Annotated in this window: 53 protein-coding genes and 1 pseudogene (1 of these 54 only partly in view); 33 read left to right on the top strand and 21 right to left on the bottom strand. The window is 71.3% G+C overall.

The window, feature by feature from the left end; genetic code table 11:
* A protein-coding gene (locus AC5WRT_RS24210; RefSeq protein WP_496095870.1) for an ABC transporter ATP-binding protein crosses the window boundary here: on the top strand, positions 1-231 show its 3' end. 888 nt of this gene lie to the left of the window's left edge; 231 of the gene's 1119 nt are visible here — the last part of the coding sequence; its start codon lies beyond the left edge, outside the window; its stop codon occupies positions 229-231.
* Positions 232-797: 566 nt separating this feature from the next.
* On the opposite strand, the gene AC5WRT_RS24205 is transcribed toward AC5WRT_RS24210, so the two are convergent.
* The 6 genes from AC5WRT_RS24205 to AC5WRT_RS24180 all read right to left on the bottom strand — a co-directional run bounded on the left by AC5WRT_RS24205 (position 798) and on the right by AC5WRT_RS24180 (position 7926).
* Positions 798-1541: a class I SAM-dependent methyltransferase gene (locus AC5WRT_RS24205; RefSeq protein ID WP_496095869.1), complete on the bottom strand. Its 744-nt coding sequence runs from the start codon at positions 1539-1541 to the stop codon at positions 798-800.
* Between the two features lie 284 nt (positions 1542-1825).
* Positions 1826-2884 (bottom strand): ABC transporter ATP-binding protein, encoded by a 1059-nt coding sequence (locus AC5WRT_RS24200; RefSeq protein ID WP_496095868.1) that lies wholly within the window; start codon positions 2882-2884, stop codon positions 1826-1828.
* A 19-nt stretch (positions 2885-2903) separates the two neighbouring features.
* Positions 2904-3929, bottom strand: a complete 1026-nt coding sequence (locus AC5WRT_RS24195; RefSeq protein ID WP_496095867.1) for an ABC transporter ATP-binding protein — start codon at positions 3927-3929, stop codon at positions 2904-2906.
* Between the two features lie 11 nt (positions 3930-3940).
* A complete protein-coding gene (locus AC5WRT_RS24190) occupies positions 3941-4924 on the bottom strand; it encodes an ABC transporter permease (protein ID WP_496095866.1) in 984 nt (327 codons plus the stop codon).
* Positions 4925-5018: 94 nt separating this feature from the next.
* A complete protein-coding gene (locus AC5WRT_RS24185) occupies positions 5019-6806 on the bottom strand; it encodes an ABC transporter substrate-binding protein (protein WP_496095865.1) in 1788 nt (595 codons plus the stop codon).
* A gap of 88 nt (positions 6807-6894) precedes the next feature.
* Positions 6895-7926 carry an ABC transporter permease gene (locus tag AC5WRT_RS24180; protein ID WP_496095864.1) on the bottom strand — a complete coding sequence of 344 codons (1032 nt, stop codon included), beginning with the start codon at positions 7924-7926 and terminating at the stop codon, positions 6895-6897.
* A 466-nt stretch (positions 7927-8392) separates the two neighbouring features.
* On the opposite strand from AC5WRT_RS24180, the gene AC5WRT_RS24175 reads away from it, so the two are divergent.
* The 5 genes from AC5WRT_RS24175 to AC5WRT_RS24155 all read left to right on the top strand — a co-directional run bounded on the left by AC5WRT_RS24175 (position 8393) and on the right by AC5WRT_RS24155 (position 14121).
* Positions 8393-10012 (top strand): peptide ABC transporter substrate-binding protein, encoded by a 1620-nt coding sequence (locus AC5WRT_RS24175; RefSeq protein ID WP_496095863.1) that lies wholly within the window; start codon positions 8393-8395, stop codon positions 10010-10012.
* A gap of 6 nt (positions 10013-10018) precedes the next feature.
* Entirely contained in the window at positions 10019-10939 is a 921-nt protein-coding gene (locus AC5WRT_RS24170) for an ABC transporter permease (RefSeq protein ID WP_496095862.1), read from the top strand.
* On the top strand, positions 10932-11912 hold the full coding sequence (locus tag AC5WRT_RS24165; protein ID WP_496095861.1) for an ABC transporter permease: 981 nt from the start codon (positions 10932-10934) through the stop codon (positions 11910-11912). The genes AC5WRT_RS24170 and AC5WRT_RS24165 overlap by 8 nt, the downstream gene beginning before the upstream one ends.
* Before the next feature lie 171 nt (positions 11913-12083).
* A complete protein-coding gene (locus AC5WRT_RS24160) occupies positions 12084-13076 on the top strand; it encodes an ABC transporter ATP-binding protein (protein ID WP_496100600.1) in 993 nt (330 codons plus the stop codon).
* On the top strand, positions 13051-14121 hold the full coding sequence (locus tag AC5WRT_RS24155; protein ID WP_496095859.1) for an ABC transporter ATP-binding protein: 1071 nt from the start codon (positions 13051-13053) through the stop codon (positions 14119-14121). The genes AC5WRT_RS24160 and AC5WRT_RS24155 overlap by 26 nt, the downstream gene beginning before the upstream one ends.
* A gap of 110 nt (positions 14122-14231) precedes the next feature.
* On the opposite strand, the gene AC5WRT_RS24150 is transcribed toward AC5WRT_RS24155, so the two are convergent.
* Positions 14232-16376, bottom strand: coding sequence for a S9 family peptidase (locus tag AC5WRT_RS24150; RefSeq protein WP_496095858.1), 2145 nt, complete (start codon positions 16374-16376; stop codon positions 14232-14234).
* A 164-nt stretch (positions 16377-16540) separates the two neighbouring features.
* On the opposite strand from AC5WRT_RS24150, the gene AC5WRT_RS24145 reads away from it, so the two are divergent.
* From AC5WRT_RS24145 to AC5WRT_RS24110, 8 genes are all read left to right on the top strand, one after another.
* The gene (locus AC5WRT_RS24145) at positions 16541-16735 is read left to right on the top strand and encodes a hypothetical protein (RefSeq protein ID WP_116147688.1); all 195 of its coding nucleotides are present in this window, start codon (positions 16541-16543) and stop codon (positions 16733-16735) included.
* A 544-nt stretch (positions 16736-17279) separates the two neighbouring features.
* Positions 17280-18137, top strand: coding sequence for an N-acetyl-1-D-myo-inositol-2-amino-2-deoxy-alpha-D-glucopyranoside deacetylase (gene mshB / locus AC5WRT_RS24140; protein WP_496095857.1), 858 nt, complete (start codon positions 17280-17282; stop codon positions 18135-18137).
* On the top strand, positions 18134-18550 hold the full coding sequence (locus tag AC5WRT_RS24135; protein WP_496100599.1) for a DUF6113 family protein: 417 nt from the start codon (positions 18134-18136) through the stop codon (positions 18548-18550). Before mshB ends, AC5WRT_RS24135 begins: the two co-directional genes overlap by 4 nt.
* A 161-nt stretch (positions 18551-18711) precedes the next feature.
* Positions 18712-21096, top strand: coding sequence for a hypothetical protein (locus AC5WRT_RS24130; protein WP_496100598.1), 2385 nt, complete (start codon positions 18712-18714; stop codon positions 21094-21096).
* 146 nt (positions 21097-21242) lie between these two features.
* Entirely contained in the window at positions 21243-22172 is a 930-nt protein-coding gene (locus tag AC5WRT_RS24125; RefSeq protein WP_496095854.1) for an ABC transporter ATP-binding protein, read from the top strand.
* Positions 22169-22909 carry an ABC transporter permease gene (locus AC5WRT_RS24120; protein WP_496095853.1) on the top strand — a complete coding sequence of 247 codons (741 nt, stop codon included), beginning with the start codon at positions 22169-22171 and terminating at the stop codon, positions 22907-22909. The genes AC5WRT_RS24125 and AC5WRT_RS24120 overlap by 4 nt, the downstream gene beginning before the upstream one ends.
* 5 nt (positions 22910-22914) lie before the next feature.
* Entirely contained in the window at positions 22915-24105 is a 1191-nt protein-coding gene (locus AC5WRT_RS24115) for a sensor histidine kinase (protein ID WP_496095928.1), read from the top strand.
* Positions 24102-24716 (top strand): response regulator, encoded by a 615-nt coding sequence (locus tag AC5WRT_RS24110; RefSeq protein WP_496095852.1) that lies wholly within the window; start codon positions 24102-24104, stop codon positions 24714-24716. The genes AC5WRT_RS24115 and AC5WRT_RS24110 overlap by 4 nt, the downstream gene beginning before the upstream one ends.
* 4 nt (positions 24717-24720) lie before the next feature.
* Here AC5WRT_RS24110 and AC5WRT_RS24105 read toward each other — a convergent pair whose 3' ends face one another.
* Both AC5WRT_RS24105 and AC5WRT_RS24100 read right to left on the bottom strand, forming a co-directional pair.
* Positions 24721-25587, bottom strand: a complete 867-nt coding sequence (locus AC5WRT_RS24105) for a transglutaminase family protein (RefSeq protein WP_496095851.1) — start codon at positions 25585-25587, stop codon at positions 24721-24723.
* Between the two features lie 410 nt (positions 25588-25997).
* Positions 25998-26999, bottom strand: a pseudogene (locus AC5WRT_RS24100) (GNAT family N-acetyltransferase); the annotation flags it as partial.
* A gap of 140 nt (positions 27000-27139) precedes the next feature.
* Here AC5WRT_RS24100 and fdxA point away from each other — a divergent pair.
* On the top strand, positions 27140-27460 hold the full coding sequence (gene fdxA / locus AC5WRT_RS24095; RefSeq protein WP_014674796.1) for a ferredoxin: 321 nt from the start codon (positions 27140-27142) through the stop codon (positions 27458-27460).
* Positions 27461-27583: 123 nt separating this feature from the next.
* Entirely contained in the window at positions 27584-28681 is a 1098-nt protein-coding gene (locus AC5WRT_RS24090) for a bifunctional succinyldiaminopimelate transaminase/glutamate-prephenate aminotransferase (protein ID WP_496100597.1), read from the top strand.
* Positions 28682-28960: 279 nt separating this feature from the next.
* Here the strand turns inward: AC5WRT_RS24090 and AC5WRT_RS24085 are convergent, their stop codons facing one another.
* The gene (locus AC5WRT_RS24085) at positions 28961-29377 is read right to left on the bottom strand and encodes an ATP-binding protein (protein WP_496100596.1); all 417 of its coding nucleotides are present in this window, start codon (positions 29375-29377) and stop codon (positions 28961-28963) included.
* A 287-nt stretch (positions 29378-29664) separates the two neighbouring features.
* A complete protein-coding gene (locus tag AC5WRT_RS24080; RefSeq protein WP_496100595.1) occupies positions 29665-30657 on the bottom strand; it encodes a VldE C-terminal domain-containing protein in 993 nt (330 codons plus the stop codon).
* 179 nt (positions 30658-30836) lie between these two features.
* On the opposite strand from AC5WRT_RS24080, the gene dapE reads away from it, so the two are divergent.
* Positions 30837-31916, top strand: coding sequence for a succinyl-diaminopimelate desuccinylase (dapE, locus tag AC5WRT_RS24075; RefSeq protein ID WP_496095847.1), 1080 nt, complete (start codon positions 30837-30839; stop codon positions 31914-31916).
* Positions 31917-32018: 102 nt separating this feature from the next.
* A complete protein-coding gene (locus AC5WRT_RS24070) occupies positions 32019-32777 on the top strand; it encodes an LOG family protein (RefSeq protein ID WP_496095846.1) in 759 nt (252 codons plus the stop codon).
* Positions 32778-33369: 592 nt separating this feature from the next.
* On the opposite strand, the gene folP is transcribed toward AC5WRT_RS24070, so the two are convergent.
* A complete protein-coding gene (gene folP / locus AC5WRT_RS24065) occupies positions 33370-34230 on the bottom strand; it encodes a dihydropteroate synthase (protein WP_496095845.1) in 861 nt (286 codons plus the stop codon).
* A gap of 136 nt (positions 34231-34366) precedes the next feature.
* Between folP and AC5WRT_RS24060 the strand changes: the two genes are divergently transcribed.
* The 3 genes from AC5WRT_RS24060 to AC5WRT_RS24050 are packed head-to-tail and all read left to right on the top strand — an operon-like array spanning position 34367 to position 35977.
* Positions 34367-34723, top strand: a complete 357-nt coding sequence (locus AC5WRT_RS24060; protein ID WP_496095844.1) for a DivIVA domain-containing protein — start codon at positions 34367-34369, stop codon at positions 34721-34723.
* On the top strand, positions 34720-35310 hold the full coding sequence (locus AC5WRT_RS24055; RefSeq protein WP_496095843.1) for a DNA-3-methyladenine glycosylase I: 591 nt from the start codon (positions 34720-34722) through the stop codon (positions 35308-35310). Before AC5WRT_RS24060 ends, AC5WRT_RS24055 begins: the two co-directional genes overlap by 4 nt.
* A 4-nt stretch (positions 35311-35314) precedes the next feature.
* Positions 35315-35977, top strand: a complete 663-nt coding sequence (locus AC5WRT_RS24050; RefSeq protein ID WP_496100594.1) for an N-acetyltransferase — start codon at positions 35315-35317, stop codon at positions 35975-35977.
* A 183-nt stretch (positions 35978-36160) separates the two neighbouring features.
* On the opposite strand, the gene chcB is transcribed toward AC5WRT_RS24050, so the two are convergent.
* On the bottom strand, positions 36161-36964 hold the full coding sequence (gene chcB, locus AC5WRT_RS24045; RefSeq protein WP_496100593.1) for a 2-cyclohexenylcarbonyl CoA isomerase: 804 nt from the start codon (positions 36962-36964) through the stop codon (positions 36161-36163).
* A gap of 371 nt (positions 36965-37335) precedes the next feature.
* On the opposite strand from chcB, the gene AC5WRT_RS24040 reads away from it, so the two are divergent.
* Positions 37336-37503, top strand: coding sequence for a DUF3117 domain-containing protein (locus AC5WRT_RS24040; RefSeq protein ID WP_018544333.1), 168 nt, complete (start codon positions 37336-37338; stop codon positions 37501-37503).
* 86 nt (positions 37504-37589) lie between these two features.
* On the opposite strand, the gene AC5WRT_RS24035 is transcribed toward AC5WRT_RS24040, so the two are convergent.
* Positions 37590-38288, bottom strand: a complete 699-nt coding sequence (locus AC5WRT_RS24035) for an O-methyltransferase (RefSeq protein ID WP_496095927.1) — start codon at positions 38286-38288, stop codon at positions 37590-37592.
* A 237-nt stretch (positions 38289-38525) separates the two neighbouring features.
* Here AC5WRT_RS24035 and sigE point away from each other — a divergent pair, with 237 nt between their 5' ends.
* From sigE to AC5WRT_RS24010, 5 genes are all read left to right on the top strand, one after another.
* The gene (gene sigE, locus AC5WRT_RS24030) at positions 38526-39236 is read left to right on the top strand and encodes an RNA polymerase sigma factor SigE (protein ID WP_496095840.1); all 711 of its coding nucleotides are present in this window, start codon (positions 38526-38528) and stop codon (positions 39234-39236) included.
* Positions 39233-40297 (top strand): zf-HC2 domain-containing protein, encoded by a 1065-nt coding sequence (locus AC5WRT_RS24025; protein ID WP_496095839.1) that lies wholly within the window; start codon positions 39233-39235, stop codon positions 40295-40297. The genes sigE and AC5WRT_RS24025 overlap by 4 nt, the downstream gene beginning before the upstream one ends.
* Before the next feature lie 127 nt (positions 40298-40424).
* Positions 40425-42329 (top strand): S1C family serine protease, encoded by a 1905-nt coding sequence (locus AC5WRT_RS24020; protein ID WP_496100592.1) that lies wholly within the window; start codon positions 40425-40427, stop codon positions 42327-42329.
* An 84-nt stretch (positions 42330-42413) separates the two neighbouring features.
* Entirely contained in the window at positions 42414-42866 is a 453-nt protein-coding gene (locus AC5WRT_RS24015; RefSeq protein WP_496100591.1) for a sec-independent translocase, read from the top strand.
* A 497-nt stretch (positions 42867-43363) separates the two neighbouring features.
* Complete coding sequence (locus tag AC5WRT_RS24010; RefSeq protein ID WP_496095836.1) at positions 43364-44029, top strand: hypothetical protein; 666 nt, start codon at positions 43364-43366, stop codon at positions 44027-44029.
* Between the two features lie 51 nt (positions 44030-44080).
* Here the strand turns inward: AC5WRT_RS24010 and AC5WRT_RS24005 are convergent, their stop codons facing one another.
* The 3 genes from AC5WRT_RS24005 to AC5WRT_RS23995 are packed head-to-tail and all read right to left on the bottom strand — an operon-like array spanning position 44081 to position 47157.
* A complete protein-coding gene (locus AC5WRT_RS24005; RefSeq protein ID WP_496095835.1) occupies positions 44081-45214 on the bottom strand; it encodes an Mrp/NBP35 family ATP-binding protein in 1134 nt (377 codons plus the stop codon).
* 43 nt (positions 45215-45257) lie between these two features.
* A complete protein-coding gene (locus AC5WRT_RS24000) occupies positions 45258-45872 on the bottom strand; it encodes a DUF1003 domain-containing protein (RefSeq protein WP_496095834.1) in 615 nt (204 codons plus the stop codon).
* On the bottom strand, positions 45862-47157 hold the full coding sequence (locus tag AC5WRT_RS23995) for a magnesium transporter MgtE N-terminal domain-containing protein (protein ID WP_496095833.1): 1296 nt from the start codon (positions 47155-47157) through the stop codon (positions 45862-45864). Before AC5WRT_RS23995 ends, AC5WRT_RS24000 begins: the two co-directional genes overlap by 11 nt.
* 238 nt (positions 47158-47395) lie before the next feature.
* Here AC5WRT_RS23995 and AC5WRT_RS23990 point away from each other — a divergent pair, with 238 nt between their 5' ends.
* On the top strand, positions 47396-48145 hold the full coding sequence (locus tag AC5WRT_RS23990) for a hypothetical protein (protein WP_496095832.1): 750 nt from the start codon (positions 47396-47398) through the stop codon (positions 48143-48145).
* Between the two features lie 70 nt (positions 48146-48215).
* Here AC5WRT_RS23990 and AC5WRT_RS23985 read toward each other — a convergent pair whose 3' ends face one another.
* Complete coding sequence (locus AC5WRT_RS23985) at positions 48216-48731, bottom strand: hypothetical protein (protein WP_496095831.1); 516 nt, start codon at positions 48729-48731, stop codon at positions 48216-48218.
* Positions 48732-48755: 24 nt separating this feature from the next.
* Positions 48756-49877 carry a magnesium and cobalt transport protein CorA gene (locus AC5WRT_RS23980; protein WP_496095830.1) on the bottom strand — a complete coding sequence of 374 codons (1122 nt, stop codon included), beginning with the start codon at positions 49875-49877 and terminating at the stop codon, positions 48756-48758.
* 484 nt (positions 49878-50361) lie between these two features.
* On the opposite strand from AC5WRT_RS23980, the gene AC5WRT_RS23975 reads away from it, so the two are divergent.
* Entirely contained in the window at positions 50362-50946 is a 585-nt protein-coding gene (locus tag AC5WRT_RS23975) for a suppressor of fused domain protein (protein ID WP_496095829.1), read from the top strand.
* A 41-nt stretch (positions 50947-50987) separates the two neighbouring features.
* Here AC5WRT_RS23975 and AC5WRT_RS23970 read toward each other — a convergent pair whose 3' ends face one another.
* Positions 50988-52187 carry an MFS transporter gene (locus AC5WRT_RS23970; RefSeq protein WP_496100590.1) on the bottom strand — a complete coding sequence of 400 codons (1200 nt, stop codon included), beginning with the start codon at positions 52185-52187 and terminating at the stop codon, positions 50988-50990.
* 127 nt (positions 52188-52314) lie between these two features.
* Between AC5WRT_RS23970 and AC5WRT_RS23965 the strand changes: the two genes are divergently transcribed.
* The 3 genes from AC5WRT_RS23965 (at position 52315) to AC5WRT_RS23955 (ending at position 54668) form a co-directional block, all read left to right on the top strand.
* Positions 52315-52956 (top strand): DUF6758 family protein, encoded by a 642-nt coding sequence (locus tag AC5WRT_RS23965; RefSeq protein WP_496095827.1) that lies wholly within the window; start codon positions 52315-52317, stop codon positions 52954-52956.
* Positions 52957-53142: 186 nt separating this feature from the next.
* Positions 53143-54000 (top strand): PHP domain-containing protein, encoded by an 858-nt coding sequence (locus AC5WRT_RS23960; RefSeq protein ID WP_496100589.1) that lies wholly within the window; start codon positions 53143-53145, stop codon positions 53998-54000.
* 62 nt (positions 54001-54062) lie between these two features.
* On the top strand, positions 54063-54668 hold the full coding sequence (locus tag AC5WRT_RS23955) for a MarC family protein (protein ID WP_496095825.1): 606 nt from the start codon (positions 54063-54065) through the stop codon (positions 54666-54668).
* Between the two features lie 46 nt (positions 54669-54714).
* On the opposite strand, the gene AC5WRT_RS23950 is transcribed toward AC5WRT_RS23955, so the two are convergent.
* Positions 54715-54867, bottom strand: a complete 153-nt coding sequence (locus AC5WRT_RS23950) for a DUF8834 family protein (RefSeq protein WP_330337947.1) — start codon at positions 54865-54867, stop codon at positions 54715-54717.
* Positions 54868-55073: 206 nt separating this feature from the next.
* On the opposite strand from AC5WRT_RS23950, the gene AC5WRT_RS23945 reads away from it, so the two are divergent.
* On the top strand, positions 55074-55979 hold the full coding sequence (locus tag AC5WRT_RS23945) for an NYN domain-containing protein (protein WP_496095926.1): 906 nt from the start codon (positions 55074-55076) through the stop codon (positions 55977-55979).
* The last annotated feature ends 211 nt before the right edge of the window (positions 55980-56190 follow it).

Below are 56190 nucleotides of genomic sequence, written 5' to 3'. Positions count from 1 at the left end.
GGCGACGTACCGTCCCCCATCTCCCCGCCGTCCGGCTGCCGCTTCCGCACCCGCTGCTGGAAGGCGCAGGACAAGTGCGCGACGGAGGAACCACCGCTGATCCAGATCTCCGGCAACCGCGCGGACCACCTGACGGCATGTCACTTCCCGGAGGAACCGACGATCGAGGCCCGGGACGAGGACATCGTGCTGGACCCGGCATTGGTGGCGCTGGAGGAGGACGCGGACTAGAGCGGACTAGGGCGTGTTTCGAAAGTGGCGTCGTCCGCCCGGAGGGCGGGGTCCGCGGCGTCTGGTGCGGTGCATCGCAAGGCGGAGGGTCGTCCTCGTACCGGGCGTACGGGGACGATCCCGACAACGCGGCGAGGTGCCGTGCCAGGCGTCGCGGACCAGACGGAACTTTCGAAACACGCCCTAGAGCGGACTAGTGCCGCGGCAGGCAACGTTCGCCCCGTCGCGACGCCCGGCACGCTCCCCCACTGCCTCAAGGGCGTGGGAGGTGCCCCCACTCGCCGCACCGGGCACAAACCCACGTACATCCAGTACGAGGGCTTGCACCCGGCACGCCGAGAGCACGCACCGGACGCCGCTCCTCGACGGGCAAGCGTTGCCTGCCGCGGCACTAGCCTGTCTGACGGTTCCCGTCTGTCGCGCGACGCCCGGCACGCTCCCCCCACCGCCTCAAGGGCGTGGGAGGTGCCCCCACTCGTCGCGCCGGCCCCGGACCCGGGTACGTCCGGTACGAGGGGCCTGGGGCCGGCACGCCGAGAGCACGCACGCAACTCCGCGCGGCCGCCTCACGGGGCCGGCCGGGCCACCGTGATGATCTCGGGGCCGGCGGAGGTGACGGGTCCCCGACCCCAGTCGCCGTACTGCTCGACGACCGTCAGCCCGGCGTCGGCCAGACGGCCCGTCAGGGACTCCCGGTCCAGGAACCGCAGCACGCTGTGGCACACCTGCGGGGCCGCCCAGCCGTCGCCGTCGTAGGTCTCCGTGAACCGCACCCGGTCCCCGCTGAGCCCCCCGTCCTGGACCTCGTGCCACACCCGCACCGGCGACCCGTCCTCGGCGGTGATCTCGTACACCCGCTCCGGCACCCATCGCTCCCAGGCCCGGGCGCCCGGGTTCCGGGTCTCGAACACGAACCGTCCGCCGTCCTCGAGGGCCGCTCGCACCCCGCGCAGACAGCTGCGGATCTCCTCGTCGCCGACCAGCTCCTGGAAGGCGTGACCGGTCATGACGACCAGGTCGAACTCACCGTTCCACAACCGGGTCCGCATGTCCCCGAGCACCCACTCGACGTCCGGCTCGGCCCGCCGGGCCTGTACGAGCATGGCGGGGGCCGGATCCAGTCCCATCAGCCGGCCCCGGTGCCCTTCGGCCCGAGCCCGCCGCAGCAATTGCCCGGTGCCGCACCCGATGTCCAGCACCGAGCGGGCCTCGCGCAGCAGACCGAGGTAGAAGTCGTCACCCGGGCCCCAGGGGTGGAGACGGTCGTAGAGCGCGGCGAGCGTGAGATCGGTGAACGCGTGATCTACCACCGCGGCAGTGTGACACAGGCTGTTGGACGGTGTGTCAGTTTCCGGCGCAGTTCTTGAGCGACTCTCAACTACCGTGCCGCAGCGCCTCGATGAAGGAGGACCGACACCGCACCGCTGACGGGCTCGAGGCGGAGTCTGCCGCGAGTGGGCCGCTCGGACAGGCCGAAGGCCCACGCCTTGGGGTGGCGTGGGCCTCGGCCCTGGAAGCGGACGTTCAGCAGGCTCGGGTCAATGGGCCGGTGAAGGTCCGTTCCGCGAGGGGCGGCTGACGGGAAAGGGGTGTGTCAGGCCGCTGCCTCGGGGTCCTTGGAGAGGGTCTCCCCAAAGAGGCGGGGCGCGGGAATCGTCTCCTGCGTCTCAGGGTAGTGGCACGCCGTCAGGTGGCCGGGCTTGTTGCCCTCCACCTGCACCAGCGGCGGCGCCTCCGCCGCGCACTTCTCCGTCGCCTTCCAGCAGCGGGTGCGGAAGCGGCAGCCGGACGGCGGGGAGATGGGGGACGGTACGTCGCCGGCCAGGCGGATGCGCTCGCGCGGCTCGGCGTCCACCGTCGCCTCCGGTACGGCGGACAGCAGGGCCCGGGTGTACGGGTGACGCGGGTTGCCGTACAGGTCGTCGCGGTCGGCGATCTCCACGATCTTGCCGAGGTACATGACCGCGACGCGCTGCGAGAAGTGCCGGACGATCGCCAGGTCGTGGGCGATGAAGACGAACGCGATGCCCAGTTCCCGCTGGACCTTCTGGAGCAGGTTCACCACCTGCGCCTGGATGGAGACGTCCAGGGCGGAGACCGGCTCGTCCGCGACGATCAGCTTCGGCTCCAGCGCGAGCGCGCGGGCCACGCCGATGCGCTGACGCTGGCCGCCGGAGAACTCGTGCGGGAACCGGTTGTAGTGCTCGGGGTTCAGGCCGACGATCTCGAGCAGCTCACGCACCCGCTTCTCGCGGCCGCCGGGCGGGTTGACGTCGTTGATCTCCATCGGACCCGAGATGATCTTGCCGACCGTCTGCCGTGGGTTCAGCGAGGCGTACGGGTCCTGGAAGATCATCTGGATCTCGGACCGGATCGGTGCCAGCGCCTTGCGGCCCGCGTGCGTGATGTCCTGCCCGCGGTAGGTGATCGTGCCGCCGGTCGGCTCCAGCAGGCGGGTGATCAGCCGGCCGGTGGTCGACTTGCCGCAGCCGGACTCGCCGACCAGGCCCAGGCTCTCGCCCTCGGACACCTGGAAGTCCAGCCCGTCCACGGCCTGCACCGCGCCGACCGTGCGGCGGATCGGGAAGCCGCCCTTGATCGGGAAGTGCTTGGTGAGCCCGGAGACGTCCAGGAGGGGGTTCGTGTTGCTCATGATCGTGAAGTCCCGTCCGTCAGTTGTGCCGGGTGGCGGCGAAGTCGGCGAAGAGTTCCCGCTTCTGCTCCGAAGTGAGGTGGCAGGCCGAACCGCGGCCCTGCACGACCTCCAGCAGAGGCTGGTCGCTGGAGCACCTTCCGTCCGCGACCTTCTCCGTGAAGGTGCAGCGCGGGTGGAAGCGGCAGCCGGACGGCGGGTTGAGCAGCGACGGCGGCGAACCCGGGATCGGTGTCAGCGGCACGTCCACCGGCCCGTTCAGGCTCGGCATCGAGTTCAGCAGACCCAGGCTGTAGGGGTGGTCCGGGGTGCGGAGCACCTCCTCCTTGGTGCCGCGCTCCACGCACCGGCCGCCGTACATCACCAGCACGTCGTCCGCGATGTCCGCGATCACGCCGAGGTCGTGCGTGATGAAGATGATCGCCGTGCCGAACTCCTGCTGGAGGTCCTTGAGCAGGTCCATGATCTGGGCCTGGACCGTCACGTCGAGGGCCGTGGTCGGCTCGTCGGCGATCAGCAGTTCGGGGTCGCAGACGAGCGCCATCGCGATCATCGCCCGTTGGCGCATACCGCCGGAGAACTGGTGCGGGTAGTCGTCCACACGGGTGTCCGGCTGGGGGATGCCGACGCGGCGCAGCATCTCGACGGCACGGGCCCGGGCCTCTCGCTTGGAGGCGCCGGTGTGCTTGCGGTACGTCTCGGCGATCTGCGCGCCGATGGTGTGGTACGGCGAGAGAGAGGCCAGCGCGTCCTGGAAGATCATGGACATCTTGTTGCCGCGCAGCTTCTCCAGGGTCCGCTCGGAGGCGGTGAGAAGCTCCTGCCCGTCGAGCAGGACCTCGCCCTCGAGGGCGGTGCGCTCACGGTTGTGCAGGCCCAGGATCGCCAGGTTGGTCACCGACTTGCCGGAGCCGGACTCGCCGACGATGCCGAGGGTCTTGCCCTTCTCCAGGTCGAAGGAGAGCCCGTCGACGGCCTTGACGATGCCGTCCTCGGTGGAGAAGTGCACGCGCAGGTCGCGTACGGAGAGGAAGGGGGTGCTCATCTTGTCTCTCCTTAGGCGAGGCGGACGCGCGGGTCGATGAGGGCGTAGACGGCGTCGACGACGATGTTGAAGACGACGATCGCGCCGGCCGCCACCAGGGTGACACCGAGCAGCATGGGCAGGTCCATGTCCTTCACGGCCTTCACCGAGACGGCGCCGATGCCGTGCAGGCCGAAGGTCTGCTCCGTGATGACCGCACCGCCGAGCAGCGAACCGAGGTCCAGACCGAGGATCGTCACGATCGGGCCCATCGCGCCGCGCCAGGCGAAGCGGAAGAACACCGTGCGCCGGGACAGGCCCTTGGCCCGCGCGGTGCGGACGTAGTCCTCGCTCAGCGTCTCGACCAGCTGCGAGCGGGTCATGCGGGTGTAGTTGGCGGTGAAGATGATCGCCAGTACGAACCACGGCAGTACGAAGCCGCCGAACCAGCCCCCCAGGTTCTGGGTGAAACCGGAGTTGTCGTTCGGGCGGGGCAGGAGGTGCCACTCGTCGGAGAGGTAGAACATCGCGACGATGCCGACGATGTAGATCTGCAGCGACGAACCGATCAGCGAGGCCGAGGAAGCGATCTTGTCCAGCGCCTTGCCCTGCTTGACGGCGGCGATCATGCCGGTGCCGACACCGAAGACGAAGAAGACGACCGCGCTGCCCAGGGCCAGGGAGATCGTGGTCGGGAAGCGGTCCATGATGATGCCCGTGACCGGCTCGCGGTTGATGAACGAGTAGCCGAGGCAGGGCGCGTTGCAGTGCCCGTACGACGCGTAGTCGCGGCCCACGAAGATGCCCTCGAGCCAGTGCCAGTACTGCACCGGCAGCGGGTCGTCGATGCCCAGGTTGTGCTTGACCAGCGCCAGAGTCTGTGGGGTGCAGACCTTGCCGCAGGCGACCCGGGCGGGGTCACGCGGAGCGACATAGAAGAGGAAGAAGGTGATGGCACTGATGATCAGCAGGATCACCGCTGCGCCGAGTGTCCGGCGGACGAGAAAGCGGAACATGGCGATGGGATTCCCTGGGCGACGCCGTGGTGGGGGCGGAGGGGGACGGGCGGGGCGCCGGTGTACGGCGCCCCGCCCCTGGACTGGCTGGGCGTCAGGCCTTCACGTACAGCTTGTACATGACGAACGCCGAGAACTGCGGGTCGAACAGCGCGCCGCCGACCTTCGAGCCGTGCAGGTAGAACCGGCGCTGGAAGGTTTCGGGGATGATCGGCGCCAGCTCCGTCATGATCTTCTTGTCCAGCGCCTCCCAGGCCTTGGCGGCCTTCTGCGGGTCCGGGATGACGGCGTTCTGCTTGATCGCGTCGTTGACCCAGCTGACGTTCAGCTGCGAGACGTTGTTGGAACCGTTGGCGATGGTGGAACCGTCGAACAGCGGCTGCATGACCGTGTAACCGGTGGGCCAGTCCGGGGACCAGCCGAACCACATCACGTCGAAGTTGTTGTTGATCTGCTGGACCTGGTCGTAGTAGCTGGTGGAGTCCACCGGCTTGACGACCGGGTCGAAGCCCGCCGCCTTCAGGGCGTTGGTGATGACGACAGCCGTCTTGGTGTAGGCGTCGTTGCTGCCCTTGGGGTAGGTGTAGACGATCTTCTGGCCGAGCTTGCCGGCCTCCTTCAGCAGCGCCTTGGCCTTCTCCGGGTCGCCCTGCGGCTTCTTCAGCTTGCCGTAGACGTCCTGGTGCTCGTAGCCGAGGATGTCCGGGCTGATGATGGAGGTCGCGTAGTCACCGGCGGCCTGGCCACCGTAGATGCGGCGGATCTGCTCCAGCGGCCAGGCGTAGTTCAGCGCCTGACGCACCTTCGGGTCGGTGATCCGCTTGCAGTTGATGGCGTAGTAGTACAGGCCGGTGAGCAGGCCGTTGATGGTGCGCTGCTTCAGCTGCGGGTCGCCCAGTACCTTCTGCAGGCGCTCGGCCGGGACACCGCTGTACGCCATGACCGCGTACTGGTCGTCGCCGCTTTCGGCGATCAGGCGGTCGGTGGCCGGCAGGGACTCGGTGCCGAACTGGAAGGTGAAGCTGTCCGGGTAGGCGTTGCGGATCGCGTCCGTCGCCGGGTCCCAGTGCGGGTTGCGCACCAGCTTCAGGGACTTGTCGACGGAGTGCTGGGCGATCTTGTAGGGGCCGGCGGAGACCGGGTCCTTGTCGTACTTCTCCTTGGTGTCGTGCGCGACCGGCACGGCGCCGTAGGAGTGCATCGCCAGCGTGAAGTTGAGGTCCGGGCGGGCCACCTTCAGCTTCAGCGTGATGGTCTTCTTCGCCTTGTCGGTGACGATGGAGTCCAGGTGCTGGCCGCTGAACGGACCCTTGTACTTCGACCGGAAGTCGCTGGAGCCGACGAGCGCGGACTGCACGTACTGGGCGCCCTCGGTCGTGAAGCTGGCGAAGCCGCGCTCGATGCCGTGGCGGACGTCCTCGACGGTCAGCTCGCTGCCGTCCTCCCACTTCAGACCGTCCTTCAGGGTGAAGGTCCAGGTCTTGCCGCCGTCGGCCATGGTGCCGGGGTCGGTGGCGAGGTCACCGACCAGCTTCATGGATCCGTCCATGGCGATCTTGTAACCGGTGAGGGTGCGGATGTACAGGTTCCCGACGGTGGAGTTCCAGGAGTAGTAGATCCGCTGCGGGTCCAGGTGGGAGAAGTCGTCCGGACCGATGCCGATGATGTTGCCGCCCTTGCGCGCGCCCGGGATCTCGGGGGCGGGGCCGGTCGAGTCCTCCTTGGTGCCGACGGTCACGCTGCCGGTGTACTTGGTCGTGCCGGCGTGGGCGCCGCTGCCGCTGTTCCCGCCACCTCCGCCGCTGCTGCACGCGGAAAGGACCATGGAGCCGCCGGCCGCGACCGACGTGGCGATGACGAAGTTTCTGCGGGAGAGGGACATGGCTTCCTGCTCTGGTTGAGGAGACGGATACGAGCTGCTCCGGCGGGCCCCGTCGCCCGGGCCGGAAGGTGGAGATGGAGGGGGAGGATCAGCGGCCGGCCTTGGGGTCCAGCGCGTCGCGCACCGAGTCGCCGAGGAGGTTGAAGGCGATGACGAAGATCACCATCGTCAGGCCGGGGAAGAGCATGTACGTGATGTCGTCCTGGTAGTACTTGGACGCGTTCTGGACCATGACGCCCCAGTCGGGCGTCGGGTCGGACAGGCCGACGCCGAGGAAGGCGAGACCGGCCTCGACCGTCACGTACATCGGAAGCGCGAGGGTCGCCTGGATCAGGATCGGCGTCCACAGGTTGGGCAGCAGTTCCTTGAAGATGATGCGCGCCGGGGACGCCCCGGTGACCTTGGCGGCCTCCACGAACTCCCGCTCCCGCAGGGCGAGCACCTCACCGCGCAGCAGGCGGGCGATGGGCGCCCAGCCGAACGCTGTCATGACGGTGATCAGGGAGACGACGATGAGCCAGGTCGGGGTCGCCTGGTCGGGCGCCACCAGGATGGTGAGCAGCACCGGGAAGAAGCCGATGAAGAACAGGGTCTGCGGGAAGGCCAGCAGGATGTCGATGATCCGGCCGACCAGGTAGTCCGTCCTGCCGCCCACGTAGCCGGCGGTGATGCCGATGACCACGCCGAAGACGGCCACGAGCACGGTGGTGGCCGTCGCGATCAGCAGCGAGTTGCGGATGGCGTAGAGCAGGAAAGTGAAGACGTCCCGGCCCAGCTGCGGGTCGATGCCGAACCAGAAGTCACCGCTCATGCCGCCGTTGGGCTTGACCGGGAAACCGAAGTCGTTGAGCAGGCTCGGGTCGTTCTGGCCGTACGTCGTGTACGGGTCCTTCCCGTACACCTTGGCGATCAGCGGCGCGGCGATGCCGATGACGAAGAAGAAGATCACCACGAAGGCGGATATGACGCCCGTCCGGTCCCGCTTGAAGCGGGTCCAGGCCAGCCGTCCCGGGGAGCGGCTCTCGGTGCCCTTCGGGGTGCCGGGCTTCGCCGATGCGGCGCTGTCTTCTTCGGTCACCTCGAGTGCGGCGGCCGGGGAAGGGGATGCGGGGGTGGTCATGATGCTCCGTGCCTTGTGGGTCAAGGCTCCGCAGGGCGCTCCCCTACGGGCTACGCCGGACTTTTTCAACGCAATTCATGCAGGGTCAATAAATTCTCGGTCGCCTTGGTTGCGTCTTTGCGTTCTTTACTCTTGCTTGATCCTTTCGTAGCTACGCGGGTAGCGTGCCGTGATCAATCCGTGCTTCACATCGGGCTAATCGGTCTAATCGGTCAATGTGTTCGTTATACGGATGCGAGCGTGTCGAAATGCGTACATCGACCCGCGGCAATCCAACGTTTCGGCATCGTTGTCCGAAGATCTATTGCGCGCTTGGTCAAGATCGTCTGTGTGTTCGCCCATGACCGTCCATGCCCGGACGGCGCGTCCCTCCAACGGCCCCTGACATCGCGAGGTCGAGGTGCGATATGTGACGTATGGGCAAATATTGACCGGTATCGGGTCGGTGATCGCAGAGGAGGCAGCCATGGGTGGACCCGCGCACGTCCGATGGGCCGCCTGCGTCCTCGCCGCCGGGCTGCTGGCCACCGGGTGCGGGGACCGTGCGGGCTTCGGCGGCGCCGGGGTGCTGACGTCCTCCTGGGGCGACCCGCAGAACCCGCTGGAGCCCACGAACACCAACGAGGTGCAGGGCGGCAAGGTCCTCGACATGATCTTCCGGGGTCTCAAGAAGTACGACCCGAGGACCGGCAAGGCCCGGAACTGGCTCGCTCGGTCCATCGACACCAGGGACTCGCAGAACTTCACGATCAGGGTGAAGGACGGCTGGTCGTTCTCCAACGGCGAGAAGGTGACCGCCCGCTCCTTCGTGGACGCCTGGAACTACGGGGCGAGCCTGAAGAACAACCAGAAGGACGCCTACTTCTTCGCCTACATCGACGGCTACGACAAGGTCCACCCCGACACTGGCGCCCAGACCGCCGACACCCTGTCCGGGCTGCGGATCACCGGGCCGATGACCTTCACCGTCCGGCTCAACCAGAAGTTCTCCAGCTTCCCCGACACCCTCGGCTACGCCGCCTTCGCCCCGCTGCCCCGCGCCTTCTTCACCGACCACGCCGCCTGGCTGAAGAAGCCGGTCGGCAACGGGCCGTACCGGATCGAGTCCTACGCCAGGGGCTCGGCGATGAACCTCAAGAGGTGGGACGGCTACCCCGGCCCCGACAAGGCGCAGAACCTCGGCGTGACCCTCCTGGTCTACACCGACAGCAACACCGCCTACACCGACGTCCTGGCCGGCAACCTCGACCTGGTGGACGACGTGCCCTCCACCCAGCTCAAGAACGTCCGGACCGACCTGAACGGCCGCTACATCAACACCCCGGCCGGCATCCTGCAGACCCTTGCCTTCCCGTACTACGACCCGAGGTGGAACACCAGCGGGGCACGGAAGGTCCGCACCGGCCTGTCCATGGCGATCAACCGCAGGCAGATCACCGAGACCATCTTCCGGGGCACGCGCACCCCGGCCACCGACTGGACCTCACCGGTCCTCGGCACGGCCGGCGGCTACAAGCCCGGACTGTGCGGCCACGCCTGTGACTACGACCCCGTACGGGCGAAGAAGCTCATCCAGGAGGGCGGCGGGATCCCGGGCGGCCAGTTGAAGATCACCTACAACGCGGACACCGGCTCCCACAAGCAGTGGGTGGACGCCGTGTGCAACTCCATCAACAACGCCCTCGGCAACGACAAGGCCTGCGTGGGCAACCCCGTCGGCACCTTCGCGGACTTCCGCAACCAGATCGGGCAGCACAAGATGACCGGTCCCTTCCGGGCCGGCTGGCAGATGGACTACCCGTTGATCCAGAACTTCCTGCAACCGCTGTACTACAGCGGCGCCTCCTCCAACGACGGCACGTGGTCGAACAAGCGGTTCGACCGGCTCGTCGACCGGGCCAACGCCGAGACCGGCCAGGCCGCGGCCGTCCGCCTCTTCCAGCAGGCCGAGGAGGTCGTCCGCGACAACATGGCGGCCATCCCGCTCTGGTACCAGAACGGCAGCGCCGGCTACTCCTCCAGGCTCTCGCACGTCGCGCTCAACCCGTTCAGCGTGCCGGTCTACAACGAGATCAAGGTCGGCTGAGCGGTCATGGGACGCTACGTCGCGCGGCGGCTGCTCCAGATGATCCCGGTGTTCATCGGATCCACCCTGCTGATCTTCCTCATGGTCAACGTGATGGGCGATCCCATCGCCGGCCTGTGCGGCGAGCGGGCCTGCGACCCGGCGACCGCCGCCCAGCTGAAGCGGGAGTTCGGCTTGGACAAGCCGCTCTGGCAGCAGTACGCGACCTACATGGGCAACCTCTTCACCGGCGACTTCGGCACCGCCTTCAACGGCCAGAAGGTCACCGAGCTGATGGGCACGGCGTTCCCCGTCACCATCCGGCTGACGATCGTCGCCATCCTCTTCGAGATCCTCGTCGGCGTGTCACTCGGCGTCCTCACCGGTATGCGGCGCGGCCGGCCGGTCGACACCGGGGTGCTGCTGGCCACCCTGGTGGTGATCTCCGTGCCCACCTTCGTCACCGGCCTGCTGCTCCAGTTGCTGCTCGGCATCAGGTGGCAGTGGATCAGCCCCTCCGTGCACTACGGGAGCTACGACGAGCTGATCGTGCCCGGCCTGGTCCTCGCCTCCGTCTCCCTCGCCTACGTCACCCGGCTGACCCGCACCTCCATCGCCGAGAACAAGCGGGCCGACTACGTGCGCACGGCGATCGCCAAGGGCCTGCCCCGGCGCCGGGTCGTCGTCCGGCACCTGCTGCGCAACTCGCTGATCCCCGTGGTCACCTTCATCGGCGCCGACATCGGCGCACTGATGGGCGGGGCGATCGTCACCGAGCGGATCTTCAACATCCACGGCGTCGGCTTCCAGCTCTACCAGGGCATCCTGCGCCAGAACACCCAGACGGTCGTCGGCTTCGTGACCGTCCTCGTGCTGGTCTTCCTCGTGGCCAACCTCCTCGTCGACCTGCTGTACGCCGTCCTCGACCCGAGGATCCGCTATGCCTGAGCAGCCGTACGAGCCGGAGGGCGCGATCGCCGGGACCGGCATGGGGGGCGCGATGGACCTGGGCGCGAGCGAGGCCACCACGCTGGAGCGGACGCCGGGCGGCCCGGCGGGCACCGGGCCCGCGGGCAGGCCCCGGTCCCTGTGGTCCGACGCCTGGCGGGACCTGCGCCGCAACCCGGTCTTCCTGGTCTCCGCCGCGGTGATCCTCTTCCTCGTCTTCATCTCCCTGTGGCCGTCGGCGATCGCCTCCGGCAGCCCCCTGAAGTGCGACCTCGCCAGGGCCCAGGACGGCGCGGGACCGGGAGCGCCCTTCGGGTACGACGGCCAGGGCTGCAACGTGTACACGCGCACGGTGTACGGCGCCCGTACGTCCGTCACGGTGGGCGTGCTCGCGACGCTCGGGGTGGCCGTCCTCGGCTCGGTGCTGGGCGCGCTGGCCGGCTACTTCGGCGGTGTCTGGGACTCGGTCCTGTCCCGGATCACCGACATCTTCTTCGCCATCCCGGTCGTCCTGGGCGGTCTCGTCCTGCTCTCCGTGGTCACCAGCAACACGGTGTGGCCGGTCATCGGCTTCATGGTCCTGCTCGGCTGGCCGCAGATCGGCCGCATCGCGCGCGGCTCGGTCATCACCGCCAAGCAGAACGACTACGTCCAGGCCGCCCGCGCCCTCGGCGCGTCCGACTCCCGCATCCTGCTGCGCCACATCGCGCCGAACGCCGTGGCCCCGGTGATCGTGGTGGCGACCATCGCGCTGGGCACGTACATCGCGCTGGAGGCGACGCTGTCGTACCTCGGCGTGGGACTCAAACCGCCCAGCGTCTCCTGGGGCATCGACATCTCGGCCGCCTCCCCCTACATCCGCAACGCCCCCCACGCCCTCCTGTGGCCCTCGGGCGCTCTGGCCGTCACGGTCCTGGCCTTCATCATGCTCGGCGACGCGGTCCGCGACGCCCTGGATCCGAAGCTGAGGTGAGGGACGTGCCGTGCGAAGCGCGTGCCGGGCAGGGCGGACCGTGGGCGCCGGGAGGCGTGGGGTGCGCCCTGCCGGTGCCCGCGGGAGGGGCGGCACGCGGCACGCGGTCCCCCGTCATGCCGGGCGACGCGGTCCGCGACGCCCTCGACCCGAAGGTGAGGTGAGGGTGGCGTGCTGCTCGAAGTACGGGATCTGCGGGTGGAGTTCCGGACCCGGGACGGGGTCGCGCATGCCGTCAACGGGGTGAGCTACGAGGTGGACGCGGGGGAGACCCTGGCCGTGCTCGGGGAGTCGGGGTCGGGCAAGTCCGTCACCGCACAGGCCGTGATGGGGATCCTCGACATGCCGCCGGGCCGCATCACCGGCGGGCGGATCCTCTTCCGGGGGCACGATCTGCTGCGGATGAAGGAGCAGGAGCGGCGGAAGATCCGGGGCGCCGGCATGGCGATGATCTTCCAGGACGCCCTGTCGGCCCTCAACCCCGTCCTGTCCGTGGGCGACCAGCTGGGCGAGATGTTCGTCGTGCACCGTGGGATGTCCCGGAAGGACGCGCGGGCCAGGGCCGTGGAGCTGATGGAACGGGTGCGCATCCCGGCCGCCGCCCAGCGGGTACGGGGCTACCCCCACCAGTTCTCCGGCGGCATGCGCCAGCGCATCATGATCGCCATGGCGCTGGCCCTGGAACCGGCGCTGATCATCGCCGACGAGCCGACGACGGCGCTGGATGTCACCGTGCAGGCCCAGGTGATGGATCTGCTCGCGGAGCTGCAGCGCGAGTACCGCATGGGGCTCATCCTCATCACCCACGATCTGGGTGTCGTGGCGGACGTCGCCGACCGGATCGCGGTGATGTACGCAGGGAAGATCGTGGAGTCCGCGCCCGTCCGTGACATCTACAAGGCGCCGGCCCACCCCTACACCCGTGGCCTGCTCGACTCCATCCCGCGTCTGGACCAGAAGGGCCGTCAGCTGTACGCCATCCAGGGTCTGCCGCCGAACCTGATGGACATCCCGCCGGGCTGTTCCTTCCACCCGCGCTGCCCGATGGCCAGGAACGTCTGCCGCACCGACGTACCCCCGCTGTACGAGGTCTCCGGCACCCGCGGCAGCGCCTGCCACTTCTGGAGGGAGTGCCTCGATGACCTCGACCACCTCGGTGACTGAGCCGATCCTCGACGTGTCCGGGCTGGTCAAGCACTACCCGCTGACCCGGGGCGTCCTGTTCAGGAAGCAGGTCGGCGCGGTGAAGGCCGTCGACGGCGTCGACTTCACCCTCGGCAAGGGCGAAACGCTCGGCATCGTCGGCGAGTCGGGCTGCGGCAAGTCGACGGTCGCCAAGATGCTGTGCAACCTGGAGCGGCCGACGGCGGGGTCCATCCGGTTCAAGGGCGAGGACATCACCCGTCTGTCCGGCCGCGCGCTGAAAGCCGTGCGCCGGAACATCCAGATGGTCTTCCAGGACCCGTACACCTCCCTCAACCCCAGGATGACGGTCGGCGACATCATCGGTGAGCCGTACGACATCCATCCCGAGGCCGCGCCCAAGGGCGACCGCCGCCGCCGGGTCCAGGAGCTGCTCGACGTGGTCGGCCTCAACCCCGAGTACGTCAACCGCTACCCGCACCAGTTCTCCGGCGGTCAGCGCCAACGCATCGGCATCGCCCGGGGGTTGGCGCTGCGCCCGGAGGTGATCGTCGCCGACGAGCCGGTGTCCGCCCTCGACGTGTCGGTCCAGGCCCAGGTCGTCAATCTGCTGGCCCGGCTCCAGTCGGAGTTCGACCTGTCCTACGTCTTCATCGCGCACGACCTGTCCATCGTCCGGCACATCTCCGACCGGGTCGGTGTCATGTACCTGGGCCGGATCGTGGAGATCGGCCGGGACGCCGAGATCTACGACCACCCCACGCACCCCTATACGCAGGCGCTGCTCTCGGCGGTCCCGGTCCCGGACCCCGAGGCACGGGAACGCCGGGAGCGGATCATCCTCAGCGGAGACGTGCCGTCCCCGACGAACGTCCCCTCTGGCTGCCGCTTCCGCACCCGCTGCTGGAAGGCGCAGGAGCGCTGCGCCCGGGAGGTGCCGGCGCTCGCGGTCCCGGCCGCCTTCCGTGGCACGTCCGGCCCGGCGGCCCATGACTCCGCCTGTCACTTCGCCGAGGAGAGGCAGGTGGTTCCGATGGAGGGCACCTACGGCAACGGGCCGGGGTGACATGGTGCACCCCGGCCCGTTCACGGCACCCGCACGGCCGTACGCTGGTCAGCCTCCCGCGTCCGTATATCGGTACCGCTTCCGTGGAGTTGCCTGGGTGTTACGACCGTTCACGGCCGCTGGGCCGGTTGCGGCAGTGAACGCCGGATGAAGTCCAGCTGCAGCCGCAGCAGGTTCTCCGCGACGGTCTCCTGCGGGGTCATGTGCGTCACCCCGGACAGCGGCAGCACCTCGTGCGGGCGGCCCGCGGCGAGCAGAGCGGAGGACAGCCGCAGGGAGTGGGCGACGACCACGTTGTCGTCCGCCAGCCCGTGGATGATCATCATCGGGCGGTGCGGCTCGGCCGGGTCGACCAGGCCCGCGTCGCCGATCACCGAGTTGCGGCGGTAGACCTCCGGCTGCTCGTCCGGCAGGCCCAGGTAGCGCTCCTGGTAGTGGGTGTCGTAGAGCCGCAGGTCGGTGACCGGGGCGCCGACGACCGCCGCGTGGAAGACGTCGGGTCGGCGCAGCACCGCCAGCGCCGCCAGATAGCCGCCGAAGGACCAGCCCCGGATCGCCACCCGGCCCAGGTCCAGCGGGAACTGCCCGGCGAGCGCCTGCAGCGCGTCCACCTGGTCCTCCAGCACGGTGGCCGCCACCTCGTCCCGGATCGACTTCTCCCAGGCCGGGGAGCGCCCCGGAGTGCCCCGGCCGTCGGCCACGATCACCGCGAAGCCCTGGTCGGCGAACCACTGGGAGGTCAGGTGGGGGTTGTGCGCGGCGACCACCCGCTGGCCGTGCGGGCCGCCGTAGGGGTCCATGAGGACGGGCAGGGGAGTGTCGCCGTGGTAGTCCCGTGGCATAAGCACGGCGCACGGAATTTGACGTGCGCCCCCCAGGGTCAGCGTTACGCGGGGGGACAAACCGGGATCTTCGGCGTACGAGTGGACAGTCGCCGCCGGTTTTCCGTCACGCAGTACCTGGACCCGCGAGCCCGGAATGGCCGGAGTCGCGGACACCAGCACGGTAACGCTTCCGGCGCGCACCGCCGTGTGCACCCCGGGTTCCTGCGACACGCGCTCCACGCCGAGTTCGTTCACGCGGTACACGTGGATCTCGCCGACCTCGGGGGCCTCCGCCTCCTCGCCCGCGGAGGCGGATACCAGTACGTCGTCGGCGCCCACGTCCAGCACCGCCCGGATGTGCAACTGACCGCTGGTCAAGGGCCGTTCACCGACCGTCAGCACCCGTGCGCCGCCCTCGTCCGCGATCCGCACGAGCTGCCCGGAGGGGCTCCAGCAGGGCACTCCGGCGAACAGTTCAAGCCAACTTGGATCTTCGTCCGCATGCACCATGCGCGTCTCCCCGGTGTCCGGGTCGACCGCCAGGAACAGCTGGCTGCGCTGGTCCCTCGACTGCACGAGCAGCAGCGGCGCACCCGCCGCTGACCAGTGCACACGCGCCAGATAAGGATAGCGCGAGCGGTCCCACGCCACCTCCGTGCGCTCCCCGTCGAGGCCGACCACGAACAGCCGCACGTCCGCGTTCGGGGTGCCCGCCGCCGGGTACGCGACGTCGCGTGGCTCACGCTCCGGGTGGGCCGGGTCGGCGATCCACCACCGCCGCACCGGCGTGTCGTCCACCCGCGCCACGAGCAGCCGCTGCCCGTCCGGTGCCCACCAGAAGCCCCGCGAACGCTCCATCTCCTCGGCCGCGATGAACTCCGCGAGGCCGTAGGCGACCCGTCCCGGACCGTCCGCGGGCTCCGGCTCGGCGAGTGCCCGGTCGCCCTCGCCCTCGGCCCCCACGACCCGCAGTGCGCCGTCGGTGACGTACGCGACGTGCCGGCCGTCGGGGGAGGGGCGCGGGTCGATCACCGGTCCCGGGACCCGGAGTTCGCGCGTCGTGCCGGCCCGCAGCTCGGCCGTGAACAGCCGCCCCGACAAGGCGAAGGACGCCAGCTCCACGGCCGTGTCGGTGGCATACCCGACGATGCCGGCACCCCCCTCCCGGCTGCGCTCCCGGCGTGCGCGTTCCTCGGGGGAGAGCTCTTCCGACGCGCCGCCGAGGAGGGCGCCCGGGTCCGCCGCGAGGCGCTCTTCGCCCCCCGGGAGATCCATGATCCACAGGGAGTTGGCCCGGTCGGTGCCGGAGCCGGAACGGAGGAACGCGACACGCGCACCGTCGGGTGCCACCGTGAACGCACGCGGCGCGCCGAGGGTGAACCGCTGGGTCCGGGCGTGCCGACGGGGGAAGGAGTCAGACTCGGTCGTCATACCCCGACCATATTGGCCATGCGCCCCCTTGTGCGGCCGTGCGCCGAGCGATGCGCGAGTACGGATAGTTATGATCACTACCGCTGTGTGGGTATCAACCTGCTGGCGTCTGCATGGATTTGCTCAACTGATCTGGATCTCACGATCTTTGGAGGTGAGCCGCCGTGGCACTCTCGATTTCGGCGGTGGTGCTGCTGGCGATCATCGTCTTCCTGCTCATCAAGAAGTCGGGACTGAAGGGCGGCCACGCCGTCGTCTGCATCCTGCTCGGCTTCTACCTCGCCTCCTCGACCGTCGCGCCCACGATCAGTCAACTGACCACGAACGTCGCCAGCATGATCAGCAGCATCAAGTTCTGACCGGACCCGCGTCCCCGGCGGCCGCATCGTCACCCGGACCGTCTCCTGCAACCACCCGACGGCCCGGCGCCGCCCCTTCGCCGGTCCCGGCTGCGCCACCCGGCGATCGGCAGGACCCGCGACCGCACAGGCACCGGTGCAGCGCTCCCCCGCACCGGCCCCGAACCGCTCCTCGCCGTACCACGGCCGTCCTGCGCCGCGCCCGCCCTCCTCCGGACCGCCGCCGACCTTCTCGCCGACCTGCGCCACGATCCACGTCGACGCATCGGTCACCAGGATGCGCGACCACCTGATGATGGGCATCCCGGTTGACGCGGTCCTCGACCCCCGCACGGGCGAGGGCGCCGTGCTCGGCGACGTCCACGCCACCCCCCGACGGCCCTCCGCTGCGCCACCCGCAAGGACTTCGTCCACGGCGAGGACGTCACCGTCGCCGACTGGACCATTCCGACCGACGGCCTACCGCGCTACCAGGACGAGAGCACGCGACAGCGACGGCCAGGTGGTGACTGCCGGGAGCCCGGCCGCCTCGTAGGGTGGAGCCATGACGGAACTCCCCGCCCGGCGTCTTCTCCTGGTGCACGCGCACCCGGACGACGAGTCGATCAACAACGGCGCGACCATGGCCCGATACGCGGCCGAGGGCGCGCATGTGACCCTCGTCACCTGCACCCTCGGGGAGCGGGGCGAGGTCGTCCCGCCGCAGCTGCGGCATCTGGCCGGCCCGGCGCTGGGCGCGCACCGGCGGGGCGAGCTGACCGCCGCCGTACGCGCGCTCGGCGTCTCGGACGCCCGGCTGCTCGGCGGGGCGGGACGGTACGGCGACTCCGGGATGATGGGCATCGCGGACAACGACGACCCCGGGTGCTTCTGGCGGGCCGACGTGGACGAGGCCGCCGGGCATCTGGTGGAAGTGATCCTCGACGTCCGGCCCCAGGTCCTGGTGACGTACGACGACAACGGCGGTTACGGCCATCCGGACCACATCCAGGCCCACCGCGTCGCCATGCGCGCCGTCGACCTCGCGGCCGAACGCGGCCACCGCATTGCCAAGGTGTACTGGAACCGCGTCCCGCGCTCGGTCGCCGACGCCGCCTTCGCCCGCCTCCAGGACGAGCTGCCCGCACTGCCCTTCGAGAAGAGCGGCAGCGTGGCCGACGTGCCCGGCGTGGTCGACGACGCCCGGGTCACCACCGCCGTCGACGGCTCCGCGTTCGCCTCCGCGAAGGCCGCCGCGATGCGCGCCCACGTCACCCAGATCGAGGTGGCCGAGCCGTACTTCGCGCTCTCCAACGAGCTGGCCCAGCCGCTGTTCACCACCGAGTACTACGAGCTGGTGCGCGGCACGGCCGTGCCCGGGGAGACCGACCTGTTCGCCGGCGTCGAGGAGGCGACGGCATGAGCGCCCACGGACCCGGCTCGCTGCTCGCCCAGCCGCTCGGCCGGCCCTCGGCCGGACGGGTCGCCGCGCACCTGGGCCTGTTCCTGCTCGGCGCCGTCGTCGGGCTGGCCGGGGCCCTCGTGCAGGCCGCCTGGTTCCCCGGGGGGCTGCTGCTCGCCCTCGTGGGCGCGGCCGGGCTGTTCCTCGGCGGTGCGTACGCCACCGGCGGCCGCGGCGGGGCGGTCGCGCCGGGCGCGGGCTGGATCATCACCGTCATCCTGCTCACCACCGCGCGCCCGGAAGGCGACTTCCTGTTCGGCGCGGGAATCGGCTCCTATCTCTTCCTGCTCGGCGGCATGGCTCTCGCTGTGATCTGCGCCACCGTCGGCGTCGGGCGGCAAACCCGCAGCGGTCGCGCCCGACTTGCCAAGTGACGTACCACTTCGCCGTGGGACGCACGTGCGAGTCCGGTGTGGGTTTCCTCAGCGGTCATGGGATAAGCGGCAGAAGTGGCCAGTATGGTGGTGCGCGCCGCCGAGCCGCCCGAGCAGGTTGAGGTCGACACGGGCGGCGAAGCCAACTGGGAGAACCTGCCTTGAGTCGTGAAACTGACACTCCGTCCACCGGGCCCAACGGGCGCGGCGGAGCCGCGTACCCCTCCGGCACGCCGCCGTACGGGACCCCCATGGCTTCCGGCGACGGTACGGACGCGGGCCGTTCGGCCACGCGGCCGGAGGAGAAGAAGACAGAGACCACGCTGACGACCCGGATCCGCATCAACATCCCCGGGTCCCGGCCCATTCCGCCGGTCGTGGTGCGCAAGCCCGTCGCGGAGAGCGGCGCCGCCGGGGACGAGGCGCCCGCCGCCGACACCCGGCCCGCGCCTGCTCCCGTCGTTGAGGCCTCCGCCGAACCCGCGCCCCGGGCCGAGGAGAAGACCAGCGACTGGTTCGCGCCACGCAAGTCCTCCGCTCCCAAGGGCGGTCCGGGCGGCGGTGGCACGAACGGAGCAGGAATGTCCGTTGGTTCCGGTTCGCCCACCAGTGCGTCGGGCACCCGCCCGAGTGGTCCGGAAGTACCGGGTACGGCCGGTACCACCGGCGCACGCCCGGGTGGCGGGCGGCCCGCCGGCGGCCGTCCCGGTGGCGTGGTCGGCTCGATGAGCGTGCCGGGCGCCCGCTCCGGCGCCACGAACGGCAAGGGCCTGCCCGGCGCCACCGGTGGCCCCGTCGCCCCCGGACACGGCGGCGGGACCGGCTCCTTCGACGTGACCGAGGCCCTGAACGCGGGCCCGCTCGGCAACGGCTCCCGCCCCGGCGGCCCGGGCGGCCCCGGCGGCGAACCGCGCCGCGACGACCTGCCGTACTTCGCGGAGAACGCCGACCAGGACGGCTTCGGCGGCACCCCCGACGCGAGCCGGAGCGGTTTCCCGGGCACCGGCTCGAACGATCGCGACGGTTTCGGCGCCACGACGGGCAGCGGCCCGGCGGGAGCCGGCGGCCTGGGCGGCCCCGGCGGGCCCAGCGGCTTCAACGGCCCGCACGGCCACGGCGGTCCCGGCGGCCCGCAGGGCCCGGCAGGCCCCACCAGCGGCCCGGTCACGGGCGACGGCCCCCTCGCCCCGTCGGCCGGCGAGGCGTTCGACGGCGGCCCCTTCGCCGGGGACGGCTACGCCGCGCCCGGCGGCCAGGGCCCCAAGCCGCCCCGCAGCGCCCTCGCCGACATCGCCGACCTCGAAGGTCCCGCGGGCCCGGGCGGCCCCGGTGCGACCGTCGCCGGCCCCACCGGGCTCGGCCCCGGCGGCGGGCTCAGCGACGACACCGCGATCCTCACCCCACAGAAGCCGGCCCCCGAACCGGGCACGCCCGGCTTCCGCCCCACCGGCAACGTCTCCGGACACACCGTCACCAGCGGCATCCCGGTCGTGCCCGGCGCCGGCGGCTCCCCGTTCGGCGGCCCCTCCTCCGACGGTCCGGCCACGCCGTCCGCGTCCGCACCGTCAAGCGCCCCCAAGGCGCAGGCCAAGCCGAACAAGAAGGGCCGCAGCAAGCTGGTGCTGCTGGGCGTCGGCGTGGTCGTCGTCGCGGGTGGCGCGTACTGCGCCGGACTGCTGATGAACCGCACCGACGTGCCCAAGGGCACGACGGTCCTCGGCCTGGACATCGGCGGCGGCACCCGTGACGACGCCGTCAAGAAGCTGGACGACGCCTTCGGCGACCGGGTCCACAAGCCGCTGAAGCTCGATGTCGGCGGCAGGACGGTCAGCATCACCCCCGACAACGCCGGGCTCCAGTTCGACTTCCAGGACACCGTGAGCAAGGCCGCGACCAGTGACTACAACCCGGTGCACGTCATCGGCTCGCTCTTCGGACAGAAGCGGGTGATCGAGCCGTCGATGCCCGTGGACGAGGAGAAGCTCCAGGCCGCCCTGCAGCAGGCCGGCGGCGGCTCCGGCTCGGTCGTCGAGGGCGGCATCGACTTCAAGCCGGGGCGGGCGGTCGCCGTCTACGGCAAGGCGGGCAAGGCCATCGACGCGGGCCGGTCGACCCAGGCGGTCGAACAGGCCTACCGCACCCTGGTGGAGACGGGCACCGCGACCCCCGTCACCGTCCCGACGACCACCAGGCAGCCGACGGTGTCGAACGCCGAGGTCGACCGCGAGATGAAGGAGTTCGCGGAGCCGGCGATGTCGGCCAAGGTGACCGTGGAGGCGGGCGCGGGTCACGTGGTGCCCATGAGCCCGGAGAAATCCCTCTGGAAGTTCCTCAGGGTGGTGCCCACCGTGGACGGCAAGCTGGTCGACAAGCCCGACCTGGCCGCGCTGAAGCAGCTCTACGGCGGCGCCTTCGACGGCGTGCTCATCACCCGCGGCACCGGCAAGAAGACGGCGGTCACCCCGCAGGACGTCTATGTCGCCCTGCGCCAGGCCCTGATGAGCAGGACCAACCGGGTGGCGGTCATCCAGACCAACCCGAGCTGACAGGGACACACGCGGAGGAAGGGGGCGCCCCGTTCACCGGGGGCCCCCTTCGCCGTACTGTCACCCGGCCCGTATGACATCTGTCATCCGGCAGTCAGGACCCCCGACACTGCCCCGCGCCGGCCCGCGCCGCGACCATGGATGCCATGACGACAACTGCGGCACCGGCCACCACCACCCCGGTGGTCGGCTTCGACCAGGTGACCAAGGCGTACGGGAGCGTCAGGGCTGTCGACGGGCTCTCGCTCCGGCTGTACCCGGGCGAGACCGTCGCCCTCCTCGGCCCGAACGGAGCCGGCAAGTCCACCACCCTCGACCTGCTCCTCGGCCTCAAGCACCCCGACGGCGGCACGGTGAGCCTGTTCGGCGGCGCCCCCCGTGACGCGATCGTCTCCGGGCGGGTCGGCGCCATGCTGCAGAGCGGCGGGCTGATGGACGAGGTCACCGTCGAGGAGCTGGTGAAGCTGTCCTGCGCGCTGCACCCGAAGCCGTACAAGGCGGCCGACGTGATGGCCCGCGCAGGCATCGCGCAGATCGCCGACCGGAAGGTCAACAAGCTCTCCGGCGGTCAGTCCCAGCGCGTCCGGTTCGCGCTCGCCACCGCGGGCGACAGCGACCTGATCATCCTGGACGAGCCGACCACCGGCATGGACGTCTCCGCCCGCCAGGCCTTCTGGGCCACCATGCGCGAGCAGGCCGACCAGGGCCGTACCGTCCTGTTCGCCACCCACTACCTCGAAGAGGCCGACGCGATAGCGGACCGTGTCCTGGTGCTGCACCGCGGGCGGCTCCTCGCCGACGGCACCGCCGCCGAGATCAAGGCGAAGGCGGGCGCCCGACGGGTCGCCTTCGACCTGGACGGCGAGATCGACGAGGCCGCCCTGCGCGCCCTGCCCTTCCTCACCTCGATCGACGTGTCCGGCCAGACCGTGCGCATCCAGTCGTCCGACGCCGACGCCACCGTGCACGCCCTGTACGGCCTCGGTGTCTACCCCCGCAACCTCGAAGTCGCCGGACTCGGTCTGGAGCAGGCCTTCGTCGCCATCACGGAGGCCGAGGAGGCCAAGCAGTCATGAACGCCCTGATCAAACTGGAACTGGCCCGCGCCTTCCGGAACAAGAAGTTCCTGTTCTTCTCGGTGCTCTACCCCTCGATCCTCTTCCTGATCTTCTCCAGCAGCTCCGGCTCCACCTCGAAGGTCGACGGCACCGGCCTGACCGTCGCCACCTACCTGATGGTCTCCATGGCCTCCTTCGGTGCGCTGACCGCCGTCCTGATGGGCAACAGCGAGCGCATCGCCAAGGAGCGCGAGAGCGGCTGGGTACGGCAGCTGCGGCTGACCTCGCTGCCGGGACGCGGCTACGTCCTCGCCAAGACCGCCAGCGCCGCCGTGGTGAGCCTGCCGTCGATCGTCGTGGTGTTCCTGGCCGCCGCCGTGATCAAACACGTCCACCTGGACCCCTGGCAGTGGGCCGCCCTCACCGGGGTCATCTGGGCCGGCAGCCTCGTCTTCGCCGCGCTCGGCGTGGCCATCGGCTACATCGCCTCCGGGGACGCGGTCCGCCCGATCACCATGATCATCTATTTCGGTCTGTCGATTCTCGGCGGCCTGTGGATGCCTTCCACCACTTTCCCCAAGGTGTTGCAGGACATCGCGAAGTGGCTGCCCACGCACGCGTACGCTGCACTGGGGCGGTCGATCGAGCAGAGCCAGGCCCCGCACGCCACGGACATCGCGGTCCTCGCTGTCTACTTCGTCCTGTTCGCGGGCGGCGCGGCCTGGCTGTACCGGAAGGACACGCTGAAGGCGTGAGCACGATGACGGAAGACCAGCAGACCCGCGAGCGGGGGCCGGAGCACCAGGTGCGGATCGGCCAGGGGCCGCGCAACCGGCGCGAGCTGACGGCCAAGACACTGTGGATCGGGGTCTGGCTGGTCTTCCTCAGCTCCCCGGCCGAGGACCTGGCCTCCGGCCGTCACACCACGGGCGCCACGGTCGCCGGCGCGCTCGGCCTCGCCGCCTTCGTCGCCGCCTACCTGACGCTGGTCTTCCGGAACATCGGTCGGCCGTTCGCCCCCCGCGTCGTCGTCTCCCTGCTCGCGGTCCTCGCCGTCCTCGCCCCCCTGCTGACGTACAGCCTCGGCGGCGCGTGGCTCGGCCTGTTCGTCTACCTGTCGGTCGCCTGCGGGGCGACCCTGCCGGTCCGGGCCGCGTTCTGGGTGATCCCGGCGGCGACCGTGACGATGTACCTGGCCGGAATGCACTGGGACGTGAAGCCGGACGAGAGCCTGCTCCTCGTCCCGCTGATCGGGTTCGCGATGGTCGGTGTCGGCCAGCTCATCCGTACGACCGTCGAGCTGCGGAAGGCGCGGGCCACCGTTGCCCACCTCGCCGCGAACGAGGAGCGGCTGCGGCTCGCCCGGGACCTGCACGACCTGCTCGGTCACTCGCTCTCCCTGATCACGCTGAAGAGCGAGCTGGCCGGCCGGATGCTGCCCGACCATCCCGACAAGGCGGCCCGGCAGGTCGCCGACATCGAGCAGGTCAGCCGGCAGGCGCTGGTCGACGTGCGCGAGGCCGTCACCGGGTACCGGCGCCCCCGGCTCGCCGCCGAACTCGCCGGCGCCCAGGTCGCCCTGACCGCCGCCGGCGTCGCCGCCGAGGTGCCCGCCGAGCTCGACCTCGACGGGGTACCCGAGCCGTCGGAGTCCGCGCTGGCCTGGGCGCTGCGCGAGGCGGTCACCAACGTGGTCCGGCACAGCGGCGCCGAGAAGTGCCTCGTCCAGCTCGGCCGGCGGCAGACCCTCGACGGCGCGATGCTCGAACTCTGCGTGGAGGACAACGGATCCGGCGGCGCCGGCGGCCTCCCGGGCAACGGTCTGACCGGGCTCATGGAGCGGCTGGAGAAGGCCGGCGGCACTCTGGAGGCGGGCCGGACCAAGCACGGTTTCCGGCTCGTCGCCCGCGTCCCTGCGGCCCCGCCCGGGGACGTAGGATCCGGGGCATGACGAGCACGATCAAGGTCCTGCTGGCCGAGGACCAGTCGATGGTCCGCGAGGCCCTGGCCGCGCTGCTCGGCCTCGAGGACGACATCGAGGTCGTCGCCCAGGTCGCGCGCGGCGACCAGGTGGCGGCGGCCGTCGGCGCGCACGGCGTGGACGTGGCGCTGCTCGACATCGAGATGCCCGGCTGCACCGGCATCGAGGCGGCCGCCCGGGTCCACCGCGAGTTCCCGCACGTCAAGCTGGTCGTCCTCACCACCTTCGGCCGCCCCGGCTATCTGCGCAGCGCCATGGAGGCGGGCGCCGACGCCTTCCTCGTCAAGGACGCCCCGGCCGCGCAGCTCGCCGAGGCGATCCGCAAGGTGCTGGCCGGCGAGCGGGTCATCGACCCCACGCTCGCCGCCGCCGCGCTCGCCGAGGGCGCCAACCCGCTCACCGAGCGCGAACGCGAGGTGCTCCGGGCGGCGGCCGACGGCTCCACCAACGCCGAGCTGGCCGAGGCCCTCCACCTGTCCCAGGGCACGGTGCGCAACTACCTCTCCACGGCCATCCAGAAACTGGCGGTGCGCAACCGGGCGGAAGCGGTGCGGACGGCGCGGGAGAAGGGATGGCTGTGACGGCTCAGTTGAGCATCGCCCGTGCGGTGTGCGCCTGTTGCCGTACCTTCTGCGCGGACGACTCGTCCACCACCTCGATCAAGTCGGCGTAGTTCTCCAGCTCTTCCGCCCCCGAGGCGAACTCCCCGCGCTGTACCAGGAGCTGACCGCGTTCGTAGCGCAGCCGGGCCGGGTGTGCGGGCACCAGCAGCGCCAGTTCCACGGCCCACAGGGCCACGTCCGAGCGCTCGGGACGGGCGGCGGCCCATGCCCGGATGTTGTTCAGGATCCGCTGGACGACCTCCAGCGGCGCCGCGGGCTGCAGCATCGAGGCGTCCAACGGCGCCCCCGTGGCCCCCACCACCAGCATCTCGGCGTCGCTCCCGGCCAGCACCCGCCCCCCGTCGAACGGGTCGGCCAGCACCTGCTCCTCGGCCGGCCCGAAGCCGACCACGAAGTGCCCCGGCAGCGCGACCCCGTACACCGGTGCGCCCGCCCGCCGCGCGACCTCCAGCCACACCACCGACAGCAGGATCGGCAGCCCGCGCCGCCGGCGCAGCACCTCGTGCAGCAGGGAGGACTCGAGCCGCTGGTAGTCGCCGGGCGTGCCGTGGAAGTCGTGGCGCGCGCCGAGCAGCCGCCGTACGGCCTCCGCCCAGGCCCCCGGCCCGCCCGGCCGGTACGGCAGCTCGCCCGCGAGCCGGTCCAGCTCCAGCTGCGAGGCGTCCATCCCGGCCTCGTCCAGCGAGCGGTCCGCCCCGGCACCGATCAGTAGGCACAGCGCCGACAGATCCGGCCGCTCGGACCGGGCCTCCTCGGCGAACCTCCGGCACAACTCGGCCGACCGCTCCGGCGGGGGCGGATACGGCGGCGGCAGATACGGGTGACGCATGCCAGGCTCATGCCCTTCCACGACGGTTTCTACGACCGTTGCGGCCCAGTGGGGCGAACGGACGGACGCCGGGGGCCGAGGGTGCGGGGCGGTGCGGCCGGTGCGGCCGGTGCGGTGTTCCGGTGGCAGGCCGCGTCGGCTGCCTGGACCGGGCGTTCGGCGGGGGTGATCGCCCGGTTGAGGTGCTCGGTCCCCGGCGCAGTCCGGCCCGGGTCTTCGTCCGTGCCGGACGCCGGGTGCCGGTGGCCGGGCGGTTCGGCGCCGTGGGTGCTGCCGGCCGGCGTGGCCGTGCCCCGATCCCCGCGTGCGTCCGGTGCCCCACGCCGGAGTCCCGGGCCGGCGACGGCCGTGCCTCGGCTGCCGTCCGAGGGCTGCGTCGTCTGCCGGTCCGGGGCCTCAGGGGCCGGTCGGCCGGACCCGGCCGGGGCCCGGTAGTGGTGGCAGGCGTGGTGCGGGGTGAAGCCGAGCGCGGCGTACAGGGCGCGGGCGCCCTCGTTGTCCGTCTCCACCTGGAGCCAGGCCGCCGAGGCGCCCTCCTCCAGGGCCCGGCGGGCCAGCGCGGCCATCACCTCCGTGGCGAGACCCTCCCGGCGCCGCTCGGGGGCCACCTCGACCGCCGCGAAACCGGCCCAGCGCCCGTCCACGACACACCGCCCGATCGCCGCCGGGGGCTCGCCCCCGGCGCCGGGCACCGTTGCGAACCACACCGAGGGCCCCGCGCCGAGCACCCGCAGGGCCACCTCGCTCACCCCCTTGCGCTGGTACCGGGCGAGCCAGGCCTCGTCCGCCTCCCGGGTCAGCACCACACCGGTGCCCTCGGCCCGGTCCGCGACCGGCGCCAGCGCACCGGTCCACAGCTCGGCGGTCACCTCCCGCACCCAGCCGCGCCGCTCCAGCTCCGCGCACAGCAGTTCCTGCGTGCCCTCGGCGCCGGTGGCCGTCTGGACGTAGGCGGGCAGGCCGCGCTCGCCGTACCAGCGTCGTACGGCCGCGAGGGCCGTGTCGAGGGGCAGGCCGGGATCCCCCAGCGGCAGCACACTGTTGGCGCGCCGCGTGAACCCGTCGGACGCCCGCAGCTCCCACTCGCCGAGCCGTTCCGTCTCCACCGGCCGCCAGCCGCGCGCGGCGACCCGCGCGAGTTCCGGGTACGACGCGGCGGGCCCCCGACGGCGCGCCGGAGCCGCCGGTACCACCTTGCCCGCGACCAGGGCAGACTCGGCGATCCGGACACTCCGCCCATCCCGCCGTGTGATCATGAGCACGCCATCATCCCATGATGTGAGAACACCCACCGTGTCGGTGAACTTCTCTTGCGCCGCACCAGGTTCGCTCAAGCGCCGTACGGAGACGCGTTTCCCCACGTCATCAGGGGTGATTCGGACTTCGAGGCGTCCTGTCGCCGAGATTTCCACTGGTCAGTTCACCCCTCCTGTTCGGATCATGCTCCGGAACGGAGATACTAGGGGCGGGCATCGACGACGCCGCGCTCCCGCGCGCCAGGCGGCGGAGCCTGAGGAGGCCCGCCAGCGCCCTATCGAGGAGGAACGACAGCGTGACCTACGTCATCGCGCAGCCTTGTGTCGACGTCAAGGACAAGGCGTGCATCGAGGAGTGCCCGGTCGACTGCATCTACGAGGGCCAGCGGTCTTTGTACATCCACCCGGACGAATGCGTCGACTGTGGTGCCTGTGAGCCGGTCTGCCCGGTCGAGGCGATCTTCTACGAGGACGACGTCCCGGAGGAGTGGAAGGACTACTACAAGGCCAACGTCGAGTTCTTCGATGAGCTCGGCTCTCCCGGCGGCGCCAGCAAGCTGGGGCTGATCGAGCGCGACCACCCCTTCGTCGCCGCGCTGCCGCCGCAGGGCGAGTGACCGTCTGAGCGCCAAGCGGCACCCGCACCGCGCCGCCTCGGTCCCGTACGGCCCGATCACCCCGATCAGGGCCGCACGGGACCGAGGCGTTTGCCGCACCGTACGAAAGTGAGCCTGATTCCCGTGTCCGCAGTCTCCGACCGGCTCCCCACCTTCCCCTGGGACAAGCTGGAGCCGTACAAGAAGACGGCCGCCGCGTACCCCGACGGGATCGTCGACCTGTCCGTCGGCACCCCGGTCGACCCGGTCCCCGAACTGATCCAGAAGGCCCTGATCGACGCGGCCGACTCCCCGGGCTACCCGACGGTCTGGGGCACCCCCGCCCTGCGCGACGCGATCACCGGATGGCTGGAGCGCCGTCTGGGCGCCCGGAACGTGACCCACCGCCACGTCCTGCCGGTCGTCGGCTCCAAGGAACTGGTCGCCTGGCTGCCGACCCAGCTGGGGCTCGGGCCCGGAGACAAGGTGGCCCACCCGCGCCTCGCCTACCCCACCTACGAGGTCGGCGCCCGTCTCGCCCGCGCCGACCACGAGGCCTACGACGACCCGCGCGACCTGGACCCCGCCGGCCTGAAGCTGCTGTGGCTGAACTCCCCGTCCAACCCGACGGGCAAGGTCATCTCCAAGCAGGACCTCACGGACATCGTCGCCTGGGCCCGCGCCCACGGCGTCCTGCTGTTCTCCGACGAGTGCTACCTGGAGCTGGACTGGGAGGCCGAACCCGCCTCCGTCCTGCACCCGGACGTCAACGGCGGCTCGTACGACGGCATCGTCGCCGTCCACTCCCTCTCCAAGCGCTCCAACCTGGCCGGTTACCGCGCGGCCTTCATCGCCGGCGACCCGGCCGTCCTGGGGCCGCTGCTGGAGATCCGCAAGCACGGCGGCATGATGACCAGCGCACCGACGCAGGCGGCCGTGGTGGCGGCCCTCGGCGACGACGCCCACGTCCACGAGCAGCGTGAGCGCTACGCCGCCCGCCGCGAGGCCCTCCGCGCGGCCCTCCTCGGCCACGGCTTCCGCATCGAGCACAGCGAGGCCGGCCTCTACCTCTGGGCCACCCGTGACGAGTCCTGCTGGCAGACGGTCGCTCATCTGGCCGACCTCGGCATCCTCGTGGCCCCGGGCGACTTCTACGGCGATGCGGGCGAGAACTTCGTACGCGTGGCCCTGACGGCAACGGACGAACGCATCCGGACAGCGGTGAAGCGCCTGACGGTCTAGGCGACCGTTCCCGTCTGCCGCGCGACACCATGCACGCTCCCCACTGCCTCAAGGGCGTGGGAGGTGCCCCCCATGCGCCACACCGGCCCCGGACCCGAGTACGTCCAGCACGAGGCGCCTGGGGCCGGCACGACGAGAGCACGCACCTGACGCCGCGCGGCCGCCCTTCGGGCAACGACGCGAATGGTCGGACAGGCCCAGCGCCCTTCGAAGCTGTCGTCCGAAAGGCGACGGGGCCAGGAATCACCCCGGACCCCGTCACCGGTCGGAACCAGGCGCTCAGCCGCCCAACGGCAACCCCCGCACCGGCAGCTTCGGCAGGCCGCCCTTCGTCACGTTGCCCGCGGCACCCCCGGCGACGTCCCCGGCCGCCCCGGCGGTGTCACCCGCGGCCTTCTGCGCCGCCGGCGTCGTCTTCTTCACGGCATCGACGGCGGTCCGGCCGGCTGCCGGCACCGTCTGCTCGACCGCCTTGCCGCCCGCGTGGCCCGCGAGGGCGGCGACGTTCTGCGCGGCACCGTCGACGGTGCCGCCCGCGTGCGCGGTGTCCAGGGCGCTCAGGCCACCGAGGTTCGGGACCGCCGCCGGCAGGTTCGTGGCCGCACCGGCGGAGCCGGCCGCACCGACCCCGGCTGCCGCTCCCGCTGCGACGAGCAGCGCGGCACGGGCGATCCGGCGGGTCAGAGGGAGGGACATGATGCTCCATTCGACGGGAGAGAACGGTGTCTGCGTCCGGACCCGGATCCGGGCTCGGACGCCGTGACTACCGCTCGAAGCCCACGAAGGTTGCGGACGCCTCCGGTAAAGAATGGATAACGCGTCGCATTATCAGGTGTGGATAAAAACGGGCAAAGAACGTCCGCCCGAAATCCCGCAGAATCCTTACGGCCCCTGATATACCGGGGCTCCCCGTGGCGTCCCGCATGCCACCCGTACGGCGGTCGACAGCATCGCCGCACCACCCGCCGGGGTGGTCGCCCGCACTACTGTCCGGTCACGATCCGGACGACAGCCATGGACTGCTCCGCACCGCCGGCCCCGTGGGCGGCCACCGGCTTCCACGAGCCCCCGTCGCTCGCGGCGGTCCACTCCCGGCCCCCGTACGACACCCGTTGGATGTGCAGCGCCGAGGAGTTGGCGACCGCCCACTGCGCCAGCTGCCAGCCCCGCTGCCGCTGTCCGCGCCCGGTCGCGTCCACCTTGGTGCCCTGCGGCACCGGCACGGTCACGGTCCGGCCCTGCGCCGTCGCGGTCACGCTCGGCGCCGGAGACGGCGACGGCACCGGCGTGCCGCCCACCTGCGCACCGGTCTCCTGCAGTGCGTCCCGCCCGAAGTCCCGTACCAGCGCGGCCCGTACCGCGTCCGGACCCGTCGCCGAGACCGTGCCGGCCGGGCGCCCGTCGCAGGTCAGCGTGGCCGCAGCACGCCCGGTCAGCGCCGCCGCAAGCAGCTTGGCGTCCGGCTCGTGCTTGGCGTACGCCTCCGGAAAGCCGCTGCGCTGCACCTCCTGGGCCGCCTCGGTCAGCGGCAGGTCGCTGTAGTGCGGCACCTTGGCCAGGTGCGCGTAGAAGATCCCCGCCGCGTACGCCGGGTCCATGATCTGCTGCTCGCTGCCCCAGCCCTGCGAGGGCCGCTGCTGGAACAGACCGAGCGAGTCCCGGTCGCCGTGCTCGACGTTGCGCAGCCCGGACTCCTGCAGCGCGGTGGCCAGCGCGATCGTGACGGCCCGCTCGGGCATGTTGCGCCCGGTGCCGACGGCCGCGATCGTCGCCGCGTTCTCCGCCTGCTCCGGCGTGAACTCGTACGACGCTCCGTCACCGTCGGCCGAGACCACCTTGCAGCCGTGCGCTCCGCCGCCTCCGGTGACGTACTGCACCACGAGGTATGCGACGACTCCGCACAGGACCAACAGGGCCGCGGTGAAACGGAAGAGACGGCCGCGGCGTTCGGGACGGGTGGGGGACGGCTCTGACACGCGTACAAGGTACTGGAGCCCCGACGGACCCTCACGGCGGGTCACCGGACGGCGCTTACCGCAGACCCGTGCCCCGCGTGCAGGGGTGCCCCCCTCGACCAGTCCGGCGGTAAGGCGCGGTTCGTGCCCGACCCCGCGTCGCTGGCCTGATCCGCAGGGCACAGCCTAGGGTCGGGGCCATGGCCGACACCTCGCTTGACCTCACGCTCGACGCCGCCGCGCTCACCGCGCAACTGGTGGACCTCCCCTCCGAGAGCGGCACCGAGAAGCCCCTCGCGGACGCGATCGAGACCGCCCTGCGCACCCTGCCGCACCTGACGGTCGACCGTTACGGCAACAACGTGGTCGCCCGTACGGACCTGGGCCGCGCCGAGCGGGTGATCCTGGCCGGCCACATCGACACCGTCCCGATCGCGGACAACGTGCCCTCGCGCCTGGACGACGACGGCGTGCTGTGGGGCTGCGGCACCTGCGACATGAAGTCGGGCGTGGCGGTGCAGCTGCGCATCGCGGCCACGGTCCCCGCCCCCAACCGGGACATCACCTTCATCTTCTACGACAACGAAGAGGTCGCCGCCGATCTGAACGGTCTCAGGCACCTGGCCATGGCCCACCCCGATTGGCTTCGGGGCGACTTCGCGGTCCTGCTGGAGCCTTCCGACGGCGAGGTCGAGGGCGGATGCCAGGGAACGCTGCGGGTACTGCTGAAGACGAAGGGCGAGCGTGCCCACTCCGCGCGCGGCTGGATGGGCTCCAACGCCGTCCACGCCGCCGCCCCCGTCCTGGCCCGCCTGGCCTCGTACCAGCCGCGCCACCCGGTGATCGACGGTCTGGAGTACCGCGAGGGCCTGAACGCGGTCGGCATCTCCGGCGGCGTGGCGGGCAACGTCATCCCCGACGAGTGCGTGGTGACCGTCAACTTCCGCTACGCCCCCGACCGCACGGAGGATGAGGCCGTCGCGCACGTCCGCGAGGTGTTCGCGGACTGCGGGGTGGAGGAGTTCGTGGTCGACGACCACAGTGGCGGCGCGCTGCCCGGCCTCTCCCACCCGGCCGCCGCGGCGTTCATCGAGGCGGTGGGCGGCACCCCGCGGCCCAAGTACGGCTGGACGGACGTCTCCCGCTTCTCCTCCCTCGGCGTCCCCGCCGTCAATTACGGGCCCGGCAACCCCCATCTGGCCCACAAGCGCGACGAGCGGGTGGAGGCGGCGAAGATCCTCGCCGGCGAGGAGCGACTGCGGAACTGGCTCTCCGCGTAGACGCCCGCCCGGCGCACGTGTGCCGGACACACCCATGTCCCCCCTCCGTAACCGGCGTGGATCTACGCTGAGGTGGAACCACCCGCAACGGAGGGAGCGCACATGCCTACCGGCAACCCCGAGGGGAAGAAGATTCCGCCGGACGAGCAGCGACTCGGACCGGTCCTCCGGCGGCGTGGACAGGTGACACCCAGCACGACCGACCAGCGCCTGCTGGACGAGCGCGCCCCCACGGACTGGGTCCACACCGACCCCTGGCGCGTGCTGCGCATCCAGTCGGAGTTCATCGAGGGCTTCGGCACGCTGGCCGAACTACCGCCGGCCATCAGCGTGTTCGGCTCGGCGCGCACACCCGTGGACTCCGCGGAGTACGACGCGGGGGTGCGGCTCGGCCGTGGCCTGGTGCAGGCGGGCTGGGCCGTGATCACCGGCGGTGGCCCCGGGGCGATGGAGGCGGCCAACAAGGGCGCGTGCGAGGCGGGCGGCGTCTCGGTGGGTCTTGGTATCGAACTGCCTTTCGAGCAGGGCCTGAACCCCTACGTCGACATCGGCCTGAACTTCCGCTACTTCTTCGTCCGCAAGATGATGTTCGTGAAGTACGCCCAGGGCTTCGTGGTCCTCCCCGGCGGCCTCGGCACCCTCGACGAACTCTTCGAGGCCCTGACATTGGTCCAGACCCAGAAGGTCACCCGCTTCCCGATCGTCCTCTTCGGCCGCGAGTACTGGGGCGGCCTGGTGTCCTGGCTGAAGAACACCCTGGTGGGCCAGGGCAAGGCCATGGAGAAGGACCTGCTGCTCTTCCACGTCACGGACGAGGTGGACGAGGCGGTGGCCCTGGTGTCGAAGGAGGCGGCGCGCTGAGCGGAGGAGGGGCCGATCCGGGCAAGTGCAATCCAGGTGTACACCATGTTCATGCCTGCCACGCATCCCCTCGCTGAAGCGAGGGGCAAGCTCGGCGAACTCGCCCGGCGGGCTGCCCAGCGCGAGCACATCACCCCGACCGACCGCGGTGTGGCCACCGCTGTCCTCATCTCTCCGGCGGAGCTGGAAGACCGAGGACGCCCTGGCACTGGCCCGCCTCTAGCGCGACCGCGCTCTCGGGCGCACCGGGGCCCCCGTCCCGCACGCCGACGCGCGGCGGGCACTCCTCGAAGCGGCCGGGAGGAGCACGGAGTGACCTGGGAGGTCCAGTGGGAGCCGGTGGCGCTCGACGAAGCGACCGGATTCCTCAAGGACGATCCCGAGGGAGTGGACGCTCTTCTCCAGGCGACCGACTCGCCCACGACCCCGGACCCGAAGGTGCCAGGGCCTGGGGTACGCACCACCGTCGCCTCCACCGGGGCTCCTGGCGCATCCTTCACCGGATCGGCGAAGAGGCTCGGACCCTTCACATCGAGCGCATCGAGCGCATCGAGCGCATCGAGCGCATCGAGCACACCCGCGGCCGAAGGGACTACGCCAGCCCCCTGCGCGCGACGGCAGGGGGACGGTGCCCGGCGATGGCCGCCACCATGTCCAGTACCTGCCGGGTCTCGGCCACCTCATGCACCCGGTACACCTGCGCCCCGAGCCACGCCGACACCGCCGTCGTCGCCAGCGTGCCGATCAGCCGTTCCTTCACCGGCCGGTCCAGCGTCTCGCCGACGAAGTCCTTGTTGGACAGGGACACCAGCACCGGCCACCCCGTGGCGACCATCTCGTCCAGCCGGCGTGTCGCCTCCAGACTGTGCCGCGTGTTCTTCCCGAAGTCGTGCCCGGGATCGATCAGCACCGATTCCCGCGGGACCCCGAGCGCCACCGCCCGCTCGGCCAGACCCACGGTGACGTCGAGGATGTCGGCCATCACGTCGTCGTACGTCACCCGGTGCGGTCGTGTACGCGGCTGCACGCCTCCCGCGTGCGTGCACACCAGCCCCGCCCCGTACCGCGCGGCGACCTCCGCGAGCCCGGGGTCGACACCGCCCCACGCGTCGTTCAGCAGATCCGCCCCCGCCTCGCACACCGCCTCGCCGACCTCGGCCCGCCAGGTGTCGACGCTGATGATCACGTCCGGGAAGCGGCGCCGTACCTCCGCCACGAAGCCGACCGTCCGCCGCGCCTCCTCCTCGGCGGTGACCTCCTCGCCGGGCCCGGCCTTCACCCCGCCGACGTCGATGATCGCGGCGCCTTCGGCCACGGCCTGCTCCACGCGCGCGAGGGCCGGCTCGTCGCGGAACGTGGCCCCCTGGTCGTAGAAGGAGTCCGGAGTCCGGTTCACGATCGCCATGATCACCGGCTCGTGGGGCCCGAATTCCCGCCTGCCCAGCCTGAGCATCCGCTGTGACCTCTCCTAGTACGTCCCGCTGTACGGCCGCCTGTGACCCTAACTGTCAGACTCGCATGGCACGATCGGACCCTGACAGATTCAACGTCCGGAACAACGACCGGCACGGACCGTGGGGACCCTGGCGATGGTGATGTTCTTGTTCCTGGTCGTCGCACTGGCCGTCGTGGTCGCCGCGGTGACACTCGCCGTGGTGGGCGGCGGCGGGAGCGGCCCGCTGCCCGAGGCGGCACCCGAGCGGCTGCAGGACCCGCTGCCCCCGGACCGCCCGGTCGACCGCGCGGACGTGGAGAGCCTGCGCTTCCCGGTCGCCCCGCGCGGCTACCGCATGGCGGACGTCGACGACGCCCTCGGCCGGCTCGCCGCCGAACTCGCCGAGCGGGACGCCCGTATCGCCGACCTGGAGTCGGCACTGGCCGGCGCCAGAGCCGCGGCGGCCCACGCCCGCATGGACAAGCGCGACCGCCCGGAGGGCCAGCGATGAGCGACGGTGCCGCCCTCGCCGGACCCGACGGCGCCCTGCGCTGCCCGTGGGCCCTGTCCACCGAGGACTATGTGTCGTACCACGACGAGGAGTGGGGCCGCCCGGTGCACGGCGACGACGCCCTCTTCGAGCGGATCAGCCTGGAGGCCTTCCAGTCGGGCCTGTCCTGGATCACGATCCTGCGCCGCCGCGAGGGCTTCCGCGCCGCCTTCGCAGGCTTCCGCGTCGAGAAGGTCGCGGCCTTCACGGACGGGGACCGGGAACGGCTGCTGGCCGACCCCGGCATCATCCGCAACCGCGCCAAGATCGACGCCACGCTCGCCAACGCGCGCGTGCTGGCCGACTGGGCCGAGGGCGACCTGGACGAGCTGGTCTGGTCCCACGCCCCGGAGCCGCCCGCCCGCCCGGCCCCGAAGACCCTCGCCGACGTCCCGGCCGTCACCCCGGAGTCCACCGCGCTGTCCAAGGCGCTGAAAAAACGGGGCCTCAGATTCGTCGGCCCGACCACCGCGTACGCCCTCATGCAGGCGTGCGGCCTGGTCGACGACCATCTCGAGGCCTGCGTGGCGAGAGCCGCCGGTGCCTGACCCCATGTCCGACCGCATATCCCCGCCCCGGCCCCTCGCCGGCATCCTCGATGCGGCAGCCCGCGGGAGCTTCCCGGCGACCGACGGCGGTGTCACCGTCGTACCGCAGCCGAGTCACCGTGATGCCGGAGTGATCGCGTTCACCGCGCACTCCGTGGTGTTCACCGACGAGGACCCGCACCGGGTGCGCGGCACGCTCGCGTCCCTCGACTGCGACGAGCCGGCGGCGGCGATGAACCCCCGCTTCCTGACCTTGTTCCTCGCCCGCACCGGCCGCTCGATGGACTGCGTCGACCTGCTCACCGTGGCCGGCGCGCTGCCCGGCGAGCCCCCGCTGGAGCTGCGTGAGCTGGCCGACCCAGACCATCCGCGTGTACGCCGGGCCCGCAGGCGCCGGGACGACGTCCGGGTCTGGGCGGCCGACGGGGGAGTGGTCGTCCTCGGCCGGGGCGTCGCCGGTCGCTGGGAGACGGCGGTCGAGGTCGACGAGCACGTACGGCACCGGGGGCTGGGCCGCGCCCTGGCCACGGCCGCCCGGCACCTGATCCCGGCACAGGAGTGGGTCTGGTCGCAGCAGGCCCCCGGCAACGCTCGCAGCGTGCGCGCCTTCCAGGCGGCCGGTTACCGGCCGGTGGGTGCCGAGGCCCTGCTTGTCGCGCCCTGGTGACGTGTGTCAGACATCCTTCGGTCGTTCCTCCCGGCGCCGCCGACTTCGACGAGGCCGACCTGCCCCAGGCGGCGTCGGGCCGTGGGAGAACCGAAGGCCCGTCGCAGACTTGCGATCTGACGAGAACCTCTGACGGGGCGAACGTCGCCTTTGGGGCACCAGGTCCAGCACCGGCCGCGCGGGTCACCGGCCCAGGTACTTCGGCCTCTCCTTGTTCACGAAGGCCTGCACGGCGATCGCGTGGTCCTCGGACTGCCCGGCCCGGGTCTGCAGCTCGTCCTCCTTCTCCAGGGTCTCGAAGAGGGAGTGGGTGAGGCCGTAGGCCACCGCCTCCTTGATCGCCGCGTACGCCACCGTCGGGCCCTCGGCCAGTGCCCGCGCCGTCTTCTCGGCCTCGGCGCGCACCTCGGCCGCGGGCACCACCCGGTTGGCGATGCCCAGCTCCAGCGCTTCCTGAGCGCTGATGCTGCGCGGGAAGAGGAGCAGATCGGCGGCGCGGCTCGGGCCGATCACCCGGGGCAGGGTCCAGGAGATGCCGGAGTCGGCGGTCAGGGCGACGCCGGCGAAGGAGGTGTTGAAGGCGGCCGTGTCGGCGACCACCCGGTGGTCCGCGGCGAGGGCGAAGCCGAAACCCGCCCCGGCCGCCACCCCGTTCACCGCGGCGACCACCGGCTTGGGCGCCCCGGCGAGAGCCTTCACGATCGGGTTGTAGTGCTCCTTGACCGTGCTCATCGTCTGCCCGGACCCGGTCTCCCGGTCCGCCGCGAGCAGCCCGATGTGCTCCTTGAGGTCCTGCCCGACGCAGAACGCCCGGTCCCCGGCCGCGGTCAGCAGGATCGCCCGTACGGCTGTGTCCCCGGCCGCGGATTCCGCCGCCTCCCGGAGGGCGACCTTGGTCGCGATGTTCAGTGCGTTCATCGCCTCGGGGCGGTTCAGCGTGATCGTCGCGAGTCCGTCGCTCACCTCGTAGAGCACGGTGTCGGCCATGGGACATCCCCTCCGGTTCGCGGGTGACGTACCGCTTGGTACGTCCGTGTACGAAGGACAGCATGGCGGAGATCGCCGCCAGCGCGGCGGAGCGGACGTGTGACCTGCGTCAAAGAAAAGCGGAGCGGAGCCGGCGGGCGGATCTCCGTGCGAGGGCGCAGTATCGCAGCCACATCCCCGAATTGGGTGGTTTTGCTCGCGCGCGTTGCCCAAGCGATGCCGACCGATGTTGGTCATCGGGTCCTGCGATGCGGGATAATGGCTGGGAAGCAATGTGTTCGATGCCGGTGTCGCGTGTCCGTTTCGGAACCGCGGGTGCCCTCGGAGGGCTCCCGGCAGACGATGAGCTGGTTTCAGGAAGGGGAACGAGCATGGCGGCCATGAAGCCGCGGACGGGCGACGGCCCGCTCGAGGTGACCAAGGAGGGGCGGGGCATCGTCATGCGCGTTCCGCTCGAAGGCGGCGGTCGACTCGTCGTCGAGCTGACCCCTGACGAGGCCGAGGCGCTCGGCGACGCCCTCAAGAAGGTCGTCGTCTGACGTCCCAGCGATCTTGTCCTTCCGGCTGCCCCGGTACCGTACGCGGTGCCGGGGCAGCCGTGCTCCGGGCCCCCGCGGCCGTCCGTTCACCGCTTGACGGCACACAGCAGTCCGTCGCCCACCGGCAGCAGCGACGGCACCAGTTCCTGGCTCTCACGCACCGCGCGCAGCAGCTCCCGCAGCCGCAGCACCTCCGTCGGCTGTGGTCCCGAGTCCACCGTACGGCCGCCTGCGAAGACCCCCTCGAAGACCACGAGGCCCCCCTGCCGGAGCAGGCGCAACGATTCAGCTAGGTAGTCCAGGTACTCCAGCCGGTCACCGTCGCAGAAGACGAGGTCGTAGCCGGCGTCCGCGAGCCGGGGCAGCACCTCCAGGGCGTGGCCCGGGATGAAGCGCGCCCGGTTGCTGGCGAAACCGCAGGCGCGGAAGGCCTGCCGGGCGAACTGCTGGTGCTCCGGCTCCGGGTCGACCGTGGTGAGCACCCCGTCCGGGCGCATCCCGTGCAGCAGATGGATTCCGGACACCCCGCAGCCCGTGCCGATCTCCGCGACCGCCTTCGCGTCCACGGAGGCGGCGAGCAGTCGCAGCGCGGCGCCCGTGCCGGGCGACACCGAGCGCAGCCCTGCCTCGCGGGCCCGGTCGCGGGCCCACCGCAGCGCGTCGTCCTCGGCGACAAAGGCGTCGGCGAACGCCCAGCTCGTCTGCCGGTTGCCGGTAATGACCCTCTCCTGTCCCCGTGGTTGCCTGGGCGTGACTGTATCCGCTGGCGTCGGGAACCCGCAGATGGGACCGGGCGTTTAAAGGGGTGTGAGGGTGGCCCGGGACACGAGGGGTGGAGGACGGGGGTGCACGAGGTGGATCAGGACACCGACCAACTGCCGGCGCAGTCGTATCAGCGCGTATCAAATTCTCGTAAAACCGCTTATCCGGAGCTAACGGGCGAGGTGGCTATGGTAGGGGCTCCACTGGACACCACCAGAGCCGACAGGGGAGGTGCGGCTGCGCCCGGGGATCGGGGAGGAGTGCTGCGGCGCTTCCTCGGGTCGGCGGGCAGGCCGAAATCCGTGACCGACACCGCTGCCGACCACCACGCCGGCTTCGCCGCGGGCGAGGCCCAGACCGCGACCTTCTCCACCGACGCGGACGGGCAGGCGTGGACTCCGCCCACGTGGGAGGAGATCGTCAGCACGCACAGCGGCCGGGTGTACCGACTGGCCTACCGCCTGACGGGCAACCAGCACGACGCCGAGGACCTCACCCAGGAGGTCTTCGTCCGCGTCTTCCGCTCCCTGTCGACCTACTCGCCCGGCACCTTCGAGGGCTGGCTGCACCGCATCACCACCAACCTTTTCCTGGACATGGTCCGGCGCAAGCAGCGCATCCGCTTCGACGCCCTCGGCGAGGACGCGGCCGAGCGCCTGGCCAGCCGCGAGCCCACCCCGCACCAGGTCTTCAGCGACGCCCACTTCGACGCCGACGTCCAGCAGGCGCTGGACACCCTGGCGCCCGAGTTCCGCGCCGCCGTCGTGCTGTGCGACATCGAGGGGCTGTCCTACGAGGAGATCGCCGCGACGCTCGGCGTGAAGCTCGGCACCGTCCGCTCCCGTATCCATCGTGGCCGGTCCCAGCTCCGCAAGGCCCTTGCGCACCGTTCCCCGCAGGCACGCGCGGCCGAGCGGCGCTCCTTCCTGACCCGGGTCCCCGCTCTGGGAGGAGGGGGCGCGACCGCGTGAGTGGATCCCGGCCCGAACCTGCGGAGGCGCGCCTCGCAGAGCAGCACCTGGGAGACCGGCTCTCCGCCCTGGTGGACGGAGAGCTCGGTCATGAGTCGCGTGAGCGGGTCCTCGCCCACCTGGCCACCTGTGCCCGGTGCAAGGCGGAGGCGGACGCCCAGCGCCGACTGAAGAACGTGTTCGCGGAAGCGGCGCCGCCGCCTCCCTCGGCGAGCCTCCTGGCCCGCCTCCAGGGCCTGCCCGGAGGAGGTGACCCGGACGGCGACGGCATGTCGCCGCCGGGGGGACTCTTCGGTGGCTCCGGTGACGGCGAGACCGCCGGGGGAGCCTCCGACGCCCTCGGGGTCTTCCCAGTGAGGCGCGGCGAGCGCTTCGCGTTCGGCTACGTCCCCGCGCGCCCGCACGGCGCCCGCCCGGGCGCCCGGGTCCCGGCGCTTCCCGCCGCCGGGGAGCGCGGCTTCCGCATCCACCCCGTCGGCCGCCCGGACGACGGCCGCTCGGCCTCGCGCGGTCTGCGGTTCGCGGTCGCGGCGGCCGGCGCGGTGTCGCTGGCCGCGGTGGCCCTCGGCGGTGTGACCACGGCCCTTCCCGGTGACACCGGCGTGGACGCCCGCGGCGGCTCGGGCACCGGCAGCAATGTGATCCCGGCGCGCTCGGCCGGCACCGGCGGGGGCGCGGGCTCCGGAGCGGCCGTGCCGGAGACCCAGCAGCGCCGCCGGTCGCCGGGACCGCTGCTCGCCCAGGGCGGCGCCCGGCGCGGCGCGCCGACGGCCGCCCCCACCTCGATGTCCGCACCGCTGGTACCCGGCCTTCCGGCCCTGGGCACCGACCGGTCCCTCAGCGACGGTCTGCGGAGCCTGAACGCGCCGATGACGGCCGGTGCGGCCGCCGTCTCCCCGCTGATACGTCCGCTCGACAACACCGTGGTCTATCCACTCACCGCGTGGTCGACGATCCCCGGAGCGACCGGCTCCGGCCTGCTGCCCGTTTCCGCTCCCGACACCCCCACCCCCACCGCCGCGCCCGTACCGTCCCCCTCCGCACCGCGTCGTACCCCCTGACCGGCCCCTACGCCACGGCCCGCGAACCTGGTTGAATCCTGTGCGTTCCCGCGGCGACGCCCCGGGAACGCAGTCGACGTTCCGCGCGCCCGCCTCGGCGGAGGCCGCGTCCAGCCGTGGGGAGACCATGAACGAGGCCGACCGCGTCCCTCCGGGCCGCCACGACCCGGAGAACCCGCCGCCGACGTCCCCGGCGGTCCCCGGGAAGGCCGCCGAGCAGGACGAGCCGGCGGGCGGCGCCGGGGCGGCCGGTGTGACGCCGGGGGGCGCTGCCCCGGGCGGTGAGCCGGCCGGGGCGGACAGGGCGGGCTCGGGGGACGCCGGCGACGGGGACTTCGAACTGCCCGCGCCGGGTGCGACGGGCGGGGCGGGTGCGGCCGACGTCTCGTCCGAGCCCGGGGACGGTGCCTGGACGGCTCCCACCGGGCGGCCGAAGCCGTTGCACGACCCCGACCCCCACAGCACCCCGCCGTACGGCGAGCCGGGCCCCTGGGCACCCGCACCGCCCGTCCAGCACCCGGCGTCGCGGAGCACGCCCCTGCTGCCCGCGCCCACGGCCCCCTCGGGCACCGCGCCCGGGCCCCACGGTCCCGCACCGGGGGTTCCGGCACACGCCACCACGCCGATGCCGACTCCCGGCGTTCCGGCCCCCGAGGCAGCGGCTCACGGCGACACCCCGATGCCGGGTCCCGACGCATCGGCCCCGGGCGCCTCAGCCGTCGGCGTTCCGGTTCCCGAGGCACCCGCCCCGTGTGTCCCGGCTTCCACCCCCCTCACCTCCCCGCCGTCCCACCACGCACCGGCGACGGGAGAGCGGCGCTACGACCCCTGGGCCGTCGCCGCGGCCAGGGAGCGGGGTTCGGCGATGGGGCCGCTTCAGCAGAGCGGGGCCCGGGTGCCGACGGAGCAGCAGCGCAAGCGGCGGGGGAAGCGGCTGCTTGTGGCGTGGAGCCTGATGGTCGCCGTCGTCTGCGGCGGGATCGGCGGGATCGCCGGGGCCTGGGTCGAGCGCACGCGGCCCGGCGGTGAGGTGCTGCTGCCGCGGCCGGGACGCGTGCCCGCGGGGCGGGCGCCGGACAGCGTGGCCGGGATAGCCGCGCGTGCGCTGCCCAGCGTCGTCACCCTGCACGTCAGCGGCACCGACCAGTCGGACACCGGCACCGGCTTCGTGCTCGACACCCAGGGCCACATCCTCACCAACAACCACGTCATCGCGCCCGCCGGATCGACGAGCGGCGTCGTCTCGGTGACGTTCACCACCGGTGACACCGTCAAGGCGGAGATCGTCGGACGCGACAGCGGTTACGACCTCGCCGTCGTCCAGGTGCGCGGCGTGCAGGGGCTCACCCCGCTGCCCCTCGGCAACTCCGACGACGTCCGGGTGGGCGACCCCGTCGTCGCCATCGGCTCCCCCTTCGATCTCACCAACACCGTCACCTCCGGCATCATCAGCGCCAAGGAACGGCCCATCACGGCCGGCGGGGAGAAGGGCGACGGCAGCGACGTGTCGTACGTCGACGCGTTGCAGACCGACGCCCCCATCAACCCGGGCAACTCCGGCGGTCCGCTCCTCGACTCCCGGGCCCAGGTGATCGGCATCAACTCGGCCATCCGCTCCGCCGACGGCGCCACCGACCCGCAGAGCGGCCAGGCCGGCTCCATCGGACTCGGCTTCGCCATCCCCGTCAACCAGGCCAAGCGCGTCGCCGAGGAGCTGATCGACGAGGGCCATGCCACCCACCCCGTGATCGGCGTCACGCTCGACATGTCGTACACCGGCGACGGCGCCCGTATCGACAGCCGGAGCGCGGGCGGCGGCCCCGCCGTGACCAAGGGCGGCCCCGGCGACCGGGCCGGGCTCGAGGCGGGCGACGTCATCACCGAGGTCGACGGACAGCCCGTGCACACGGCCGAGGAGCTGATCGTGAAGATCCGCGCCCACCGGCCCGGTGACCGGCTACGGCTGACGGTCCGACGCGACGGCACCGACCGGGAGATCCGGCTCCGGCTGGGCGCGGCGGTACAGAACTGACGCACGTCTCATCACGGGACGGTACCGGTCGGACAGGAACGCCGGGTACCGTTGAGCGACCGAGGACATCGCAAGGAGCGTCAGGTGTTCAATGACATAGGGCCAATGGAGCTGCTGACGATCATCGTCATCGCCGTGCTCGTGTTCGGCCCCGACAAGCTCCCCAAGGTCATCCAGGACGTGATGCGGACGATCCGGAAGATCCGCGAGTTCTCGGAGAGCGCCAAGCAGGACATCCGCAGCGAACTGGGTCCGGAGTTCAAGGACTTCGAGTTCGAGGACCTCAACCCGAAGACGTTCATCCGCAAGCACCTGGACGGCGACGAGCTGGGTCTCAAGGAGATCCGCAACGGCTTCGACCTGAAGAAGGAGATGGCCGAGGTCACGGACGCGGTCAGGAGCTACGACACCGACGTCCCGGCGTCGTCCGCCTCCTCCTCGTCGTCCGCTTCACCCGCCGCGCGCGTCGACATGACCAAGAAGCCCGAGGAGCCCGGACAGGACGAGCCCCCGCCCTTCGACGCGGAGGCCACCTAGAGGGTTTCGTCTGGATCGGGCCGGGTCCGCGACGCCCGGCACGGCACCTCGCCGTGTTGTCGGACCACGCGAGGACGCCCAGGCCGCGGGTGATCCTCCGCCTTGCGATGCACCGCACCGTACGCCGCGGCCTCTCCGACCTGATCCGAACGAAACCCCTGGTGCCCCGGCAGGCACGTTTGCCCGTGAAGGAGCGGCGTCCGGTGCGTGCCGGGCGTCGCGACGGGGCGAACGTCGCCTGTTGAGGCACTGGCCAGCCGGCACCAGGGGGCCGACACGCGCACGGGAGCGTACGCCGTGCACGTGACGCGTTTCATAGCGCGCGCCCCTCGCACAAGGCCTGAACAGGCCGTTCGCGCGACCCACGCATCCAGCGCCTGCCCTGCGCCTCTCACCGGTGTGGATATGCTGCCGAGTTGTTGTGCGGACCGGACGAGTACGCCCGAAGGGGGGCGGGCCACCGCTGGTCCGACGAGAGCGAGGAGGCGTCCGGGCAGATGGAGACGACGAGTCGGGTGGGCGCACAGGCGCCGGCCGCGGAGGGTGCGCAGCAGTTCCCCTCCGCCCGGCGTACGGTCGACGGTTATCTGCAGGCTCCCTTTCCGTGGTACGGCCTCGACGAGGCGTTCACCGGACCGCGCTGGCTGATGCAGGTCGGCACGACGGCCGACGGCGCCGTCGAGCACGGATCGATCGGTCACGGAGACGAGCCCTCGGTCCTGGGCGAGGCCGTCGCCGCCGGTGAGCCGCGGGAGAAGTTCGCGGTGGTCGTCACCGTCGCCGCGCAGCCGTCCCGCAGGAGCGCCGACGGCACGGGGCTGCTGGAGGCCACGTCGGTGTCCTCGGCGGCCTGGCTGGCCGGGGTGGGGCTGCTGTCGTTCACCTGGCCCGGGCAGATGGACCACAGCCTGCGGGACGACTGGCTGGAGCAGCAGACGGAGACGGCGTGGGCGTTGGCCGACGATCTCGAGGGGCCGGAGTGGAGTCGGCTCTCGCTGCCGGTGGACGGGGTGGCGTCCTCCTTCCACTACCGGGAGTCCGAGTTCGGGTGGGTGCTCGCCGGTACGACCGGGGCGGGAGTCCACCTGGGGGCGTACGGGCGCGGGATGAGCGCGTACGGCCTCGGGTTCGCCGTGGTGAAGGACGTCTCCGCCTACGCGTGAGAAAGGGGCGCCGATTGCTTTCGGCGCCCCTTCGTCGTGCGGCTCTGCGGCTCAGAACTTGTTCTTCGGGGTGATCCCCAGCGACAGGCCCGACAGGCCCCGCTGCCGTCCCCCCAGCTTCCCGGCGATCGCCTTGAGGGCGCTGCCCGCCGGGGACTCCGGGTCGGTCAGGACCACCGGCTTGCCCTCGTCACCGCCCTCGCGGAGGCGGACGTCGATCGGGATGCTGCCGAGGACCGGGACCGTCGTACCGGTCGTACGGGTCAGACCGTCGGCGACCAACTGGCCGCCGCCCGTGCCGAAGACGTCGACCATCTCGCCGCAGTGCGGGCAGGGCAGGCCGGACATGTTCTCGACCACGCCGACGATCTTCTGGTGGGTCTGCACGGCGATGGAGCCGGCGCGCTCGGCCACCTCGGCCGCCGCCTGCTGCGGGGTCGTCACGACCAGGATCTCGGCGTTCGGGATCAGCTGGGCGACGGAGATCGCGATGTCACCGGTTCCGGGCGGGAGGTCGAGCAGGAGGACGTCCAGGTCGCCCCAGTAGACGTCCGCGAGGAACTGCTGCAGGGCGCGGTGGAGCATCGGGCCGCGCCAGACGACCGGGGCGTTGCCCGGGGTGAACATGCCGATGGAGATGACCTTCACGCCGTTCGCGGACGGCGGCATGATCATGTTCTCGACCTGGGTGGGGCGGCCGTCTGCGCCCAGCATGCGCGGCACCGAGTGGCCGTAGATGTCGGCGTCCACGACACCGACCTTCAGGCCGTCGGCCGCCATCGCCGCCGCCAGGTTCACCGTCACCGAGGACTTGCCGACGCCGCCCTTGCCGGAGGCGACCGCGTAGACCCGGGTCAGGTTGCCGGGCCTGGCGAAGGGGACCTCGCGCTCGGCCTGGCCGCCGCGCAGGGCCGCGGCCAGCTCCTTGCGCTGCTCGTCGCTCATCACGTCGAGAGTGACCTCGACGCGGGTGACGCCCTCGACGCGGGAGACCGCTTCGGTGACGCGCTGGGTGATGGTGTCGCGCATGGGGCAGCCGGAGACCGTCAGGTACACGGTGACCGCGACCGCGCCGTCATCCCCGATCTCCACCGATTTGACCATCCCCAGTTCGGTGATGGGTCGGTTGATCTCGGGGTCGTTCACCGTCGCCAGTGCCTCGCGCACCGCGTCTTCCGTAGCCATGAGAACGATGGTACGGCGCGCCGAGGGGCGTCCGGGATGCCCCTCAGCGGTCGTCTGTGTCACGTCCCGTCGGCCGTTCCGACCGTTCTGCCGGGAATACGACATGCCCGGGATGCCCGTCGTGCCCGCGCCGCCCGTCCAGCTCCTTGACCAGGTCCTGGAGCTCGGAGCGGATCCAGTCGCGGGTCGCGACCTCGCCGAGGCCGATGCGCAGGGCGGCGATCTCCCGGGTGAGGTACTCGGTGTCGGCGATGGACCGTTCGTTCTGCTTGCGGTCCTGCTCCAGATTGACCCGGTCGCGGTCGTCCTGCCGGTTCTGCGCGAGCAGGATCAGCGGCGCGGCGTAGGAGGCCTGGAGGGAGAGCACCAGCGTCAGGAAGATGAACGGGTAGGGGTCGAACCGCAGTTGGCTGGGCGCGGTGATGTTCCACGTCAGCCACACGAAGATGACGACCGTCATCCAGACGATGAAGCGCCCCGTGCCCAGGAAGCGGGCGATGCGCTCCGACAGCCGCCCGAACGCCTCCGGGTCCCACTCGGGCAGCACCCTGCGGCGCGGCGGGCGCGGCTGGTCCAGCCGGGGCGCACGGGGCCGGGTGGCGGCCGTGGCCCCCACCGGGTGGCGTTCACGGGTCGCGGCGTCACGCTCAGGAGCCATGGCTGCCCACCCCCTCGCTGTTCTCGTCGTCCAGGTGGAACTCCGTCTCCCGCCAGTCCTCGGGGAGCATGTGGTCCAGGACGTCGTCCACGGTGACCGCGCCGAGCAGCGCTCCGGACTCGTCCACCACGGGCGCGGCGACCATGTCGTACGTGGCGAAGAACCCGGCGATGAGGCGCAGCGCCGCGTCCGGGTACAGCGGCTGCAGGTCGGTGTCGACGATGGAGCTGACCAGCGAGTACGGAGGCTCGCGCAGCAGCCGCTGGAAGTGGACCGTGCCCAGGTACTTGCCGGTCGGCGTCTCGTCCGGCGGCCGGCAGACGTAGACCTGGGCGGCGAGCGCGGGGGACAGGTCGGCGTTGCGGACCCGGGCCAGGGCGTCGGCGACGGTGGCGTCCGGGCGCAGCACGATCGGCTCGGTGGTCATCAGACCGCCGGCCGTGTGCTCCTCGTACGACATCAGGCGGCGCATGTCGGCCGCGTCGGCGGGCTGCATCAGGCTCAGCAGCCGCTCCTTGTCCTCCTCGGGCAGCTCGCCGAGCAGGTCGGCCGCGTCGTCGGGGTCCATGGCCTCCAGGACGTCCGCCGCGCGCTCCTCCTTCAGCTTGCCGAGGATCTCGATCTGGTCGTCCTCCGGCAGCTCCTCGAGCACGTCGGCCAGGCGGTCGTCGTCCAGCGCGGCGGCCACCTCGGCGCGCCGCTTGGGGGAGAGGTGGTGCAGGACGTTGGCGAGGTCGGCGGGGCGCAGCTGCTCGAAGGTGGCGAGCAGGCTCTCGGCGCCCTGTCCGTGCTCCTCCAGGGAGAAGCCGGTGACGGCCGACCACTCGGCGGTCAGCGTCTCGCCCTTGGCGCGCCGGAAGGCCCCGCCCCTCTTTCCCTTGCGGACGAAGACCCGGTCGACCTCCCAGTCGCGGCGGGCGGGCAGCTGCTGCACGGACACGTCGAGGACGGTGACCTCCTCGCCGGTCTCCACCAGCGTCACCCGCCGGTCCAGCAGCTCGCCGAAGACCAGCCGCTCGGTGGGCCGCTGCTCGAAGCGCCGGACGTTCATCACTCCGGTGGTGATGACCTGTCCGGACTCGATGCCGGTGACCCGGGTCATGGGCAGGAAGATGCGGCGCCGGGTCGCCAGTTCGACGACCAGCCCGAGCAGTCGTGGTGGCCTGCGGCCGACGCGCAGCATCACGACCAGGTCGCGCACACGGCCCACCTGGTCGCCGTTCGGGTCGAAGACGGGGACCCCGGCGAGGTGCGAGACGAAGATCCGGGGGGCGCCGGCTGCCATGGCTGTGCTTCCTCTGCTGACGTGGCCTGGGAATCGCCCAGTGTTCGGGTGTTCCGCTCTCTTTGTAAATTGATCGGTGAATTGCTCGGATTTGCCTGCTCGGGTGCGCTTCAGGCTAGCCCGTACCGGTCGGATACGCCCTGGTGGCGGGTCCGGACGGACTCGCTCCGCCGGGCGGCCGAGGCCCCGGTACGCTGCGGTCCACCGCTCAGGAACCGGCAGAAAGGCGACCTCACCTGTGACTGCGACTCCCCAGGGCCGTATCCGCCGGGCCGCGCTGGTGGCCGCGATCTGCGTCGGCGCCGTGACGGGCGCGTCGGTGCTCACCGGGTGCGGCGGCGAGGATCCGGACGCGGGGACGAACGGAGTGGGCAAGCTGCCCCCCGACCGGATCCAGGCGAGGACGCGGGCCGCGGCGTCGGCGGCGTCCGCGGTACGGCTGTCCGGCACGGTCGTGACCAGCGGCCGTACGTACACGCTGGACATGCGGCTCAAGGACGACGGCGGCACCGGGTCGGTGACGTCGAGGGGGGCGACCTTCAAGCTGCTCCGGGTCGGCAGGCAGCTGTTCCTGAAGGCCGACGCGGACTTCTGGCACGAGGCCGGCGGCAAGGACGGCGGTGACGGCGCGGCCGGCAAGCTGGACGGCAAGTACGTCAAGGTGCCGCAGGGTGACCCCGCGTACAAGAAGTTCAGCGGCTTCACGGACAAGGACGTCCTCCTCGACGGGCTGCTCACACTGCACGGTCCACTGGCGACCGACGGGCACCACGACGACGCGGGTACCCGCACCATTCGCATCACCGGCGACAAGGGCTCCGGGGGCAGCCTCGACGTCTCCCTGGAGGGCACCCCCTATCCCCTCCGCCTGGTCCGCGCGGGCGGGGCGGGCACTCTCAGCTTCGCCGACTGGGGCAAGGACTTCGCCGTGACCGAGCCCGCGAAGGGCGAGACCGTCGATTACGGCAAGCAGCTGCCGACGTCGTGAGCACCGGCCACGCCGGTCCGCCGCGAGGGTGATCGGCAACGACGGCGAGAACCGTGATCGGCTCCCGGCGCTACCGCCTCTTGCGGCGCTTCGCCAGGAGCTTCGGCAGTCCCGCGGGCACCGGCCGTCGCGTCGTCGCCACAGTCGCGACCGGCCGCTCGGCCAGGCTGCCGTCGGGCAACGGCAGCACGGACCCGGCCGGGGCCAGACGCAGCACCCGGCACTCGCGGGCCCAGCGGGCCGGCATCTCCTCGCCGTCGTGGGCGTTCAGGCGCTTGCCCTTCAGCTCGGCGACGGCGGCCTGCCACCGCTCCGAGCCCGGGGCCAGCTCGGACACGGTCGCCGGGAACGTCACCAGCCGGCCGCCCTTGTCCTTGCTGCGCACGGTGACCTCCGCGGCGCCGCCGTCGACCAGCCCCTCGAGCGGCTGCTCACCGGGCCCGTCGCCGACCAGGCACACCGCGCCCTCGTGCCACACGTGCCACAGCGCACGCGCGGCGGAGGTACCCGCGCCCCTGACCCAGACGAGGCCGGACTTCTTCGAGGCCTCCTCGACAAGGGCCCGGTCGAGCAGCTCACGTGTCATGGGCCCAGCCTATACAGCGCCCGGTCACAGCCAGCCGTTGCGCTTGAGCACCCGGTGGATGCCCACGCACATGGCGACCGTGACCCCCAGGACCAGCGGGTAACCGTACTTCCAGTGCAGTTCCGGCATGTGGTCGAAGTTCATGCCGTACACACCGGTCACCATCGTCGGCACGGCGATGATCGCGGCCCAGGCGGTGATCTTGCGCATGTCCTCGTTCTGCGCGACGGACGCCTGCGCCAGGTTCGCCTGGAGGATGGAGTTGAGGAGTTCGTCGAAGCCGAGCACCTGCTCCTGGACCCGGGCGAGGTGGTCGGCGACGTCCCGGAAGTACTTCTGGATGTCCGGGTCGATCAGTCGCATCGGCCGCTCGCTCAGCAGCTGCATGGGCCGCAGCAGCGGCGCCACCGCGCGCTTGAACTCCAGCACCTCGCGCTTGAGCTGGTAGATCCGCGCCGAGTCCACACCGCGGGACACCCCGCCGCGGCCCGGCGAGAAGACCTCGGTCTCGACCTCGTCGATGTCGTCCTGCACGGCGTCGGCGACCGCGATGTAGCCGTCCACGACATGGTCGGCGATGGCGTGCAGCACGGCTGAGGGGCCCTTGGCGAGCAGCTCTGCGTCGTCCTGCAGCCGGTGCCGGAGCGCCCGGAGCGAGCCCTTGCCGCCGTGCCGGACGGTGATGAAGAAGTTCCGGCCGGTGAAGCACATGACCTCGCCGGTCTCGACGACCTCGCTGTTGGCGGTGAGCCGGTCGTGCTCGACGTAGTGGATGGTCTTGAAGACGGTGAAGAGCGAGTCGTCGTAGCGCTCCAGCTTGGGCCGCTGGTGGGCCTGCACCGCGTCCTCCACCGCCAGTGGGTGCAGCCCGAACTCGGCCGCGATACCCGCGAATTCGGCCTCGGTCGGCTCGTGCAGGCCGATCCACACGAAGCCGCCGTCGCGCCTGACGCGCCGCATCGCCTCGTGCGGGCCGAGCGGCCCCTCGCTCGTCACCCGCCGGCCGTCGCGGTAGACGGCGCAGTCCACGACGGCCGAGGACGTGGCGGGGTCGCGGGTGGTGTCGTACGGCGACGCGCCGCTGTCCTTGCGCAGCGAGACGCGGGACGGACGGACCACGGCGCGCAGGTCGCGGATCATCGACATGGGCAGGCTCCTTCGCGACAGGCAGCGAAAGACCGTCGGCGACGGATGGAACCACCCGGAATGGGGACGTCCTGACTGCGGGATGTTTGGCACGTCCACAAAGCGGGGAGCACCGCACCGTCGCGGTGGCGACTTCGCTACTGATGCAGAACTGAGGCGATCCGGCGGAACGGACGACCGGACGGATCGGGCAAAGCGATGGAAGTGCTCTTCCGAAGGGCGACGCGCACGGAAAGGCCGCAGCAGCCAGCCAGAAACCAGCCAGTGACTACATCAGCGGGCGGAAGAGCGAGTGGTACTGCACGGTCGACTTCGATCCATGACAGCCCCACCTCCTCCGGCCGGTCCCTCGTAAGGGAGTCTCAGGTGCCGGGACTTGACGGCATGCTCGGCATGCTGTCCCGAACCACCTGCTCAGCGTAGCAGCCGCCCGAAGTGTCAAGGCGCCGCTTTGCCCGCTGCTGACGAGTTCTATGCTCACCGCATGGTTGATGTTCTTCCTCTGGTCGAGGCACGGTTGACGACCGCGCTGGGCGCCCCGGACGCGCGCGCCGCCGTCACCTTCCTCGGCACGGACCGCGTCGAGGTGCTCCGGTTCCAGGAGGGGGACGTCCTCAGGTACGCCACCCTCGGCATGTCCGCGCACCCCATGACCGACCCCACGGCGATGCTCGCAGACCCGGTCAAGGGCCCCCGCGCCGAGTTGGTCCTCTCCGTGCGCGCGGGCCGCGCCGACACCGACAAGGTGCTGCGCCCGCTCGCGGTGCTGGCCGCGTCGCCGCAGGTGGAGGGGCTGATCGTGACTCCGGGCGCCTCCCTGGACGTCGGCGAGACGTTGTGGCCCGGCGCTCCCTTCACCTCGGTCCTCGTGGGCGAACCCGGCGGCCTGGTGGAGGATCTGGAGCTGGACGAGCCGATGGAGCCCGTACGGTTCCTGCCGCTGCTGCCGATGACCCCCAACGAGGCCGCCTGGAAGCGGGTGCACGGCGCCCAGGCCCTCCAGGAGCGCTGGCTGAGCCACGGGACGGACCTGCGCGACCCGGTCCGTCGGTCCGTCCCGCTCGACTGATCCGGCAGTGACCGATCTCACCAACGCAAGGTGTTGACCGGTCAGTTGGCGAAGACGGCGACCGAGTCCTCGGTGGCGTGCGCCGTCGCGTGCTCGGCCACCTCCTGGGTGAGGGCCCGGCGCCGCACGACCACCACGAGCGCGCCCAGCAGCGCGGTGACCGCCGCCATCAGGAACGGGACGTGGATGTCGCTCCACTCCTCGATCTTCGGCGCGAGACAGGGAGCGGCGGCGGCCGCGAACCAGCGGACGAAGTTGTAGCCCGCGCTGGCCACCGGGCGCGGGGCGTCCGACACGCCGAGGGCCAGCTCGGTGTAGACGGTGTTGTTGACGCCGATGAAGGCGCCGGACAGAACCGTGCAGACGATCGCGGTGGCGTGGTCGCCGTACCCGAGGGTCAGGACGTCGGCGGCGAGCAGCGCCAGTGAGGCGCCGAGCACCTTCAGCGAGCCGAACCGCTCCTGCATGCGCGGCGCCACGATCACGGAGAACACCGCGAGCAGCACTCCCCAGCCGAAGAACACCGCGCCTGAGCGGTACGGGGTCATGTCCAGCACGAACGGCGTGAACGCCAGCACTGTGAAGAACGTGTAGTTGTAGAAGAACGCCGAGACCGCGGCCGAGGCGAGGCCGCCGTGGCCGAGCGCCCTGACCGGGTCCAGCACCGAGGTCTTCCGGGCCGGCTTCGGCTGCTCCTTCAGGAACGCCGTGATGCACAGGAAGCCGATCGCCATGAGCGTGGCCGTGCCGAAGAAGGGGTAGCGCCAGCTCATGTTGCCGAGGACCGCGCCGAGCAGCGGGCCGCAGGCCATGCCGAGGCCGAGCGCGGACTCGTAGAGCAGGATCGCCGCCGCACTGCCTCCGGCCGCCGCGCCGACGATCACCGCGAGCGCGGTCGAGACGAACAGCGCGTTGCCGAGCCCCCAGCCCGCCCGGAAGCCGACCAACTGGCCGACGCTGCCCGAGGTGCCGGCGAGACCCGCGAAGACGACGACGAACGCGAGGCCGAGCAGCAGCGTCCTGCGGCCCCCGATGCGGCTGGAGACGAAGCCGGTCAGCAGCATCGCGACCGCGGTGATCAGGAAGTACGAGGTGAAGAGCAGGGACACCTGGCTGGGCGTGGCGTGCAGGCCCTGGGCGATGGACGGCAGGATCGGATCGACCAGGCCGATGCCCATGAAAGCGACGACGGAGGCGCCGGCCGTGGCCCAGACAGCCTTGGGCTGTCGCAGGAGGTCCATGTTTTCTCCAACAAGTTAGATCAGCTAATAAGTGTAAACTACATCCACTGGGGGGCCGAAGGTGCGTTCCCTCCGGACGGGTGATCGTCCTTGACGTGGGGGGGCCGGGGTAGGACCGTGGAGCCCTATGAGGGGCGAACCCAGTTGCCCGCGGTGCGGTGGCCGGGTCAGGGCGCCCGGTCTCTTCGTCGATGCGTGGCAGTGCGATGTGCACGGCACGGTGTATCCGCTGCAGCCCGTGATCCCGCCCAGTGTCGAGGCCCTCGCAGCCGTGGTGCATCGCACGCACGTTCCGTTGTGGATGCCCTGGCCGCTGCCGGTCGGCTGGCTCTTCACCGGCGTGGCCTACGCGGGCGACGACCGCAGCGGCGGCCGCGCGACCGCCGTCGCCTGCTCCGGACCCGGCCCGCTCGGCGGTCCGGGCGAACTCATCCTGGTCGCCGAGGAGCTCGGTGTCGGCCTCGGCGCCCGGTACGCGGGCATCGACGGCCCGGACCCGGGGTCGTACATGAACGTGGAGAAGCCGCCCCAGGCCAAAGTGCTGGCCGCAGGTCGCCCGACCCCGCTCTGGCACGTCTACCGCACCCCCGACGACCGCGCGGTGTTCGCCGGTGAGGCGCTCGGCATGTGGCTGTGGGCGGTGATCTGGCCGGAGCGGGCCGGGGTGCTCATGTACGACGAGCTGGTGCTGACGGATCTGCGGGACGCGGGGGCGGAGATAGACCTGGTTCCGTGCGGAGCGTTGTCGCCCCGTTTGCTTCGGCCGTAGGGCCTGTGGGGCTGCCGGGTCGCCGTCGCGGGCGGGTACGGGTCCGCAGATGGCTTGCTCGCGCGGTCACCGCGTCCCTCAGGCCGACCGGTAAAGGGCCCTCCAGGGTTGCGGGTGTGACAGTCGGACTTCGAAACCCCGCTATCCTTGGGTGTCCCCTTCCGTCCGTCGTCGCCTGGAGTCTGCGTGCGTATCGACCTGCACTGTCACTCCACGGCCTCCGACGGTACGGACACCCCGGCTGAGCTGGTGCGCAAGGCCCGCGCCGCCGGGCTGGACGTCGTCGCGCTGACCGATCACGACACCACGCGCGGGTACGCCGAGGCGATCGCCGCGCTGCCCGAGGGGCTGACGCTGGTCACCGGCGCCGAGCTGTCCTGCCGCATCGACGGTGTCTCGATGCACATGCTGGCCTACCTCTTCGACCCCGCGGAGCCCGCTCTGCTCGCCGAGCGCGAGCTGGTGCGGGACGACCGGGTGCCGCGGGCCCAGGGCATGGTCGCGAAGCTGAACGCGCTGGGCGTGCCGGTCACCTGGGAGCAGGTCGAGCGGATCGCGGCCGGCGGTTCCGTGGGGCGCCCCCATGTCGCCACCGCGCTGGTCGAGCGGGGCGTCGTACCGACGGTGAGCGACGCGTTCACCGAGCAGTGGCTGGCGGACGGCGGCCGGGCCTACGTGGAGAAGCACGAGACCGACCCCTTCGAGGCGATCCGGCTGGTCAAGAACGCGGGCGGGGTCTGTGTGTTCGCGCACCCGGCCGCCGCCAGGCGCGGGCGTACGGTTCCCGAGGCGCGGATCGTGGAGATGGCCGAGGCCGGCCTGGACGGCATCGAGGTCGACCACATGGACCACGACGCCGGCGCCCGCGACCGGCTGCGCGGCCTGGCGAAGGACCTGGACCTGCTGGTGACGGGCTCCTCGGACTACCACGGCAGCCGCAAGGACATCGCGCTCGGCGCGTACACGACCGACCCCGAGGTGTACGGGGAGATCACTCGGCGAGCGACCGGGGCGTTCCCCGTCCCCGGCACGGGCGGAGCCTGAGGCCCTCGGTGGCCCGCCCGCGCCCCTAGTCCATCCTTTTCAGCAAGGCCAGTACTTCCCCCATGTTCGACATCGCCGTCTTCGGCTCCCTGTTTCTGACCCTTTTTGTCATCATGGATCCCCCTGGGATCACCCCGATCTTCCTCGCCCTCACCGCCGGCCGCCCGGCCAAGGTGCAGAAGCGGATGGCCTTCCAGGCCGTGTGTGTCGCGGGTGGGGTCATCGCCACGTTCGGTGTCCTCGGGCACCAGATCCTCAACTACTTGCACGTCTCCGTCCCCGCGTTGATGATCGCGGGCGGTCTGCTGCTCCTGCTGATCGCGCTGGACCTGCTCACCGGCAAGACCGACGAGCCGAAGCAGACCAAGGACGTGAACGTGGCGCTCGTGCCCCTGGGCATGCCGCTGCTGGCCGGACCGGGTGCGATCGTGTCCGTGATCCTTGCCGTGCAGAAGGCGGACAGCGTGGCCACGCAGATGTCGGTGTGGTCCGCGATCCTCGCGATCCACGTCGTGCTGTGGCTCGTGATGCGTTACTCGTTGCTGATCATCAGGGTCATCAAGGACGGCGGCGTGGTGCTGGTGACGCGGCTCGCGGGCATGATGCTCTCCGCGATCGCCGTCCAGCAGATCATCAACGGGATCACTCAGGTGATCCGGGGGAGCTGAGCGCGTCGTCCCGGCTCCCCCGGAAAGCTTGAGTGCGACGTCCCCGTTACGAGGCCGGGGTCTCGGCCGGGCGGATCCACAGGCGCTGCCCGATGGCGGCGGCCTGCTGAACGATCCGGTTGACGGAGGCGGCGTCCACGACGGTGCTGTCCACGGTGGTGCCGTCGACCTCGTCGAGTCGCATGATCTCGAAGCGCACAGGCTTCTCCCTTCGTCTGGTCATCCTCCTGAGGAGAACTACTCGGTGGACCGGGGCTGTCCCCGGTCTCGTAGGAGTCAACGTGCTGCTTGTTACAAACATTCCCTACGCTAAATAAATTTTTCGAACGCCTAATTACTGACCGGTAAGCAGGCGGCACGGGACCGAACGGGAGCGGTTGTGTTCATAGCGTGACCGCCGGGACAATGGAGACGATGAACGACGACCTGGCCGCCCTGGGCGCCCGCATCGACCGCACGAACGAGCTGCTGGAACGCATGCTCGCCGAGGTGGCGAAGACGCCCTCGACCCACGCGATCTTCGTCGACGCGGGGTATCTGTACGCGGCCGCCGGCCGGCTTGTCGCGGGCACCGAGGACCGCCGGGCCTTCGACCTCGACGCCGAGGGACTGATCGACGCGCTCATCGACCGGGCCCGCCAGGTCTTCGCGGACAGCCGCCTGCTGCGGGTCTACTGGTACGACGGCGCCCGCCGCCGCATCCACACCGCCGAGCAGCAGAGCATCGCCGAGCTCCCCGACGTCAAGGTCCGCCTCGGCAACCTCAACGCGAACAACCAGCAGAAGGGCGTCGATTCGCTGATCCGCAGCGACCTCGAATCGCTGGCGCGGCACCGCGCGATCAGCGACGCGGCCCTGCTCGGCGGCGACGAGGACCTGGTCTCGGCGGTCGAGGCCGCGCAGGGCTACGGCGCCCGGGTCCACCTGTGGGGCATCGAGGCACCCGAGGGCCGCAACCAGGCCGAGCCACTGCTCTGGGAGGTCGACAGCCAGCGCACCCTCGATCTCGAGTTCTTCAAGCCGTACGTCTCCCGCCGCACGGCCGCCGCCTACGACGCCACCAGCGGCACCCGTCCCACCCGTGAGGACGTCCGCTTCGTCGGCGCCCAGATCGCCGCGAAGTGGCTGGTCTCCCGGGGGCGCGAGACCCTGGTCGAACTGCTCCCCGGCCATCCCTACCTGCCCGGCTCGGTCGACCAGGACCTGCTGGTCGAGGCCGAGGGCCTGCTCCAGTACTCCCTGCGCGGCCAGGCGGACCTGCGCCGCGCGCTCAGGGACGGCTTCTGGGAGCATCTGCAGACGCAGTACTAGCCATAGCTAGGGACCGTCTGACCTTCGGGTCGTTGCCGGAAAGGCGGTCGCGCGGCGTCAGGTGCGTGCTCTCGGCGTGCCGGCTCCAGGCTCTCGTACCGGAGGTACTCGGGCCTGGGGCCGGTGCGGCGAGTGGGGGCACCTCCCACGCCTTGAGGCAGTGGGGGAGCGTGCAGGGCGTCGCGCGGCAGACGGGAATGGCCGGACAGGT

This window comes from Streptomyces sp. NTD91 (assembly GCF_059510455.1).
The sequence above is the reverse complement of the archived record's forward strand: the minus strand, read 5'-3'. Positions and strand labels throughout refer to the sequence as shown.

What these genes read in the sequence shown, in the direction of transcription:
- AC5WRT_RS24200 (WP_496095868.1), bottom strand. Translation starts at nt 2,884, where the DNA reads ATGAGCAACACGAACCCCCTCCTGGACGTCTCCGGGCTCACCAAGCAC.
- AC5WRT_RS24195 (WP_496095867.1), bottom strand. Translation starts at nt 3,929, where the DNA reads ATGAGCACCCCCTTCCTCTCCGTACGCGACCTGCGCGTGCACTTCTCC.
- AC5WRT_RS24190 (WP_496095866.1), bottom strand. Translation starts at nt 4,924, where the DNA reads ATGTTCCGCTTTCTCGTCCGCCGGACACTCGGCGCAGCGGTGATCCTG.
- AC5WRT_RS24185 (WP_496095865.1), bottom strand. Translation starts at nt 6,806, where the DNA reads ATGTCCCTCTCCCGCAGAAACTTCGTCATCGCCACGTCGGTCGCGGCC.
- AC5WRT_RS24180 (WP_496095864.1), bottom strand. Translation starts at nt 7,926, where the DNA reads ATGACCACCCCCGCATCCCCTTCCCCGGCCGCCGCACTCGAGGTGACC.
- AC5WRT_RS24175 (WP_496095863.1), top strand. Translation starts at nt 8,393, where the DNA reads ATGGGTGGACCCGCGCACGTCCGATGGGCCGCCTGCGTCCTCGCCGCC.
- AC5WRT_RS24170 (WP_496095862.1), top strand. Translation starts at nt 10,019, where the DNA reads ATGGGACGCTACGTCGCGCGGCGGCTGCTCCAGATGATCCCGGTGTTC.
- AC5WRT_RS24165 (WP_496095861.1), top strand. Translation starts at nt 10,932, where the DNA reads ATGCCTGAGCAGCCGTACGAGCCGGAGGGCGCGATCGCCGGGACCGGC.
- AC5WRT_RS24155 (WP_496095859.1), top strand. Translation starts at nt 13,051, where the DNA reads ATGACCTCGACCACCTCGGTGACTGAGCCGATCCTCGACGTGTCCGGG.
- AC5WRT_RS24150 (WP_496095858.1), bottom strand. Translation starts at nt 16,376, where the DNA reads ATGACGACCGAGTCTGACTCCTTCCCCCGTCGGCACGCCCGGACCCAG.
- mshB (WP_496095857.1), top strand. Translation starts at nt 17,280, where the DNA reads ATGACGGAACTCCCCGCCCGGCGTCTTCTCCTGGTGCACGCGCACCCG.
- AC5WRT_RS24135 (WP_496100599.1), top strand. Translation starts at nt 18,134, where the DNA reads ATGAGCGCCCACGGACCCGGCTCGCTGCTCGCCCAGCCGCTCGGCCGG.
- AC5WRT_RS24125 (WP_496095854.1), top strand. Translation starts at nt 21,243, where the DNA reads ATGACGACAACTGCGGCACCGGCCACCACCACCCCGGTGGTCGGCTTC.
- AC5WRT_RS24120 (WP_496095853.1), top strand. Translation starts at nt 22,169, where the DNA reads ATGAACGCCCTGATCAAACTGGAACTGGCCCGCGCCTTCCGGAACAAG.
- AC5WRT_RS24115 (WP_496095928.1), top strand. Translation starts at nt 22,915, where the DNA reads ATGACGGAAGACCAGCAGACCCGCGAGCGGGGGCCGGAGCACCAGGTG.
- AC5WRT_RS24110 (WP_496095852.1), top strand. Translation starts at nt 24,102, where the DNA reads ATGACGAGCACGATCAAGGTCCTGCTGGCCGAGGACCAGTCGATGGTC.
- AC5WRT_RS24105 (WP_496095851.1), bottom strand. Translation starts at nt 25,587, where the DNA reads ATGCGTCACCCGTATCTGCCGCCGCCGTATCCGCCCCCGCCGGAGCGG.
- AC5WRT_RS24085 (WP_496100596.1), bottom strand. Translation starts at nt 29,377, where the DNA reads ATGTCCCTCCCTCTGACCCGCCGGATCGCCCGTGCCGCGCTGCTCGTC.
- dapE (WP_496095847.1), top strand. Translation starts at nt 30,837, where the DNA reads ATGGCCGACACCTCGCTTGACCTCACGCTCGACGCCGCCGCGCTCACC.
- AC5WRT_RS24070 (WP_496095846.1), top strand. Translation starts at nt 32,019, where the DNA reads ATGCCTACCGGCAACCCCGAGGGGAAGAAGATTCCGCCGGACGAGCAG.
- folP (WP_496095845.1), bottom strand. Translation starts at nt 34,230, where the DNA reads ATGCTCAGGCTGGGCAGGCGGGAATTCGGGCCCCACGAGCCGGTGATC.
- AC5WRT_RS24060 (WP_496095844.1), top strand. Translation starts at nt 34,367, where the DNA reads ATGGTGATGTTCTTGTTCCTGGTCGTCGCACTGGCCGTCGTGGTCGCC.
- AC5WRT_RS24055 (WP_496095843.1), top strand. Translation starts at nt 34,720, where the DNA reads ATGAGCGACGGTGCCGCCCTCGCCGGACCCGACGGCGCCCTGCGCTGC.
- AC5WRT_RS24050 (WP_496100594.1), top strand. Translation starts at nt 35,315, where the DNA reads ATGTCCGACCGCATATCCCCGCCCCGGCCCCTCGCCGGCATCCTCGAT.
- chcB (WP_496100593.1), bottom strand. Translation starts at nt 36,964, where the DNA reads ATGGCCGACACCGTGCTCTACGAGGTGAGCGACGGACTCGCGACGATC.
- AC5WRT_RS24040 (WP_018544333.1), top strand. Translation starts at nt 37,336, where the DNA reads ATGGCGGCCATGAAGCCGCGGACGGGCGACGGCCCGCTCGAGGTGACC.
- AC5WRT_RS24020 (WP_496100592.1), top strand. Translation starts at nt 40,425, where the DNA reads ATGAACGAGGCCGACCGCGTCCCTCCGGGCCGCCACGACCCGGAGAAC.
- AC5WRT_RS24010 (WP_496095836.1), top strand. Translation starts at nt 43,364, where the DNA reads ATGGAGACGACGAGTCGGGTGGGCGCACAGGCGCCGGCCGCGGAGGGT.
- AC5WRT_RS24005 (WP_496095835.1), bottom strand. Translation starts at nt 45,214, where the DNA reads ATGGCTACGGAAGACGCGGTGCGCGAGGCACTGGCGACGGTGAACGAC.
- AC5WRT_RS24000 (WP_496095834.1), bottom strand. Translation starts at nt 45,872, where the DNA reads ATGGCTCCTGAGCGTGACGCCGCGACCCGTGAACGCCACCCGGTGGGG.
- AC5WRT_RS23995 (WP_496095833.1), bottom strand. Translation starts at nt 47,157, where the DNA reads ATGGCAGCCGGCGCCCCCCGGATCTTCGTCTCGCACCTCGCCGGGGTC.
- AC5WRT_RS23985 (WP_496095831.1), bottom strand. Translation starts at nt 48,731, where the DNA reads ATGACACGTGAGCTGCTCGACCGGGCCCTTGTCGAGGAGGCCTCGAAG.
- AC5WRT_RS23980 (WP_496095830.1), bottom strand. Translation starts at nt 49,877, where the DNA reads ATGTCGATGATCCGCGACCTGCGCGCCGTGGTCCGTCCGTCCCGCGTC.
- AC5WRT_RS23975 (WP_496095829.1), top strand. Translation starts at nt 50,362, where the DNA reads ATGGTTGATGTTCTTCCTCTGGTCGAGGCACGGTTGACGACCGCGCTG.
- AC5WRT_RS23970 (WP_496100590.1), bottom strand. Translation starts at nt 52,187, where the DNA reads ATGGACCTCCTGCGACAGCCCAAGGCTGTCTGGGCCACGGCCGGCGCC.
- AC5WRT_RS23965 (WP_496095827.1), top strand. Translation starts at nt 52,315, where the DNA reads ATGAGGGGCGAACCCAGTTGCCCGCGGTGCGGTGGCCGGGTCAGGGCG.
- AC5WRT_RS23955 (WP_496095825.1), top strand. Translation starts at nt 54,063, where the DNA reads ATGTTCGACATCGCCGTCTTCGGCTCCCTGTTTCTGACCCTTTTTGTC.
- AC5WRT_RS23945 (WP_496095926.1), top strand. Translation starts at nt 55,074, where the DNA reads ATGGAGACGATGAACGACGACCTGGCCGCCCTGGGCGCCCGCATCGAC.